The organism is Mycolicibacterium fluoranthenivorans, assembly GCF_011758805.1.
Classification (GTDB): domain Bacteria; phylum Actinomycetota; class Actinomycetes; order Mycobacteriales; family Mycobacteriaceae; genus Mycobacterium; species Mycobacterium fluoranthenivorans.
Genome location: NZ_JAANOW010000003.1, coordinates 448,571 through 505,147, shown reverse-complemented (window position 1 = coordinate 505,147; position 56,577 = coordinate 448,571). Strand labels below are relative to the sequence as shown.

Annotated in this window: 54 protein-coding genes (2 of these 54 only partly in view); 23 read left to right on the top strand and 31 right to left on the bottom strand. The window is 66.6% G+C overall.

Annotated features, from left to right (window positions below):
- The 8 genes from FHU31_RS25850 to FHU31_RS25815 form a co-directional block, all read left to right on the top strand.
- Nucleotides 1-381: the 3' portion of a hypothetical protein gene (locus FHU31_RS25850; protein ID WP_234901647.1), read on the top strand. The gene continues 144 nt to the left of window position 1, outside the view; 381 of the gene's 525 nt are visible here — the last part of the coding sequence; the start codon falls outside the window, past its left edge; it ends in the stop codon at nt 379-381.
- Between the two features lie 31 nt (nt 382-412).
- Nucleotides 413-1,051, top strand: coding sequence for a sensor domain-containing protein (locus tag FHU31_RS25845; protein ID WP_167163504.1), 639 nt, complete (start codon nt 413-415; stop codon nt 1,049-1,051).
- 105 nt (nt 1,052-1,156) lie between these two features.
- Nucleotides 1,157-2,410: an ergothioneine biosynthesis glutamate--cysteine ligase EgtA gene (gene egtA / locus FHU31_RS25840; RefSeq protein WP_409371185.1), complete on the top strand. Its 1,254-nt coding sequence runs from the start codon at nt 1,157-1,159 to the stop codon at nt 2,408-2,410.
- Nucleotides 2,407-3,702 carry an ergothioneine biosynthesis protein EgtB gene (egtB, locus tag FHU31_RS25835; RefSeq protein WP_167163502.1) on the top strand — a complete coding sequence of 432 codons (1,296 nt, stop codon included), beginning with the start codon at nt 2,407-2,409 and terminating at the stop codon, nt 3,700-3,702. The genes egtA and egtB overlap by 4 nt, the downstream gene beginning before the upstream one ends.
- Nucleotides 3,695-4,387, top strand: coding sequence for an ergothioneine biosynthesis protein EgtC (egtC, locus tag FHU31_RS25830; protein ID WP_167163501.1), 693 nt, complete (start codon nt 3,695-3,697; stop codon nt 4,385-4,387). The genes egtB and egtC overlap by 8 nt, the downstream gene beginning before the upstream one ends.
- The gene (gene egtD, locus FHU31_RS25825; protein ID WP_167163500.1) at nt 4,384-5,334 is read left to right on the top strand and encodes an L-histidine N(alpha)-methyltransferase; all 951 of its coding nucleotides are present in this window, start codon (nt 4,384-4,386) and stop codon (nt 5,332-5,334) included. Before egtC ends, egtD begins: the two co-directional genes overlap by 4 nt.
- Nucleotides 5,331-6,410, top strand: a complete 1,080-nt coding sequence (gene egtE, locus FHU31_RS25820) for an ergothioneine biosynthesis PLP-dependent enzyme EgtE (RefSeq protein WP_167163499.1) — start codon at nt 5,331-5,333, stop codon at nt 6,408-6,410. The genes egtD and egtE overlap by 4 nt, the downstream gene beginning before the upstream one ends.
- A gap of 9 nt (nt 6,411-6,419) precedes the next feature.
- Nucleotides 6,420-7,580, top strand: a complete 1,161-nt coding sequence (locus FHU31_RS25815) for an acyl-CoA dehydrogenase family protein (RefSeq protein WP_167163498.1) — start codon at nt 6,420-6,422, stop codon at nt 7,578-7,580.
- A 3-nt stretch (nt 7,581-7,583) separates the two neighbouring features.
- On the opposite strand, the gene FHU31_RS25810 is transcribed toward FHU31_RS25815, so the two are convergent.
- The 7 genes from FHU31_RS25810 to FHU31_RS25780 form a co-directional block, all read right to left on the bottom strand.
- Nucleotides 7,584-8,255: a class I SAM-dependent methyltransferase gene (locus tag FHU31_RS25810; RefSeq protein WP_167163497.1), complete on the bottom strand. Its 672-nt coding sequence runs from the start codon at nt 8,253-8,255 to the stop codon at nt 7,584-7,586.
- Between the two features lie 20 nt (nt 8,256-8,275).
- Complete coding sequence (locus FHU31_RS25805) at nt 8,276-9,769, bottom strand: glutamate-cysteine ligase family protein (protein WP_167163496.1); 1,494 nt, start codon at nt 9,767-9,769, stop codon at nt 8,276-8,278.
- Between the two features lie 17 nt (nt 9,770-9,786).
- The gene (locus FHU31_RS25800) at nt 9,787-10,542 is read right to left on the bottom strand and encodes a class I SAM-dependent methyltransferase (RefSeq protein ID WP_234901684.1); all 756 of its coding nucleotides are present in this window, start codon (nt 10,540-10,542) and stop codon (nt 9,787-9,789) included.
- Nucleotides 10,543-10,609: 67 nt separating this feature from the next.
- On the bottom strand, nt 10,610-11,305 hold the full coding sequence (locus FHU31_RS25795) for a hypothetical protein (protein ID WP_263988014.1): 696 nt from the start codon (nt 11,303-11,305) through the stop codon (nt 10,610-10,612).
- Entirely contained in the window at nt 11,298-12,203 is a 906-nt protein-coding gene (locus FHU31_RS25790) for an oxidoreductase (RefSeq protein WP_167163495.1), read from the bottom strand. Before FHU31_RS25790 ends, FHU31_RS25795 begins: the two co-directional genes overlap by 8 nt.
- Before the next feature lie 31 nt (nt 12,204-12,234).
- Entirely contained in the window at nt 12,235-12,981 is a 747-nt protein-coding gene (locus FHU31_RS25785; protein WP_167163494.1) for a PadR family transcriptional regulator, read from the bottom strand.
- Between the two features lie 91 nt (nt 12,982-13,072).
- On the bottom strand, nt 13,073-13,594 hold the full coding sequence (locus FHU31_RS25780; protein WP_167163493.1) for a PadR family transcriptional regulator: 522 nt from the start codon (nt 13,592-13,594) through the stop codon (nt 13,073-13,075).
- Between the two features lie 58 nt (nt 13,595-13,652).
- Here FHU31_RS25780 and FHU31_RS25775 point away from each other — a divergent pair, with 58 nt between their 5' ends.
- Genes FHU31_RS25775 through FHU31_RS25765 form a run of 3 tightly spaced genes read left to right on the top strand, consistent with a single transcriptional unit; the run spans nt 13,653 to nt 16,597 of the window.
- Nucleotides 13,653-14,975 (top strand): carotenoid oxygenase family protein, encoded by a 1,323-nt coding sequence (locus FHU31_RS25775; RefSeq protein ID WP_167163492.1) that lies wholly within the window; start codon nt 13,653-13,655, stop codon nt 14,973-14,975.
- Nucleotides 14,976-15,017: 42 nt separating this feature from the next.
- Nucleotides 15,018-15,446, top strand: coding sequence for a hypothetical protein (locus FHU31_RS25770; RefSeq protein WP_167163491.1), 429 nt, complete (start codon nt 15,018-15,020; stop codon nt 15,444-15,446).
- Nucleotides 15,443-16,597, top strand: coding sequence for a cation:proton antiporter (locus tag FHU31_RS25765; RefSeq protein ID WP_167163490.1), 1,155 nt, complete (start codon nt 15,443-15,445; stop codon nt 16,595-16,597). The genes FHU31_RS25770 and FHU31_RS25765 overlap by 4 nt, the downstream gene beginning before the upstream one ends.
- Here the strand turns inward: FHU31_RS25765 and FHU31_RS25760 are convergent.
- Nucleotides 16,570-17,526, bottom strand: a complete 957-nt coding sequence (locus FHU31_RS25760; protein ID WP_167163489.1) for an AraC family transcriptional regulator — start codon at nt 17,524-17,526, stop codon at nt 16,570-16,572. The genes FHU31_RS25765 and FHU31_RS25760 overlap by 28 nt on opposite strands.
- A 491-nt stretch (nt 17,527-18,017) precedes the next feature.
- Here FHU31_RS25760 and FHU31_RS31280 point away from each other — a divergent pair, with 491 nt between their 5' ends.
- From FHU31_RS31280 to FHU31_RS25745, 3 genes are all read left to right on the top strand, one after another.
- On the top strand, nt 18,018-19,487 hold the full coding sequence (locus FHU31_RS31280; protein ID WP_208411371.1) for a hypothetical protein: 1,470 nt from the start codon (nt 18,018-18,020) through the stop codon (nt 19,485-19,487).
- Nucleotides 19,488-19,584: 97 nt separating this feature from the next.
- Nucleotides 19,585-20,802 (top strand): HNH endonuclease signature motif containing protein, encoded by a 1,218-nt coding sequence (locus tag FHU31_RS25750; protein WP_167163488.1) that lies wholly within the window; start codon nt 19,585-19,587, stop codon nt 20,800-20,802.
- 82 nt (nt 20,803-20,884) lie between these two features.
- Nucleotides 20,885-21,346, top strand: coding sequence for an anthrone oxygenase family protein (locus FHU31_RS25745; protein WP_167163487.1), 462 nt, complete (start codon nt 20,885-20,887; stop codon nt 21,344-21,346).
- On the opposite strand, the gene lfrA is transcribed toward FHU31_RS25745, so the two are convergent.
- The 3 genes from lfrA to FHU31_RS25730 are packed head-to-tail and all read right to left on the bottom strand — an operon-like array spanning nt 21,294 to nt 24,346.
- The gene (gene lfrA / locus FHU31_RS25740; RefSeq protein ID WP_167163486.1) at nt 21,294-22,850 is read right to left on the bottom strand and encodes an efflux MFS transporter LfrA; all 1,557 of its coding nucleotides are present in this window, start codon (nt 22,848-22,850) and stop codon (nt 21,294-21,296) included. The two genes, FHU31_RS25745 and lfrA, sit on opposite strands and share 53 nt — an antisense overlap.
- A gap of 9 nt (nt 22,851-22,859) precedes the next feature.
- A complete protein-coding gene (locus FHU31_RS25735) occupies nt 22,860-23,441 on the bottom strand; it encodes a TetR/AcrR family transcriptional regulator (protein WP_234901646.1) in 582 nt (193 codons plus the stop codon).
- Nucleotides 23,442-23,494: 53 nt separating this feature from the next.
- On the bottom strand, nt 23,495-24,346 hold the full coding sequence (locus FHU31_RS25730; RefSeq protein ID WP_167163485.1) for an RDD family protein: 852 nt from the start codon (nt 24,344-24,346) through the stop codon (nt 23,495-23,497).
- Nucleotides 24,347-24,374: 28 nt separating this feature from the next.
- On the opposite strand from FHU31_RS25730, the gene FHU31_RS25725 reads away from it, so the two are divergent.
- Nucleotides 24,375-25,367: a stage II sporulation protein M gene (locus FHU31_RS25725; RefSeq protein ID WP_167163484.1), complete on the top strand. Its 993-nt coding sequence runs from the start codon at nt 24,375-24,377 to the stop codon at nt 25,365-25,367.
- Nucleotides 25,368-25,454: 87 nt separating this feature from the next.
- Here FHU31_RS25725 and FHU31_RS25720 read toward each other — a convergent pair whose 3' ends face one another.
- Genes FHU31_RS25720 through FHU31_RS25700 form a run of 5 tightly spaced genes read right to left on the bottom strand, consistent with a single transcriptional unit; the run spans nt 25,455 to nt 30,756 of the window.
- Nucleotides 25,455-26,777 (bottom strand): DUF58 domain-containing protein, encoded by a 1,323-nt coding sequence (locus tag FHU31_RS25720; RefSeq protein WP_167163483.1) that lies wholly within the window; start codon nt 26,775-26,777, stop codon nt 25,455-25,457.
- Nucleotides 26,777-27,739, bottom strand: a complete 963-nt coding sequence (locus tag FHU31_RS25715; protein ID WP_167163482.1) for an AAA family ATPase — start codon at nt 27,737-27,739, stop codon at nt 26,777-26,779. The genes FHU31_RS25720 and FHU31_RS25715 overlap by 1 nt, the downstream gene beginning before the upstream one ends.
- Entirely contained in the window at nt 27,736-28,875 is a 1,140-nt protein-coding gene (locus FHU31_RS32230; protein WP_167163481.1) for a DUF4350 domain-containing protein, read from the bottom strand. Before FHU31_RS32230 ends, FHU31_RS25715 begins: the two co-directional genes overlap by 4 nt.
- Entirely contained in the window at nt 28,872-29,519 is a 648-nt protein-coding gene (locus FHU31_RS25705) for a DUF4129 domain-containing protein (protein WP_167163480.1), read from the bottom strand. Before FHU31_RS25705 ends, FHU31_RS32230 begins: the two co-directional genes overlap by 4 nt.
- 1 nt (nt 29,520) lies before the next feature.
- Complete coding sequence (locus FHU31_RS25700; RefSeq protein ID WP_208411369.1) at nt 29,521-30,756, bottom strand: glycerophosphodiester phosphodiesterase family protein; 1,236 nt, start codon at nt 30,754-30,756, stop codon at nt 29,521-29,523.
- A 51-nt stretch (nt 30,757-30,807) separates the two neighbouring features.
- Here FHU31_RS25700 and FHU31_RS25695 point away from each other — a divergent pair, with 51 nt between their 5' ends.
- Nucleotides 30,808-31,272 carry a GatB/YqeY domain-containing protein gene (locus FHU31_RS25695; RefSeq protein WP_167163479.1) on the top strand — a complete coding sequence of 155 codons (465 nt, stop codon included), beginning with the start codon at nt 30,808-30,810 and terminating at the stop codon, nt 31,270-31,272.
- Here FHU31_RS25695 and FHU31_RS25690 read toward each other — a convergent pair.
- The 6 genes from FHU31_RS25690 to FHU31_RS31915 form a co-directional block, all read right to left on the bottom strand.
- Nucleotides 31,243-31,452 (bottom strand): three-helix bundle dimerization domain-containing protein, encoded by a 210-nt coding sequence (locus tag FHU31_RS25690; protein ID WP_208411368.1) that lies wholly within the window; start codon nt 31,450-31,452, stop codon nt 31,243-31,245. The genes FHU31_RS25695 and FHU31_RS25690 overlap by 30 nt on opposite strands.
- A 74-nt stretch (nt 31,453-31,526) precedes the next feature.
- Complete coding sequence (locus FHU31_RS25685) at nt 31,527-32,312, bottom strand: acyl-CoA thioesterase (protein WP_167163478.1); 786 nt, start codon at nt 32,310-32,312, stop codon at nt 31,527-31,529.
- Nucleotides 32,313-32,382: 70 nt separating this feature from the next.
- Nucleotides 32,383-33,858 (bottom strand): amino acid permease, encoded by a 1,476-nt coding sequence (locus tag FHU31_RS25680; RefSeq protein ID WP_167163477.1) that lies wholly within the window; start codon nt 33,856-33,858, stop codon nt 32,383-32,385.
- A 222-nt stretch (nt 33,859-34,080) separates the two neighbouring features.
- Nucleotides 34,081-34,977, bottom strand: coding sequence for a serine/threonine-protein kinase (locus FHU31_RS25675; RefSeq protein ID WP_167163476.1), 897 nt, complete (start codon nt 34,975-34,977; stop codon nt 34,081-34,083).
- Nucleotides 34,978-35,521: 544 nt separating this feature from the next.
- A complete protein-coding gene (locus FHU31_RS25670) occupies nt 35,522-38,608 on the bottom strand; it encodes an MMPL/RND family transporter (protein WP_167163475.1) in 3,087 nt (1,028 codons plus the stop codon).
- 110 nt (nt 38,609-38,718) lie between these two features.
- Complete coding sequence (locus FHU31_RS31915; protein ID WP_255620133.1) at nt 38,719-38,844, bottom strand: hypothetical protein; 126 nt, start codon at nt 38,842-38,844, stop codon at nt 38,719-38,721.
- A 137-nt stretch (nt 38,845-38,981) separates the two neighbouring features.
- On the opposite strand from FHU31_RS31915, the gene FHU31_RS25665 reads away from it, so the two are divergent.
- The gene (locus FHU31_RS25665) at nt 38,982-39,623 is read left to right on the top strand and encodes a TetR/AcrR family transcriptional regulator (protein WP_085981140.1); all 642 of its coding nucleotides are present in this window, start codon (nt 38,982-38,984) and stop codon (nt 39,621-39,623) included.
- A gap of 91 nt (nt 39,624-39,714) precedes the next feature.
- On the opposite strand, the gene FHU31_RS25660 is transcribed toward FHU31_RS25665, so the two are convergent.
- Complete coding sequence (locus FHU31_RS25660; protein WP_167163474.1) at nt 39,715-40,356, bottom strand: TetR/AcrR family transcriptional regulator; 642 nt, start codon at nt 40,354-40,356, stop codon at nt 39,715-39,717.
- A gap of 102 nt (nt 40,357-40,458) precedes the next feature.
- Here FHU31_RS25660 and FHU31_RS25655 point away from each other — a divergent pair, with 102 nt between their 5' ends.
- Together FHU31_RS25655 and FHU31_RS25650 are read left to right on the top strand one after the other, a co-directional pair.
- Complete coding sequence (locus FHU31_RS25655) at nt 40,459-41,328, top strand: metal-dependent hydrolase (protein WP_167163473.1); 870 nt, start codon at nt 40,459-40,461, stop codon at nt 41,326-41,328.
- Nucleotides 41,329-41,507: 179 nt separating this feature from the next.
- On the top strand, nt 41,508-42,056 hold the full coding sequence (locus FHU31_RS25650; protein ID WP_052537336.1) for a hypothetical protein: 549 nt from the start codon (nt 41,508-41,510) through the stop codon (nt 42,054-42,056).
- A gap of 31 nt (nt 42,057-42,087) precedes the next feature.
- Here FHU31_RS25650 and FHU31_RS25645 read toward each other — a convergent pair whose 3' ends face one another.
- The 3 genes from FHU31_RS25645 to FHU31_RS25635 are packed head-to-tail and all read right to left on the bottom strand — an operon-like array spanning nt 42,088 to nt 45,286.
- On the bottom strand, nt 42,088-42,663 hold the full coding sequence (locus FHU31_RS25645) for a carboxymuconolactone decarboxylase family protein (protein ID WP_041800308.1): 576 nt from the start codon (nt 42,661-42,663) through the stop codon (nt 42,088-42,090).
- Nucleotides 42,664-42,698: 35 nt separating this feature from the next.
- On the bottom strand, nt 42,699-43,796 hold the full coding sequence (locus FHU31_RS25640) for a zinc-dependent alcohol dehydrogenase (RefSeq protein WP_043985022.1): 1,098 nt from the start codon (nt 43,794-43,796) through the stop codon (nt 42,699-42,701).
- Nucleotides 43,793-45,286, bottom strand: coding sequence for an acetyl-CoA acetyltransferase (locus FHU31_RS25635; RefSeq protein WP_041800306.1), 1,494 nt, complete (start codon nt 45,284-45,286; stop codon nt 43,793-43,795). The genes FHU31_RS25640 and FHU31_RS25635 overlap by 4 nt, the downstream gene beginning before the upstream one ends.
- Nucleotides 45,287-45,466: 180 nt before the next feature.
- Between FHU31_RS25635 and FHU31_RS25630 the strand changes: the two genes are divergently transcribed.
- From FHU31_RS25630 to FHU31_RS25620, 3 genes are read left to right on the top strand one after another with little or no spacing between them, the layout of a single operon-like run.
- Nucleotides 45,467-46,060: a TetR/AcrR family transcriptional regulator gene (locus FHU31_RS25630; RefSeq protein WP_011895464.1), complete on the top strand. Its 594-nt coding sequence runs from the start codon at nt 45,467-45,469 to the stop codon at nt 46,058-46,060.
- A gap of 48 nt (nt 46,061-46,108) precedes the next feature.
- A complete protein-coding gene (locus FHU31_RS25625) occupies nt 46,109-46,543 on the top strand; it encodes a PaaI family thioesterase (RefSeq protein WP_011895463.1) in 435 nt (144 codons plus the stop codon).
- A gap of 52 nt (nt 46,544-46,595) precedes the next feature.
- Nucleotides 46,596-47,495 (top strand): alpha/beta fold hydrolase, encoded by a 900-nt coding sequence (locus FHU31_RS25620; RefSeq protein ID WP_011895462.1) that lies wholly within the window; start codon nt 46,596-46,598, stop codon nt 47,493-47,495.
- 431 nt (nt 47,496-47,926) lie between these two features.
- Here FHU31_RS25620 and FHU31_RS25615 read toward each other — a convergent pair whose 3' ends face one another.
- Entirely contained in the window at nt 47,927-48,475 is a 549-nt protein-coding gene (locus FHU31_RS25615) for a TetR/AcrR family transcriptional regulator (protein WP_043985023.1), read from the bottom strand.
- Nucleotides 48,476-48,784: 309 nt separating this feature from the next.
- On the opposite strand from FHU31_RS25615, the gene FHU31_RS25610 reads away from it, so the two are divergent.
- Entirely contained in the window at nt 48,785-50,038 is a 1,254-nt protein-coding gene (locus FHU31_RS25610) for a cytochrome P450 (RefSeq protein ID WP_337789564.1), read from the top strand.
- Between the two features lie 551 nt (nt 50,039-50,589).
- On the opposite strand, the gene FHU31_RS25605 is transcribed toward FHU31_RS25610, so the two are convergent.
- From FHU31_RS25605 to FHU31_RS25590, 4 genes are all read right to left on the bottom strand, one after another.
- On the bottom strand, nt 50,590-52,146 hold the full coding sequence (locus tag FHU31_RS25605; RefSeq protein WP_043985025.1) for an acyl-CoA synthetase: 1,557 nt from the start codon (nt 52,144-52,146) through the stop codon (nt 50,590-50,592).
- A gap of 127 nt (nt 52,147-52,273) precedes the next feature.
- Nucleotides 52,274-53,428, bottom strand: coding sequence for an acyl-CoA dehydrogenase family protein (locus tag FHU31_RS25600; protein WP_043985026.1), 1,155 nt, complete (start codon nt 53,426-53,428; stop codon nt 52,274-52,276).
- A 58-nt stretch (nt 53,429-53,486) separates the two neighbouring features.
- The gene (locus FHU31_RS25595) at nt 53,487-55,502 is read right to left on the bottom strand and encodes an ATP-binding protein (protein ID WP_011895456.1); all 2,016 of its coding nucleotides are present in this window, start codon (nt 55,500-55,502) and stop codon (nt 53,487-53,489) included.
- A gap of 5 nt (nt 55,503-55,507) precedes the next feature.
- A protein-coding gene (locus FHU31_RS25590; protein ID WP_043985027.1) for an acyl-CoA carboxylase subunit beta crosses the window boundary here: on the bottom strand, nt 55,508-56,577 show its 3' portion. It continues 532 nt past the right edge of the window; 1,070 of the gene's 1,602 nt are visible here — the last part of the coding sequence; the start codon falls outside the window, past its right edge; its stop codon occupies nt 55,508-55,510.

Sequence of the window (56,577 nt, the reverse complement as noted above, 5' to 3'; positions counted from 1 at the left end):
TCTGCGACTCCGGAAGCGCCCGCCCGCGCCGCCAAGTCCGCGTGCACGGCCGATCCGAGTTACACCGTCGGTGCCACCGCCGACGCGAACGGCAACTGCCCGAGCAACGAATACCAGCACCTGTCCACCCAATTGGCGGAGCCGGGCACGGCGCGACTCTGTCTGGTGCCCAATCTCGTGGCGCAGCACTGCTACACGATGGAGATGCCGATCGGTGTGGTGCAGAAGGCCGATTGCGCCGAACGGGGCTCGGAGCTGATCGTCCAGATCACCCAGCGGCTCGACGTGCGTGATCAGTCCGCATGCCCCGCCGTCGCCGGTTCCTACGCATGGCCGTATCCCGCCCCGGCCCGGACCTATTGCACCCAGACGCTTTTCTGACCGCGACACCGGTCCTGGCATGATCGATGCCATGCGCCTGACAGCAGTCGTGGCAGGTATGTGTCTGGCGGTCGCGCCGACCGCCACCGCCTGGGCCAAGCCGTCCGATCCCGGGGTGGTGAACTACGCGGTGCTGCCGAAGGGGTCGGTGGCCAATATCGTCGGCGCACCGCTGGCCTGGGGGACGGTGTCCACCGACCCGATCCAGACCTTCTCCGTCGACACCCCGGTCTGCAACAACTGGGCCGATATCGGCTTGCCCGAGGTCTACGACGATCCCGACCTCGCCTCGTTCAACAGCGCCCTGGCGCAGACCTCAGCCACCGACACCACACACCTGATCAAGCAGGCGGTGGGCGTCTTCGCCACCGACGATGCGGCCACCCGGGCCTTCCACCGGATCACCGACCGCACCGTCGGTTGCGCCGGGCAGACGACGGCGATGCACCTGGACGACTTCGTCACGCAGGTGTGGACCTTCACCGGCGGTCCCGCCATGCCCGCCGACGCGGTGTGGATCAAGCAGGAAGCCGGGACCGACCGGCGTTGCTTCACCCAGACCCGACTGCGCGAAAATGTTTTGCTACAAGCCAAGGTCTGTCAATCTGGGAACGGCGGACCGGCGGTCAACGTGCTCGCCGGTGCCATGCAGAACTCCCTGGGACAGTAGCTGTGCGCAAAAGCCCTGGGAATATGTCGGACCCTTCTGGAAGATAAAGGGTAGTCAGAGAGAACGCCCTCAGCGTCCAGACCCCCGGGGGAAGGAATGGCACGCATGACCACCGCCGCGTGGGATGTCGATTGCGCCTCTGGGGCCATGGCTGCGCGTATCGCCGAAGGCTGTCTGCGCGACGGTCCCGTCGGCGCGGTCGGGCTGGAGCTCGAAGCCCACTGTTACGACACCGAGGACCCGTCCCGCAGGCCGGGCTGGGCCGAGCTCGCCGATGTCATCGCCTCGGTGCCCACGCTGCCCGGCGGGAGCGCCATCACCGTCGAGCCGGGAGGGGCAGTCGAACTGTCCGGCCCACCTGCGCACGGGGCGTCCGCCGCAATCGCGACGATCGCTGCCGATCGCGCGGCGCTGAGCGCGGCGTTCGCCGCCCGTGGACTGGGTCTGGTGCTGCTGGGCACCGACCCGCTGCGTCCGGCCGAGCGAATCCATCCCGGCCCTCGGTACCGGGCCATGGAGCGCTTCTTCGCCCGGACGGGTACCGCCGGCGCGGAGATGATGACGTCGACCGCGTCGATGCAGGTGAACATCGAAGCCGGCCCGCGCGCGGGCTGGGCTGATCGGGTGCGGCTGGCGCACGCCCTGGGACCGACGATGATCGCCCTGTCGGCCAACTCCCCGTTGCTCGGTGGCCAGTTCACCGGCTGGCGCAGCACCAGGCAGCGGGTCTGGGGGCAGATCGACGCCGCGCGCTGCGGGCCCGTGCTCGGCCAGAACAGTGCCGACCCCAGGGTGGACTGGGCGCGCTACGCACTGCGGGCGCCGGTGATGCTGGTGCGCGGGACCGACGCCGACGCCCACACCGAGGCGGTGGCCGACTGGGTGACGTTCGCGGACTGGGCCGACGGCCGCGCGGCCCTCGGTGGCCGGCTGCCCACCGACGAGGATCTCGACTACCACCTGACGACGCTCTTCCCGCCGGTGCGTCCGCGGCAGTGGCTGGAGATCCGCTATCTGGACAGCATGCCCGACCATGTGTGGCCGGCTGTGGTGTTCACCCTGGTCACGTTGATGGACGACCCCGCCGCCGCGCAGATCGCGGCCGAGGCGACCGAACCTGTTGCCGCCGAATGGGATCTGGCGGCCAGGGTGGGACTGGGCGATCCGCGGTTGAAGGACGCGGCGGTGCGGTGCGTGACCGCCGCCGCCGAACGCGCGCCCGCCGAGCTGTCCGAGCAGCTGGACCTCTTGCTGCGCAATGCGTCGGCCGGCCGCAGCGCGGCCGACGATTTTTCCGACCGGGTGCTCGTGGACGGGATTCCTTCCGTGCTCGGACAATTGGCGAAGGGTGGGTCGTGACGTCACCAGAGGTGCTGGCCCGCGAACTCACCCAGGCCAGGGAACGTACCTTGGCGCTGGTCGATTTCGACGATGCCGAACTGCACCGCCAGTACGACCCGTTGATGAGCCCACTGGTGTGGGATCTGGCCCATATCGGGCAGCAGGAGGAACTCTGGCTCCTGCGTGACGGCAACCCGGACAGGCCGGGCATGCTGGCGCCGGATGTCGAACGGCTCTATGACGCGTTCGTGCATTCCCGCGCCAGTCGGTTCGGGCTGCCGCTGCTGCCGCCGACGGATGCCCGGGCGTATTGCCGCACCGTGCGTGATCGCGCGCTCGATGCCCTGGGAGCGGCGCGCACGGAGGATGAGCTGTTCCGGTTCGGTTTGGTGATCTCGCATGAGAACCAGCACGACGAGACGATGCTGCAGGCGCTGAACCTGCGCTCCGGCGCACCCATCCTCGGTACCGGCGGCCCCCTGCCCGCCGGCCGGCCCGGTGTCGCGGGTACCGCTGTGCCGGTGCCTGCGGGTCCGTTCACGCTGGGCGTCAACGCATCCGACGAGCCGTACTCGCTGGACAACGAACGACCCGCCCACACGGTGCACGTCGACGCCTTCCGGATCGGCCGGGTTCCGGTCACCAACGCGGAGTGGCGCGGATTCATCGACGACGGCGGCTACCGAGACCCCCGCTGGTGGTCGGCGCGCGGGTGGGAGCACCGGGAACGGGCGGGTCTGGTGGCACCGCAGTTCTGGGACGACGGAGCCTTGGCGGGCACCCGCACCAGATTCGGGCATGTCGAGGAGATCCCGGCCGACGAGCCCGTACAGCACGTCACCTTCTTCGAGGCGCAGGCGTACGCCGCGTGGGCGGGAGCCCGGCTGCCGACCGAGATCGAATGGGAGAAGGCCTGCGCATGGGATCCCGCACTCCGGGAGCGGCGCAGATTCCCTTGGGGCAGTGCACCACCGACACCGGAGGTGGTCAACCTCGGCGGCCAGGCCATGCGCCCGGCCCCGGTGGGTGCCTATCCGGCCGGTGCGTCCGCGTACGGGGCCGAACAGATGCTGGGCGACGTGTGGGAGTGGACCACCTCGGCGCTGCGGCCCTGGCCGGGGTTCCGGCCGATGATCTACGACCGGTACAGCGAACCGTTCTTCGAAGGCTCCGGGGCCGGCGACTACCGGGTGCTGCGCGGCGGCTCGTGGGCGGTGGCCGCCTCCATCGTGCGGCCCAGCTTCCGTAACTGGGACCATCCGATCCGGCGGCAGATCTTCTCGGGCGTCCGGTTGGCGTGGGATGTGTAGACATCTCGGGTGGCTGGGCGCTCCGGTGTCGGTGTCGTCGCTGGTGCTTGAACCTCCAGAAGGTCTTGTGGTGCAGTCATATTCGCCACGGCGGCAGAAGCACGGCCTGGTGAACGCCGACGGCTGGGGCGTGGGATTCTTCTCTGCGCAGGGCGTACACCGCTGGCGCAGCGACAAACCGCTCTGGGGTGATGCCTCCTTCGCCTCGGTGGCGCCGACGCTGCGCAGCGGCTGTGTGGTGGCCGCCGTCCGGTCGGCCACCATCGGGATGCCCATCGAACCGTCGGCGTCAGCCCCGTTCACCGACGGCACCTGGCTGTTGTCGCACAACGGCGTCGTCGACCGGGCGGTGTTGCCACCTTCCCGGGATGCCGAATCCACTGTCGACAGCGCCGTGCTGGCCGCGCACCTCTTCGAGCGCGGGCTCGACGCGCTCGGCGATACCGTCGCCGCGGTGGGTGCCGCCGATCCCGGTGCGCGACTGAACATCCTGGCCGGAAATGGCACCCGGTTGCTGGCCACCACCTGGGGCGACACCCTGTCGATCCTGGAACGCGCCGACGGTGTGGTGCTGGCAAGTGAACCCTATGATGATGACCCGGCCTGGCGCGACATTCCCGACCGCCACCTCGTGGCGGTGGTGTCCGGGGAGATCACCCTCACCCCTCTGGAAGGATCGGCATGACCACCGGCTTGCGCACGGATCTGGCCAAATCGCTGCGACGCGATGTGTTCGACGGCCTGCAGCAGACTCCGAAGACGTTGCCGCCCAAATGGTTCTACGATGCCAAAGGCAGTGATCTCTTCGACCGCATCACCCGGTTGCCGGAGTATTACCCGACCCGCACCGAGGCGTCCATCCTGCGGGACCGCGCCACCGAGATCGCGGCCGCCTCCGGGGCGGACACCCTGGTGGAGCTGGGCAGCGGCACCTCGGAGAAGACCCGGTTACTGCTCGATGCCTGGCGTGACAGCGGTGCGCTGCGCAGGTTCATCCCGTTCGACGTCGACCCCAGTGTGCTCCACGATGCCGCCGTCGCCCTTCGCTCTGAGTACCCCGGCGTCGAGATCGATACCGTGTGTGGTGATTTCGAACGGGATCTCGGTGAGATCCCGTGGGTGGGCCGGCGGCTGGTGATCTTCCTCGGTTCCACCATCGGTAATTTCAACGCCGCGCCGCGCGCGCAGTTCCTTGCCGCGCTGGCGGACACGCTGCGCCCAGGCGATGCCCTGCTGCTCGGCACGGATCTGGTCAAGGACACCGACCGCCTGGTGCGGGCCTACGATGACAGCGCGGGCGTCACCGCGGCGTTCAACCGCAATGTGCTGGCCGTGGTCAACCGGGAGTTGGACGCCGACTTCGACCTCGACGCCTTCGAACATGTCGCCAAGTGGAACGGCGAACTGGAACGTATCGAGATGTGGTTGAGATCCGTTCCCGCCCAACGTGTTCACATCGGAGCCCTGGGTCTGACCGTGCACTTCGCCGCGGGTGAGGAGATGCTGACCGAGGTGTCCTGCAAGTTCCGGTCCGAGGGCGTGGCCGCCGAACTCGAGGCGGCCGGGCTGCGCCGCACCCACTGGTGGACCGACCCGGCCGGTGACTTCGGACTCTCGCTGGCAGTCAAATGACACTCGCCGAGCAGTGGCGGGCCGCCCGGGTCGCCACCGCGGGACTGCACCTGGACAGCGCCGCCTGCTCGCGGCAGAGCAACACCGTGATCGACGCCGCGGCCACTCATGCCCGCCATGAGGCCGAGGTGGGTGGCTATGTCGCCGCCGAGGCCGCCACCCCGGTCCTGGACGCAGGCCGGGAAGCGGTGCGGGTGCTCGCCGGGATCGCGGACGCCGACGTGGTGTTCACGACGGGTGCCCATCATGCCCTCGACCTGCTGCTGAGCAGCTGGGCGGGCCCGCGCACGCTGGCATGCCCGCCGGGGGAGTACGGGCCCAACCTGGCGATCATGGCGGCCAACGACTTTCAGGTGCATCCGCTGCCCGTCGACCCACTGGGCCGCCTGCTGGTGGAGGAGGCCGAAGCGGTGCTGCGCGCCGATCCGCCCGCGTTGGTGCACCTGACCGCGCTGGGCAGCCACCGCGGTGTCGCGCAGCCGCTGGCGGAACTGGCGCCGGTGTGCCGCGACCTCGGGCTGCCGCTGGTGATCGACGCGGCGCAGGCCCTCGGCCACCTCGACTGCGCGGTGGGAGCGGACGTGCTGTACTCCTCGTCGCGTAAGTGGCTGGCCGGCCCGCGCGGTGTCGGTGTGCTGGCCATGGCGCCGGCATTCGCCGGCGGGCTCGCCCCGCGGCTACCACCGCTGGAAGGCGGTGAGGCCAATATCGCCGCCCGGGTCGGCTATTCGCTCGCCGTCGGGGAGCACCTGGCCGCCGGACCGTCGGCGATGCGGACACGGCTTGCCGAAGTGGGGCGCTGGACACGGATCGCGCTGTCCGCCGTACCGGGCTGGCGCGTCATCGAACCCGCCGACGAACCCACGGCATTGACCACGCTGGAACCCACCGGTGACGCCCTCCCGGCGCGGGTCAGGTCCCGACTGATCGCTGAACACCGCATCGTGACCACTGCATGTGAACTGGTGCGCGCCCCTTACGAACTGATGCGACCCGTGCTGCGGGTGTCACCGCACGTCGATGTCACCGAAGCCGAGTTGGAACAGTTCGCCGAAGCGCTGGTGGCCTGTAGCTAGGGTGAGCGCGTGACCGCACCCAATCAGCTCAGTGATGAAGAGGCGTTTCTGGTCCAGACGGTGCGGGCTTTTGTGGATCGTGAGGTCAAGCCGTCGGTGCTGGAGGTGGAGCATGCGAATGCTTATCCCGAGCGGTGGATCGAGCAGATGAAGCAGATCGGGATTTTCGGTTTGGCGGTGCCGGAGGTTTTTGGGGGTAGCCCGGTGTCGATGCCGTGTTATGCCCAGGTCACCCAGGAGTTGGCGCGGGGGTGGATGAGTCTGGCCGGGGCGATGGGCGGGCACACCGTGGTGGCGAAGTTGGTGACGTTGTTCGGTACCGAGGAGCAGAAGCAGCGGTATCTGCCGGCGATGGCGACTGGACAGTGCCGGGCGACGATGGCGTTGACCGAGCCGGGTGGGGGTTCGGATCTGCAGGCCATGAGCACGGTGGCGCGTACTGAGGGTGCGCAGTTGGTGATCAGTGGGGCCAAGACGTGGATTTCGAATGCGCGGCGTTCGGATCTGATCGCGTTGTTGTGTAAGACCGATCCGGCGGCGCAACCGAAGCATCGGGGGATGTCGATCGTGTTGGTCGAGCATGGGCCGGGGTTGACGGTGTCGCGGGATCTGCCCAAGTTGGGGTACAAGGGGGTGGAGTCGTGCGAGCTGGCTTTCGATGGGTATCGGATCGGGGTGTCGGCGATCTTGGGGGCGCAGCCGGGTCGGGGTTTTGCGCAGATGATGAAGGGGTTGGAGACCGGGCGGATCCAGGTGGCGTCGCGGGCGTTGGGGGTGGCCACGGCGGCGTTGGAGGATTCGTTGGCGTATGCCCAGCAGCGGGAGAGTTTCGGGCAGCCGATCTGGAAGCATCAGTCGATCGGTAATTATCTGGCCGATATGGCCACCAAGTTGACCGCGGCGCGGCAGTTGACCTGGTATGCCGCGCGCATGTATGACAGCGGGCAGCGCTGCGATATGGAGGCCGGGATGGCCAAGCTGTTCGCCTCGGAGGTCGCGATGGAGATCGCGTTGAACGCGGTGCGCATTCATGGCGGGTACGGGTATTCCACCGAGTACGACGTGGAACGTTATTTCCGGGATGCCCCGTTGATGATCGTCGGGGAAGGCACCAACGAGATCCAACGCAACGTCATCGCCGCCCAACTGGTCGCCCGCGGCGGACTCTGAGCGCTATTTGTGTGCGGTGAGTAGGAACGCGGGGAACTTCACCCGGCCCTTCTCGTCGGTGGCGTGCGGTGGCATCTCGAACGGTGCGTCGGGCATCGCGTTGGTGTTGGCGTGGATGAACGCCGGGCGGATCTCGTCGACCGTCCAGTACTTCGACACCGCGGCCCGGAGTTCGTCCTCGGTGACCTCATGTGGCTTCTGCTCCAATTCGGCCGGGAACGCACCCTTGGCGAACACCAGCACGAAGTACGACGCACCCGGGGCCGACGCGCGATGCACCGCCTGCAGATAGCCGTCCCGCCCTTCGACCGGTAGCGAATGGAACAGCGTCGAGTCGATGACGGTGTTGAACCGGCCGTCGTACCCGGTGAACGACGTGATGTCGGCCTGAGCGAACGCGGCGGTACTCAGATTGCGTTCCTGGGCTGCACGATTCGCCGCGGCGATGGCGGTGGGCGAAATATCCAGGCCGACGGTCGTGTAACCCTGCGCCGCCAGCGACAGCGACAATTCAGCGTGTCCGCAGCCCGCGTCGAGCACGTCACTGCGGATCTTGCCGGCGGCGATGAGAGCGGCGAGTTCGGGCTGCGGCTCGCCGATATTCCATGGCGGTGGACCCTCGAAGGTGCCGTCCTGCCGGTATGCGCCGTCCCAGTCCAAGACCTCAGATGTCATGACATCCAACGTACGCCGCGTCACGATTGCGGTGTCTCCCACGTGTGCACGGGGGCGTTGCTGTGCATACCCTCGCAGTACAGCCGCAGCATCTCGGCCAGTGCCTGCGGTCGGGCCAGTCCGCGCTCCTGCAAGGCGTGCACGGTGGTGGTCTGCCATGCGGCCCCGTTACGCCCGGTCTTCGCCCGGCCCTCGATGACACCGAGATACCGGTCGCGTACGTCGGCGGCCACACTCCACCGGCGCAAGCCCTCGTCGGCCAGGGGGAGCAACTCGCGCAGGACCAATTCGTCGGGTGTCACCTCACCCAGGCCCGGCCAGTACAGTCTGGCCTCCATGCCGCGCCGCGCTGCGGCGGTGAAATTATGTTGTGCCGCAGCGAAACTCATCTTGGTCCAGAGGGGGCGGTCCTCCTCCGAGAGGGTACGAAGCAGACCGTAGTAGAACGCCGAGTTGGCCAGCATGTCGACCACGGTCGGGCCGGCCGGTAGGACGCGATTCTCCACCCGTAGATGCGGTCGGCTGGCAGCGCCTTCCCCGACGACGTCGTAGACCGGGCGGTTCCACCGGTAGATGGTGCCGTTGTGCAGCCGCAGCTCTGCCAGTTGCGGGGAGCGCCCGGCCGCCAGTTCGGCCGCCGGATCCTCGTCGGACAATTCGGGCAGCAGCGACGGGAAGTAGCGGACGTTCTCCTCGAAGAGATCGAAGATCGAGGTGATCCACCGTTCGCCGAACCACACCCGCGGCCGCACGCCCTGGGTCTTGAGCTCGTCGGCGCGGGTGTCGGTGGCCTGGGCGAACAGCTCGATCCGGGTCTCGGCCCACAGCTCGTGCCCGAAGAAGTACGGCGAGTTGGCGCCGAGTGCCAGCTGCGGACCGGCCAGCACCTGGGCGGCGTTCCAGTTCTTGGCGAAGTCGGCGGGGGACACCTGCAGATGCAATTGCACACTGGTGCAGGCCGATTCGGGTGCGATATCGGCCGACTGCACCGCCAGCCGCTCCGGCCCGGCGATATCGATGTCGATATCCTCACCCCTGGCGGTGAAGATCGAATCGTTGAGGGCCTGATAGCGCGTCGAGGGACTCATCCAGTCCTCGGTCAGGTGTTCGGGCATCAAGGTCGGCAGGATGCCGATCATCACGATGTGCGCACCATGCTCGGCGGCCTTGCTCTCGGCCGCGTTCAGGCTGGCCCGCACCTCGTCTTCCAGCTCCAGGGCGGCGCGACCGGGAAGCGGACGCGGTGGGACGTTGAATTCGATGTTGTAAGCGCCCAATTCGGTCTGATAGGCCGGATCGGCGATGGCTTCGAGCACCTCGGCGTTGCGCAGCGCCGGCTGATACGCGCCGTCGACCAGATTGCACTCGATCTCCATACCCGTCAGCGGCCGGTCGAACTCGAAACTCGACTGCGACAGCATGGTTTCGAAGACATCCAGGCACAGCTGCACCTTGCGCCGGTACTCACGGCGTTCGGCTCTGCTGAAGTCGGTCTGCGTGACGTCGTCACCCATGGGCCGAGCCTACGGGGCTATCGCCGGGTGGCCACCGTTATCTGCGGACTCATCAGGCCGGTACGCACGTCCACGGTCACGCCGGCGTGCGCCGCCAGGGCACGCATGGCCGACGGGCTGTAGCAGCGCAGTGAGCTGATCACGCCGTCGTGTACGAACGGGATGAAGGGCGCCAGCGGCAGCATCGTCGCCAGCCTCAGCAGATGCAGTGCCGACGGCGGCCGCGGCAGGTCGATGATGAGCAGCTTGTCGGCGACCCGGGTGCCCTCGGCGAGCACCTTCGCCGCGAGCGCGGGCGGCAGATGGTGGAACGACAGCGCGAAGACCGCCAGGGCGAACTCGCCGTCGGCGGCGTCGATCGCGGTGGCGTCCATCGTGCGGACCTGGGCGCGCGGGTGATGGCCGAGATCTCCTGCGGTCATCGCGGCCACCGATTCCGGTGCGATATCGGTGACGGTCAGCCGCGCGGTGGGGTGCTGGGCGAGCAGGGTCGCCGAGAGCGCGCCGTGCCCGGCGCCGAGTTCCAGGATCCTGGGATCCGGCACGTCGGCCACCTCGTCCAGCACGATCCGGGCGAATTGGTCGTGGTTGCCGAAAACCCGCCCGGTCCAGTCCAGTGCGGCGATCACGCTGCGCTTGACGGCCGGATCGACGTCCTCGCGATCGAGGTATTCGGGCCGGTCGGTTTCCAGTAGTCGGTCCACACAGGAGGCGTCCGGGCCGCCGCGCGGCATCCGATCGATATCTGAGATCTGCCCCGGCATGTGGTCCATCATGTAACAAGGCCCGCCGGTATCCGCACCGTGGAACCGATCACCATGCCGTATCCGGCCGAAATGCCTAGATGTTCTGGCACTTTCGCAGCAGCACCCGCAGCGTGTCGTAGAACCGTGCGCCGAGCAGCGCGTGCGTGCCGGTATCGCCGATCTGCACCGTGGCGGTGATCTGGTCGGCGAGGTCGGCCAGATCCCTGGACCGGTCGGCGACCTCGCCCTTTTCGGTGACCTGGGCGGCCGCGTCATGCAGGTCGCGGGACCACTTCTGGAAGTCGCCCGACGTCGGACCCTGGTTGGCGAACGAGGGCAGCACGAACGCCGACTGCGCCATCCCGGTGGTGATCAGTCCCTGGGCCTGCCGGCAGGCCTTGCCCGAGACGTAGCTGTAGGTCACCGAAGAGACGATCACGACGACGGCCAGGACCACCGCGGCGAGCGCGATGTGCACATTGCGCTGGGGCGCGTCGAAGACGACCCGGCGCCACAGCAGGTGGGCGCCGATCGCGACGGCCGACGCGACGACGGCCATCACGGTGGCTGCCAGCGGCCGGCCGAAACCGGAGGCCGAGTTGATCGCCGCGGAGGTGGCGATCGCGGTCAGCAGGACCAGCATGTAGAGCCACATGCCGCGCCGGCGTTCGGTGGCGTCGGCATCGCGGAAGCTCACACCGAGTACGGCGCCGAGTCCGGTGAGGATGGCGACGATGACGGGGATCGCGTAGTCGGTGAGATTGTCGATGTTCATTGCTGGTTCAGTCACCCATCCCGTCGCTGCGCTCATCCAGGATGCTATCGAGGCGGTTCTTGACGTCAGCGGGCAACTCGACCTCGGCGACCGCCAGGTTCTGCTCCAGGTGGGCCACCGAGGAGGTGCCCGGGATCAGCAGCACGTGCGGGGACACCGTCAGCGTCCACGCCAGCACGACCTGCGCCGGGGTGCGACCCAGATCGGCGGCAGCGCGGGTGACGGTGTCGTTGTTCAGCACGGGGTTGCCCGGGAGGAATCCCGAACCCAGCGGGAAGAAGGGCACGAATGCGATGCCGTGTCCGGCGCAGAGCTCGAGCACGGGCGCAGCGGACCGATCCAGAAGGTTGAAAGCATTCTGCACACAGGCGATCTCGGTGCGTTCCAACGCGAACGACAGGTGGTCGGCCCCGATGTTGGACAGCCCGATTCCCGATATCAGGCCCTCGTCGCGCGCGGTGATCATCGCGTCGAGCTGCGCGCCGAAAAGCTCGGGATCCACCGGTGCGATCTCATCGGGGGCCTCGCGGGGTGGCATGATCCGCAGGTTCACCGCGGCCAGCCGGTCGATGTCGAGGGCACGCAGGTTGTCCTCGATGCCCTGGCGGAGTTCGTCGGGCCGGTCGAACGGCAACCAGCCGCCTTGTGCGTCGCGGCGGGCGCCGACCTTGCTCACCAGAGCCAGGTCGGCAGGGTAGGGATGCAGTGCTTCCCGGATGAGTTCATTGGCCACGTCGGGGCCGTAGTACTGGGAGGTGTCGATGTGGTTGACGCCCAAGGCGACGGCGCGATCAAGGACGGCGAGCGCCTGATCACGATCCCGGGGCGGCCCGAAGACACCGGGTCCGGGCAATTGCATTGCTCCGAACCCGATGCGGGCGACGTCGAACGGACCGAGCGGATGGGTCTGCATACCCCCAGGCTATGCAGACCCACCGCCGGGGTCACTCTTCGCCGAGGATCTGGTAGACCTCGCGGCGGGCGTTGTTGACGATCTCGAGGATGCGCTGCTGCTGCTCATCGCCGGTGGTGTGCACCGCCTGGGCGACGGCACCGAACAGCTGTCCGAGTGCGGCGCGCAGGTTGACGGCGTTGGGATCGGCATCTTCGGTGATGGCGTCCCACGGCGCGGTCTCGACCTTCTCGGCCGCGGCGCGGCCCTCGTCGGTCAGCTCGAAAGTCTTCTTGCTGCCTTCGCTTTCGGTGGGGACGATCAGGCCCTCGTCGACCAGCAGCTGAAGCGTGGGGTAGACCGAGCCGGGGCTGGGCTTCCACAGATCGTTGCTGCGGGTGGCGATCTCCTGGGTCATCTCGTAGCCGTGCATGGGGCGTTCGGCGAGCAGCGTCAGGATCGCGGCACGCACGTCGCCGCGCTTACCGCGACCGCCGCCGCGTCCGCCACGACCACCGCGGCCGCGACCCCGGGGACCGCCCGGTCCGAAGCCCGGACCGAAACCGCCGCGGCCGAAACCGGGTCCGAACCCGGGGCCGAAACCACCGGGACCGAAGCCGCCGGGGCCGAACGGGCCCTGCGGTCCAGCGCCGTGTTCGCGCAGATTCTCGCGGAACTCCCGCCGGGCTTGACGGCGCTGTTCGTGTAGTGCACGTCGGTCGCCGGGGCCGAAGCCGCCGGGGCCGAATGCGGGGCCGAATCCGAAGGGTTGATGGGGAGGTGTGAATGGGGTGTTCATGTCTGGTGTCTCTCTTTCGACGGGAGGCACGGTATGCGCCTCCGATGCGTCGACGATATATCGGAAACTATCGCGATGCAACCATGAAATATCAAGATCGCTCGTTTATGGCTTTGACCAGCCACTCGGCCCACTCGGCCTGCATGGCGTGGTAGCGCAGTCCGTGCTCGAGGGCGGCGTACCCGTAGAACGATTCGTCGGAGTCGTCCCAGTGCAGCTGCGCGCGCAGCGCCTCCAGTCGGGCGATTTCTGCGCGGGCGTGGTCGGCCAGTGTCTGCACATGCCCGGCGGCGCCGGCCCGGGGTAGTTCGCCGAGCAGGAAGATGCGCAGCTGTCCGGGGCTGCGATAGGGCGGGTCATCCTGTGGGCTGATCAGCCAGCGCAGCAGCTCGTCTCGCCCGGAATCTGTGGCGCGGTATACCTTTCGTCCGCGTGGACCGGTGTCGGCGACCTCGATGAGGCCCGCTGCCGCCAGTTTGTTGAGCTCCCCGTAGAGCTGGCTCTGGGTGGCCGGCCATACGTTGGCCATCGACTTCTCGAATCGCTTCATCAGGTCATATCCACTGCCAGGGTGTTGGGCGAGCAGGCCTAGTGCGGCGATTCGTAAACTCATGAGCGGATCCTACATTCCACTCTTGACATGTCATTAGTGGAATGTCAGGGTGGGCTGCATGACTCAGCCCTCACTCTCCACGGGACTGCCCACCACGGGGGACTTCTTCCGCCGGGGGAACTACGCGCCCGTCGCCGACGAACTCACCGAATACGATCTGCCCGTCGACGGTGCCATCCCGCCCGAACTGGACGGTTGGTATCTGCGTAACGGGCCCAATCCGCGCCAGGCATCGGCGCACTGGTTCCTCGGCGACGGCATGATCCACGGCGTCCGCGTCGAACACGGCGCAGCCAAGTGGTATCGCAACCGCTGGGTGCGCACGGACAGTTTCGTGGCGGACTTTCCGCTGTACAACAGTGACGGCAGCCGGAACCTGCGCGCCGCCACGTCGAACACGCACGTCGTCAACCACGCGGGCAAGACGCTGGCCCTGGTCGAATCCTCGCTCCCCTACGAGATCACCAACGAGCTGGAAACCGTCGGCGCCTACGATTTCGGCGGAAAGCTCGCCGACGCGATGACCGCGCACCCCAAGATCTGCCCGACCACCGGAGAACTGCATTTCTTCGGATATGGCAGCATCTTCGCCCCGCACGTCACCTATCACCGCGCCGACGCCAACGGCGAGCTCATCGTCAACCGACCCGTCGAGGTGAAGGCGCTGACGATGATGCACGACTTCGCGATGACCGCCGAGCACATCGTCTTCCTGGACCTGCCCATCGTCTTCGACATGAATATCGCGATCGGTGCCGAACGCGATATGCCCTACCGCTGGAGCGACTCCTACGGGGCCCGGTTGGGGGTGTTGCGCCGCAGCGACCCGTTCGGTGACATCCGTTGGTTCGAGATCGACCCGTGCTACGTCTTCCATGTCGCCAACGCCCACGACGAGGGTGATTCGATTGTGCTGCAAGCGGTCCGGTACCCGGAACTGTGGCGGCGCGCCAGCGATTTCGACGTCGAAGGTGTGTTGTGGGAATGGCGGATCGATCTGGCGGCTGGTGCGGTGCGCGAACGTCAGCTCGACGACAGCGGTGTGGAGTTCCCGCGCATCGACGACCGGCTCGCCGGGCTGCCCGCCCGGTACACGGTGGCGGTCGGCGAGAACAGCTGGCTGCGTTACGACCTGAGCGGCGGGACGGCGGTGCGTCACGACCTCGGGACCGGCGGCGCAGGGGAGGCGGTGTTCGTGCCGGGCCACGGCCACGCCGACGAAAGCAACGGCTGGTACCTCGGTTACGTCTACGACCCGGAGCGCGACGGCAGTGACCTGGTGATCGTGGACGCCGCCGATTTCGGGGGTGACCCGGTCGCGACGATCCACCTCCCGCGCCGAGTTCCCTATGGCTTTCATGGGAACTGGATCAGCGCCTGATTTCCCAGCAGGTTGCCGGTCCGGCGGGGCTAGGGTGTCCGGATGGGTGTGAAGTGGCTGGATGAGCCGGAAGAGCACGACTACGACGCTGCGGCGGACTACCTGAGCATGCTTGCGGAGGCGGCGGTGGTGACGTCGACGGTGGATGCGCTGAAGAACGCGAAACCCGTGCAGCGCAAGGCGAAGGACATTCTGCGCGCGGCGCGGCTCGTTCTGCTCCCGGAGAGCAATTCCCACGTCCGCAACGATTTGGCGAAGATCAGCGACGGTAAGCGGCTCTCACCGATCCTGTTGGTCCGTGGCCAGTACGCGCTGAGCGTGCGGATGGAGGTGGCCGACGGGTACCACCGGGTGTGCGCGAGCTATCTGACCGACGAGAACACCCCGATCCCGTGCCGGTTGGTGTCGTGGCAGGATGCCGGAGCGACGGGGAGTGTTCCCGGGGCGGAATCGCGTGACCTCCTGAGATGACGGGTTTCGGACTCGACACCCTGGCTCTGCTGGCGGTCATCGGACTGGCCGGTCCGGCACTGGCCGCTATCCCGAGGCTGCGCCTGCCGGTGGTGGTCGGTGAGCTGGTGGCCGGGATCGTCGTCGGCAGAACCGGGTTCGGCATCGTCGATGCCACCAACCCGACCTTTCAACTGCTGGCCAGCATCGGGTTCGCATTGGTGATGTTCGTTGTCGGCACCCACGTGCCGGTTCGCGATACCACGCTGCGTGGCGCGCTGGGCAAAGCGGCATTGCGGGCGATCGCGGTCGGAGCGGCCGCCGCGGTACTGGGGGTGATGATCGCGTCAGCCTTCGGCACCGGACACGCACTCCTTTACGCTGTTCTGCTGGCGTCGTCCTCGGCGGCGCTCGCCCTGCCGGTGATCGACTCGCTGGGACTGACCGGGCCGCCGGTGTTGGCGGTCACCGCGCAGATAGCGATCGCCGATGCCGCGTCGATTGTGCTGCTGCCCTTGGTGATCGACCCCGGTCGGGCGCCGCGTGCGGCACTCGGCGCACTGGTGATCGCCGGGGCAGCCGCAGTGCTGTTCATCGTGTTGCGACATATCGAACGCAGCGGTACCCGCAAACGGCTACACCATTACTCCGAGGTTCACCGGCTGGCACTGGAGCTGCGGGGCAGCCTGGTCCTGTTGTTCTGCCTTGCTGCGCTGGCGATCGCCACGCATGTGTCGATCATGCTGGCCGGTTTCGCACTGGGGCTGGTGATCTCGGCGATCGGGGAGCCGCGCCGGTTGGCCCGCCAGCTCTTCGGCATCACCGAAGGCTTCTTCTCGCCGCTGTTCTTCGTGTGGCTCGGTGCGTCGCTGCAGGTACGTGAACTCGCCGACCACCCCGAATTCATCGGTCTCGGTGTGGCATTGGGGGTGGGCGCCATCCTTGCTCACACGGTGGGGCGGCTGTTCGGGCAGCCACTGACACTGTGCGTGCTGGCCGCGGCCCAGCTCGGGGTACCGGTGGCGGCGGCCACGCTGGGCACCGAGCAGGGGCTGCTGGCGCCGGGTGAACCGTCGGCGCTCATCCTCGGCGCACTCATCGCGATCGCCGCGACGTCGGCGGCCGGTGCGGTCGCCAAACGGCGTCAGGCCGGTGCTGCGCCGGCCACCTGACCGGCGGCCTGTCCGGTGCGGTAGGCGGCGGGACTCATCCCGTAGGCCCGTTTGAACGCGGTGCTGAGGGCGAACGGTGTGCCGTACCCGACCTGATCGGCGACCGCGGCGATGGTGCGGTCGCTGGACCGGAGTAGATCGGCAGCCAGTGCCAGGCGCCAGCCGGTGAGGAAGGCGATGGGCGGCTCGCCGACCAGATCTGTGAACCGGCGGGCGAGCACGGCACGTGAGGTGCCCACCGCGTTCGCGAGATTCGCGACCGTCCAGGGATGTCGCGGATTGTGGTGGATCAACCGCAGGGCTGCACCGATGATGGCGTCTTCGCCGGCGCGCCACCACGGTGGGGCAACGCCGTCGCCGTCGAACCAGGTGCGCAGGGTGTCGATGAGCATCAAGTCGAGCAAGCGGTCGAGGTACACCTCCTGCCCGGTGCGCTCGCATCCGGCCTCGGTGATGAGCAACTCGGTGAGCGGCGCCGACTCCCCGGCCTGCACCACCAGCACCGGCGGCAGGGACCGGAGCAGCCGGGCGCTGACTTCACTGCGACCCTCGTAGGCGCCGATGACGGCCCGGTCCGTGCCGGTCGCGCTGTTGCCCCAGGTGCGGACCCCCACGGTCAGTGCGAAGCGCATGTCCTCGCCTGCGAGGGTGGTGCACCGCTGGCCCGGATGGATCACCAGCTGCGGTGCGACCCCGGCGGCGCAGGTGAACAGGTAGTGGCAGGCGCCGCTGGCCAATGCGATATCCCCGGCGGTCAAAGGGAATTCGTCGCCGCTGTCGGTGATGACCACCGAGCTCCCCGCGGTCTGGCAGATCAGCGTCAGCGCGTCGTCCTGGATACGCATGGACCACGGCGGGTCCAGTGAAAGTCGAAGCACGAAGGCCCCGCGTGCGCGGACTCCGTCGAGCAGTCCTGCGAGCGCATCCATACCGGCGGACCCTACTGCCGCGATACGCCGCATCTCAACATGTGGACAACCTAGGTATGTGGCGTGCCCGCAACCGTGCCGGTCGCGGCTACGTATCCCGTGCAGCCGACATCTCATTGCTGATTGTCGAGATCCTGGACATATCCGGGGCGGATGATCGTGCCGACATTGATGTGTGACGCATCACTGTTTTGTATCAATGTGCGCTGGCCCACCCGGTTTGGTTGCTTTCCGTATGGAGCTGGGGCGGGCCGGCGCGGTGTCATGCGCGAGGCTAATGACTTTACTGGCCGCTTCCTTTGCCAGTTTTATTGCGCTCAAAAGTATGGCCGCCTACCAGCAAACACGGTGATTCGCAGAGTGGCAGTCTGTGAAAATTGACAGCGTCTGCAACTTTGCTCAAATACCTGGCCAATAACTTACTGGCCAGTAGGTTCTGTTCGGATGGGGGGAACGAAAGATCCGATGAAGGGATGACAGAAGGAATGTCTATGCAATCGGCGATGCGCCCCTATGTGACCGCGGGCGTCGCGCTCGTCGGCGCCAGCGTCATCGCGGTGACACCGATCGCCGCGCACCCCAACCTGCCCCAGACGCACATGCCGCAAGTGCAGCTGACCGCGTCGTCGATCGACAACCCGATCAACGTGTTCAAGCCGGTACTCGAAGATGCCGGTTCCTGGCTGAATCAGACCGTTCACACGGTGCTGGCCGACCCGCTGCCGATTCTGCGGCAGATCGTGAACAACCAGCTCTACACGGCGCGGCAGGTCCTCGAAGCGGCGAAGGCCGCGGGGTCGGCGCTCGGTCAGCTCGGCGCCGGGCTGCCCGCGACGCTGAAGGCGGCCGGGAAGATCCTGGCCACCGGTGACGTGAACGGCGCCATCGACGCCGTCATCAGTGCCGGCCTGATGCCCATCCTGGCTCTGCTCGGCAACCCGTGGGCGGCGCTGCAGCCGGCCCTGGAACGGCCGTTCAAGGTCGGACAGGCAATGGTGTCGGCGCTCTTTAACGCCGGGCTGAGCATGCTGGTGGGGGTCGTCGCCTCGACAATCGGCCTGGGCTTCAACGCCGGCGGCACGCCGCCGCTGCTTCAGCAGATCGTCACCAGCACACAGAAGGTGCTGGACGCCGTCAAGACTCTCAACCCGGTGAACGTCATCAACGCCGTGCAGCACGGCATCGCCGACGTACTGAAGAACGCGGTGGAGCAGGCGAAGCAGTTCACCACCGGCACCTTGCCGTACATCGGGAGCACGATCCTTCAGGCGCTGCGGGCCGGCCTGCCCACGACCACGGCGCCCGCGGCAACGGCCGCGGCGCTACCCACCGCGTCCGCCGCCACCACGGTGACGCTGGCAGTGGATGCCACGGGTGCGGCGCCCGCCGCGACAGCTGAAAAGGCCGCGGCAGCAACGGAAACCGCCTCCGCAACGACGGGTGGCGAAACGGCTGCGGCCGCCGGCACCGAAAGTACGGAAGCCTCGGCGACCGATACCAAGGCAACTCCCGCGGAAGCCGATACCACGGTGACCAAGGATGCCGAACCGGCCACTGCGGTCAAGGCCCCTGACGCCAGCGCCGCGGGTAGTGCTGCCGCCGAATCCGGCTCGACCGCAACGAAAGACGCTGATACCAACTCGTCGACCACCACCAAGGACGCGACGACCAAGGACGCGACGGCCAAGGACGCGACGGCCAAGGACGCGACGGCCAAGGACGCGACGGCCAAGGACGCGACCACCAAGGGTGCGAAGGGCGTCAAGGGTGCGAAGGGTGCCAAGGGGTCGGTGACGCGCGATAGCGTCAAGGCGGAGCCGGGTACCGGGACCACGTCGGGCGGCACTCACGCGTCGTCCGGCGCGGCCGGCGCATCGGAGTCGGGTTCGACAGAGTCGGCCAAGGCCGGCGCCGGCGCGAAGTCCTCGGGTGACTCGGGGTCGAGCAGCGCGGGCGAGTAGAAGTGATGCGTGCGGCCCCGCGGGATGGTCCGCGGGGCCGCACTGCGTCGACTTCCGGTGATCCGAACTTGTCGGTGCCCTCTGCGATGATGAGTTTATGTCTGGTACCGCAACATCTTTGGCCGCCGGGGAGCGGCTGGAGGTGTTGTTCGACGAGATCGCGGAGTTGTGCGGGCAGCGCAATGCGATCGACGGGCGGCTGGTGCAGATCGTGGCCGAGTTGGAGCGCGAGGAGCTCGCCGGCCTGACCGGCGCACGGTCGGTGTCGGCGTTGGTGGCGTGGAAGACCGGGGTCGCCCCGCGTAACGCTGAGACCGTTGTCGCGGTGGCACGGCGGCTGGCCGAGTTTCCGCGCTGCGCCGAAGCCCTGCGTGAGGGGCGGTTGTCGTTGGATCAGGTCGGGGTGATCGCCGAACGTGCCGCCGAGGGCTCCGATGCGCATTACGCCGAACTGGCGTCGGTGGCCACGGTCAGCCAGCTGCGTACCGCAATCACGATGGCACCGCGACCCGATCCTGAGACACCGCCCGAATCGGGGCCGGAGGTCACGAAAACCTCCACCGGGGAGCGGTACACCACTTACCGGATCCGGCTACCCCGGCTGGAGGCCGCGACATTCGATGCGGCCGTGCAGTCCCACCATGATGCGCTGATCGCCGAACACCCCGCCGACACCGGGGACGGCACCCCGTTCCCGACGCGGGTGGATGCGTTCATGAGCCTGGTCGAAGCCGGCTGGGATTCTGATGTGGCGCGGCGCCCGCACGGGCAACACACCACCGTGGTGGTGCACCTCGATATCGACAAGCCGGTCGCATCACTGCACCTGGGCCCGGTCCTGTCCGAGGATGAACGCCGCTACCTGCTCTGCGATACCACCTGCGAGGTGTGGTTCGCACGCCACGGCCAACCGATCGGCTCCGGCCGGGCCACCCGCACCATCAGCCGCCGCCTGCGCCGCGCACTCGAGCACCGCGACCGCTGCTGTGTGGTGCCCGGCTGCGCCGCCACCCGCGGACTGCACGCCCACCACCTCCAGCATTGGGAAGACGGCGGCCCCACCGAACTGTCCAACCTGGTCCTGCTCTGCCCGTACCACCACCGCCTGCACCACCGCGGCGGCCTCACCCTCACCGGGCCCGCAGACCGGCTGGTCGTCACCGACAACGACGGCCGAAAACTCAACGGCGGAGCCTTGGCCCGCCCACCCACCACACCGGCACCCGTGGTCCCGCCCTACCCCGGACCGACCGGCGAACGCGCCCAATGGTGGTGGTACCAACCGTTCGAACCACCACCACCGGCGGTCAACTAGGTCGATTCGTCGAGACGATCACGTATGAAGATGAGATCTTCAGCCATAGATCGTCTGGGCTTCGCGTCGTTGACTTGGGCGCATGTCACACACCCCAGTCGCCCTGCTCGTCGCCGCCACCACGATCGGCAGCGCTGCTGTCGGCGGTATCTTCTACGCGTTCTCCAGCTTCGTGATGCCCGGCTTGGACCGGACCGGAGCTGCCGATGCCGCCACCGCCATGCGCGGTGTCAACGCTGAAGCCCAGACCAGCGCGTCCTTCCTGGCGTTGTTCTTCGGCACCACGCTGCTGGCGATGGTGCTCGGAGCCATCGCGATCATGCAGTGGGGGCGACCGGGCAGCGGATACCTGGTCGCAGGTGCCGCCCTGGCGGTCCTGCCTGCCCTCATCACCATCGCGTTCAACGTTCCGCTGAACGACAAGCTCGACGGTGGGCTGGATTGGCGGGCCTACCTGGGTCCGTGGACGGCGTGGAACCACGCCCGCACCGTCACCGCTCTGCTGGGAGCGGCGCTGCTGTGGACCGGCGGAACGACACGCTGACAATGGCCGCCGCGGTCAGCGTCAGCACGATGGCGATGGCCGCGGTCGGTGCGATGCCCGAGTCGAAAGCCGTACGGGCGGAATCGAGTAGCCGCTCGGCCAGGCCGGCGGGCAGTTCGGCGGCCACCGATGTCGCGCCACCGATACTCTCACCGGCTGCACCGGCCTGCTCGGGAGTCAATCCGCTCGGCACCACCACATTGGAGCGGTAGAACGCGGTGAAGATGGTGCCCAGCGTCGCGGCGCCGACCACCGCGCCCAGTTCGTACGCGGTCTCCGACACCGCTGATGCGGCACCGGCTTTGGCAGCCGGGACCGACGCCACGATGGTGTCGTTGGACACCGTCTGGGAGACGCCCACGCCGAACTCCAGCACCACGAAGGACGCGATGACCGCCGCGACCGTCAGGTCATGCCGGAACAACAGGATCAGGGTGAAGCCCAGTGCCACGAAGATCAGGCCGACGATCATCAGCGTCTGCGGCGTGAACCGCTTCGCGGCCCGCACCACACCCATGCCCGCCATCATCGAGACGACGGCACCCGGCAGCGTCACCAGGCCCGCGGCCAGTGGACTCAGCCCCAGCACCAGTTGCAGGTGCTGCGAGGTGAAGAACATGAACCCGATCAGGCCGACGATGGACAGGAAGTTGGCCAACACCGACGAGGTGAACGGGCCGTACCGGAACAGTTCCATGTCCAGCATCGGTGTGGCACTGCGGTTCTGCCGTCGCACGAACAGCACACCGGCGGTGATGCCGAGGGCGAACGCACCCACCGCGGCGGCCGACAGGCCGTCATGCGCAGCGGTCTTGATGGCCCACACCAACGGCAGCATGGCGACGAACGACAGCGCCACGCTGGTCAGATCCAGCGGGCCCGGATTCGGGTCACGCGATTCCGGGACGAGCTTGGGCGCCAGCACCACCAGTGGGAGCAGGACGGGCACGGCCACCAGAAAGACCGCACCCCAATGGAAGTGCTGCAGCAGGGCGCCACCCACGATGGGGCCCAGCGTGGTTCCCGCGGTGAAACAGGAGGCCCAGATGGCGATCGCCAGTCGGCGCGCGGAGGCTTCGGTGAAGATGTTGCGGATCAACGACAGCGTCGACGGCATCAGCATGGCGCCGAACACGCCGAGCACAGCGCGGGCCAGCACCAGCATTTCGGCGCTGGGCGCGAAGGCTGCAGCGGCGGAGACCACCATGAAGCCACTCGCGCCGATCAGCAGCAGTTTGCGCCGGCCCAGCCGGTCGCCGAGACTGCCCATCGCGACCAGAAGTGCGGCCAGCACAAGGGAATACACGTCGACGATCCACAACTGGGTGGATGCCGCCGGTCGGAAATCCTCGGCGATCATGGGTAGCGCGAACGCCAGCACCGTGTTGTCGATCGCGATCAGCAATACCGGCAGGGCGAGAACTGCCAGCGCGATCCAGGCGCGTTTGGGGGTGGTCGGGGTCGTGTTGCTTGCCGATGCATCCGCATCGAGCCGGGTGGACATGGAACTTCCTTAACGAGAGGTGATGGTGCCTTGAGTGAGGCTGGACATGATCGCGTCGACGACCTGGTGCCGGGGGATACCGTCCTGTCTGATGGCGTCATAGCCGGTCAGTAGCAGTGCCCAGAACACCCGGCGGGACCAGCCGGGGGGATACACGGGTCCGTCGGCGGCCGCGCGGGCCAGTACCTCCGCGATGGCCTCGTCCCCGGTGTCGAGATGGGCGGCCAGTTCGGGATCGGCCAGCAGGGCCGGGTCGGTGTAGATGTAGAGCACGATCGGGCCCAGGTCGAGCTGGCTTTCCACCACGCGGCGCAAGGCCGCATCGACCGGCCCGCAGGCGGGGTCGGCGGCGGCGATGGCCGCGGTACTCACCTCGTGCACGTGCAGGGCGACCGCGCGCATCAGGTCGCTGCGCTCGGAGAAGTGCCGGTGCAAGGTGCTGCGCCCGACGCCTGCGGCCTCCGCGATATCGCTGAGCGTGGCGGCCGGGTTGGCCGCGATCGCCGCGATCGCGGCATCGATGATGGCCCGCCGGGTCCGCCCCCGCGGGCCGCTGGCGGCCGCGTTATCGGTCCAGTTGGGCATGCTCATGAATCAAAATATAGCAGTTTTGATCCAAAATGGGACATTGCTGTCCCGTTTTGTTACTGGGGCGCCGCGAACCCGCTGGCGGAGGGCGGTGTCGCAGGAGGCGGTGGGGGCGTCACGGGAGGTGTCCAGGGCGGCGGACCGGAGGTGGGATGCGAGACGTGCAGCCGGTCGAGCTCGCGGCGGTGTCGCTCCGCCAGTACCGCGGCCAGCACGAGTTCGGGTGGCGTCCCCGGCGGTGGCGGGGGCGCGATACGGGCCGTCACCTCTCCGGCGATGCGGTGCGCCATCTGCGCGCGCATCCGCGGGTCCAGCTGTGCCGCGCGGGACAGGAACTGTCGTGCCATATCCGCCTGCGCAGGAGCCAGCCCGGACAACTGTAGCGAGCCCGCCCACCAGGCCAGTGTGGGTGGCATCGGCGGGGGTGGACTCAGCTTCGGTGCGCGCTCGCTGATCACCATCGTGCCGGCGAACACATCCCCGATCCGCTTGGCCTTGGACGACATCATGCTGCAGAGGACCGCCGGCGCGCCGGTGAACATGAAGATCTCGATGACGCCGGCCAGCGCCCGGAAAATGGCCTGGCGCAATCGTTCCGGACCGCCGTCATCGGACACCACGCGCAGGCCCAGGGCCATCTTGCCCAGCGAGCGCCCTCGGGTCGCGGTCTCGAACACCACCGGGTAACCGAGCAGCATCAGCACCGTGAAGAGGATCAGGACGGCCGCGGAGAGAGCCGAGTCGAACTCACCCAGCGTCAGAGCCCACAGTGTGACGCCCAGGATGTAGCCGATCATCATCACGGTGAGGTCGATGAGCGCCGCCGCAGCGCGCACCGGCAGTTGGGCGATCGACACATCGAGCACCACCGCGTCGCCTGTCACCAACGGTTCCGGCTGCGAGACCATGCCGATTAACGCTACTAGGGTTGCGGGGGTGGATGTCGACGCGTTTGTGCTGGCCCACCGCGCGTCATGGGACCGGTTGGAGCTTCTGCTCACCCGACGCCGCGCGCTGACCGGCGCCGAGGTCGACGAGTTGGTCGACCTGTATCAGCGGGTGTCCACCCATCTGTCGATGGTGCGCAGCTCGTCTGCCGATCCGGTCCTGATCGGCAGGCTGTCGGGTCTGGTGGCGCGGGCCCGCTCGGTGGTCACCGGCGCGCATGCGCCGCTGTGGAGCGAGCTGGTTCGCTTCTGGACGGTGTCCTTCCCGGTGGTGGCCTACCGCTCGTGGCGGTGGTGGCTGGGCACCGCGGTGGCGTTCTTCGTCGTTGCGGTGGTCATCGGCGCATGGGTGGCGGGCAGTCCGGAGGTCCGGGCCTCGATCGGGACGCCCGCCGAGCTCGAGCAGCTGATCAATCACGACTTCGCGGCGTACTACAGCGAGAACCCGGCCGGGTCCTTCGGCCTGCAGGTGTGGGTGAACAACTCGTGGGTGGCCGCGCAGTGCATCGGCTTCGCCATCCTGCTGGGGATTCCGATCCCCTATGTGCTGTTCCAGAACGCGCTCAACGTGGGGGTGTCGGGTGGCTTGATGTTCGGTGCCGGCAAGGCAGACGTGTTGTTGGGGCTGCTGATTCCGCATGGCCTGCTCGAGCTGACAGCGGTGTTCCTGGCTGCAGCGGTGGGGATGCGGCTGGGCTGGACGGTGATCGCGCCGGGGGATCGGCCGCGCGGACAGGTGCTGGCCGAGCAGGGCCGCGCCGTGGTGGCGGTGGCCGTGGGATTGGTGGTGGTGCTGCTGATCTCCGGGCTGATCGAGGCGCTGGTGACGCCGTCGCCGCTGCCGACCTTCCTGCGCATCGGGATCGGTGTCGCCGCCGAGATCGCCTTCCTCACCTACATCGTCTATTTCGGGCGCAAGGCGGTCCGCGCGGGCGAGTCAGGTGATGCCGACGAGGCACCCGATGTGCTGCCCACCGGTTAGAACGCTGTGGGACCCGGTCGGCCCCACCTACAGCGTCGACAACTACGACGAGGTCAGTACCACCAACGGATTCATCGACCAAGTGTTCTAGAGGCGACCGGTGGCCTTCATGGCCAGGTATCGGTCGGCCAGGGCCGGCGCCAACTCCTCGGGCAGGGTGTCGATGACGTCGACACCGTGCCGACGCAACCGAGTGGCGATCTCGTGGCGATCGTTGCGGGATCGTTCGGCCGCCGCGGCGTCGTAGACCTGTGCGGCGTCGGCTCGCCCGGCGGCCAACTGGTCGACCCGGGGGTCGGACACTGCCGCGATGAGCACATGGTGCCGGTTGGCCAGTTGGGGCAACACCGTCATCAGGCCCTCGTCGAGGGCGGAGGCATTGAGGTCGGTGAGCAGCACCACCAGGGCCCGGCGCCGGACGCGGCGTTGCACCGCGGAAACGGTTGCGGTGGCATCGGATTCCACCAGGGCCGGCTCCAGCGGTGCCATGGCCTCGACCAGCTTCGCGAGAAGGTCGGTGCGTGCGGCGTTGAACACCGCCGCCCGCACAATGCGATCGTGGGCAAGGAAATCCACGTGGTCACCGGCGCGGGAGGCGAGTGCCGACAACAGGAGCGCGGCATCCATCGACCAGTCCAGCCGGGGCCAGCCGTGGGGATCGGCGGAGGTGGGGTCGACGCCGATGCGCCCGGCCGAGGTCCGGCCGGTGTCGAGCACGATGACCACCCGTCGGTCTCGCTCCGGACGCCACGTCCGGACCACCACATCGGCGCGCCGCGCGGTGGCCCGCCAGTCGATCGAGCGCACGTCGTCGCCGACGACGTATTCACGCAGCGAGTCGAATTCGGTGCCCTGACCCCGGATCAGTACCGGCACCATACCGTCCAGTTCACGCAGCTTCGCCAGCCGCGACGGAAGGTGTTTGCGGGACAGGAACGGCGGCAGGATGCGCACGGTCCCACTCGAGCGGTGGGTGCGCTGCCGACCGGCCAGTCCGAGCGGACCCATCGACCGTACCGTGACGTGGGCGCTGCGCTGGTCGCCGCGACGCACCGGTGCCAAGGTGGTGACCACGCGAAGACGTTGTCCGACAGGAATATCCACCGCATGTTCGCGGGGGCGGGAGCATGCGCTCGGCGGCCAGGCATCGCGGATCAGACCCCGCAGCCGTCGGCCGCCACGGTTGTAGACCTCCAGTTCGGTCTGTACCGGCTGACCGAGGCGCGCCGCGGTATCGCCCGACCGGTTCAGTTCCACCGCCCGGGTGCTTGCGGCCAGCACCACGTCGATCGCCACCGCGCCAGCCAGGATGACCGCGACGACGGCGAAAGTCGCAGCGGGCCAAGGCGATAGCAGGACCGGCAGGGCGCCGATCGCGGCGATCAGTCCGGTGCGGCCGGTCAGTACCACTAGCGCGGTACCGCCACACTGGCCAGGATGCCGTCCAGCACACCGTCCGGGCTGGCCCCCTCCAACTCGGCCTCGGGTCGCAAGGCGATCCGGTGCCTCAGCGTGGGCCGGGCCATGGCCTTCACATCATCGGGGGTGACATAGTTGCGGCCGGACAACCAGGCCCACGACCGCGCCGTCGCCAGCAGCGCCGTCGCGCCGCGCGGGGAGACACCCAACTGAAGTGACGGCGACTGCCGGGTGGCACCGACGATATCGACGATATAACCGAGTATCTCGCCGGCCACCAGCACCTGGCGAACCCCTTCGCGGCCGGCAGCCAGTTCGGCCGGCCCGGCGACCGGGCGCACCGCCGACAGATCGCGAGGGTCGAAGCCGCGTGCATGACGCTCCAGGATCGCGATCTCCTGATCGCGTGGTGGCAGTGGCACATTGAGTTTGAGCAGGAAACGGTCCAACTGCGCCTCGGGCAGCTGGTAGGTGCCCTCGTATTCGATCGGGTTCTGGGTGGCGGCGACGATGAACGGGTCGGGTAGCGGCCGCGGTTCACCGTCGACGCTGACCTGACGCTCCTCCATCGCCTCCAGCAACGCGGCCTGGGTCTTGGGGGGAGTGCGGTTGATCTCGTCGGCCAGCAGCAGATTGGTGAACACCGGACCGGCGCGGAACTCGAACTCGGCGGTGCGTGCGTCGTAGACCAGTGACCCCGTGACATCACCGGGCATCAGATCGGGGGTGAACTGCACCCGCTTGAACTCCAGTTGCAGGGCCGCCGCCAGGGTGCGCACCAGGAGCGTCTTGGCCACGCCGGGCACACCTTCCAGCAGCACATGTCCCCGGCAGAGCAGGGCGATCACCAGGCCACTGACCACGGCCTCCTGGCCGACGACGGCCTTGGAGATCTCGTGCCGCAATGCCAGTAGGGCGTCGCGGGCGGCGTCCTGGGGGGAGGGCTGACTCACGACTGTGTGACCTGCCTTTCGATAACGTCGAGCTGGTGGGCGAGCTGGTGCAATTCGGCATCGGATGTCGGAGACGGCCCGAAAAGGCTGTACGCCAGGGTGTTCGGATCCAGGGATACGCGCTGAGCGACCGCCTCGGTGACAGCGGAGTCGGTCGCCGACGTGCCCAGGCCCAGCCGGGGCAGCAGGCGTGCCAGCGTCGCCGTACGCAGCGCCGCCGCCGCCCGGTCCCTGGCTCGCCGGGACCGGTACAGCCGGGCACGGCCCTCGACGGTCTCGGAGGCGCGCACCACCACGGGTAGTTTCTCGGCCACCAGAGGCCCGAGTCGCCGACCGCGCCACCAGGCGATCAACGCCACGGCAAGGCACAACTGCAGGACAGCCCAGTACACCTGGTCCGGGATCAAGTCGGCGATGGTGCGCGCGCCCTCGATGGTGCCCTCGGTGCGCTGGGGGGCGTACCAGATGACCCGGTCGCGGGCGCCCGCCAGATTCATGGCCAGCGCGGCATTGCCCTTGCCGAGCAGACCCGCATTGGTCATGAAATCGTTGCTGCCGACGACGGTGACGGTGCGTCCTGCTTCGGTGTAGCGGATCAGGGCGCCGTCGTAGCAGGTGGTCACGGGGACGTCGTCGGCGGCGGCCTTGAAGGTATCGCTCACGCCGAGATCGGCTGCACCGGAGCGCATCGCCTCCGGTAGGTCGCATCCGGGCCGCCCACCGAAGGGAGTCGTACCGTCGCGGCGGACCCCGGGTGCCAGCCGTTCTCGGGTGCCGGCGGTGGGGGCCACCACCAGGCGGTCGCCGGGCAGGCTCGCCAGTGTGGTCAACGTGTCCTCGCCATAGAGGAAGTAGGTCTGGGCCACGACGAGGAGGGTGTCGGGCCGGGCGGCGCGGACCACCGCGTCCAGGTCGTCGGCCACGACCACCTCCACTCCGTGGTCGCCGAGCAACGTCACCAGAGCGTGGGCACCGTCGGGGGAGGTGGAGTCGGCCTCCATCAGGCCGCCCGGCCGGGGCGCGGTGAGGAAGGTGGTCAACGCCGCGACCGCGACGACGGCGGCCACGGCCAGCGCGATCCAGCGCGCGGTACGCCACTGGGTTACCGAGACGCGTGGCGAGCTGTGAGTGGTCATCGGAGCGGCGCCCAGTCCTCGGGCGTGGTGCTCGGGGTGTCGCCATGTGTGACGACGGCGCGGTGCAGGTGGTCGTCGAGGTCGGCGATCACCCGGTAACCCGCCTCGGTGGCGGGTCGGGCACCGTAGGTGACGTCGTTGAAAATCTCGGCAGCGCGCCGCAATTCGTCCTTGAGGTCGGGCAGTGGCGGGGCGGCATCGCGCGCGAGTTCGGTCGCGGTGCGTCCCGGCGCCGGAGTCAGCACGGCTGTCTCTTCCAGCCTGCGCGCGACCGCACGCAGTCGGTGTCGGATGGCCAATACCCAATCACCTTGCGCGGCAGAGTGTTCGGCCAGTGCGCGGTGCTCGGCCGAATCGAGTTCGTGGCCGTCGAACAGTGCGGTCTCACCGCCGCGGCGGGTCCGCATGGTGCGCATGGCAATCCGCACCGCCACGACGGCCGCGATGACGAGTACCAGGGCGAACAGGCCGATGGTGATCCAGCCGCCGGGGACCGACGACCCCGCGTTGAATATCCGGTAGATCAGATCATCGAGCCAGGCCCACAGCTGATCGGTCAGTGACGGCTTGGGATAGATCGGCTTGCTCAGCTCGCGTTGCGCCGCGTCATGGGCGGCGTCACTGTCGATTTCGAGTCCGGACACGTCAGGGTTGGCGGGTCAGCCACAGGTAGTCGGTGCTGTCCGGGGGTGCGACGGGACCGGCGACGGCGCCGGTCCGCAGGACCAGATCGAAGGCTTCGGCGCGCATGCGGCGGTCGGTGTACTGCAAGACGACGACGCCCGCGGTGAAGGGGGCGGTGAGGATCTGCCCGATGGCCCCGCCGACGGCGACGAGTACCAGCCCCAGTGCCGCGGCGGCGGAGGTGTCGGAGGCGAAGATGAGGACCTGGCCGCCGATGCTGAACGGCACGGCGACGGCGACTGCGATCATGCCGGCGACCATGGTGGCCAGCAGCCGGATGCCGAACACCCGCCAGAAGTCGTTGCGGATCAAGGCGAACGAGCGCCGGATCGCGGCGATGATCGGCAGGCGCTCCAGCACGATGAGTGTCGGGACGAAACCCAGCATGGTGCCCAGATACACCATGAGGACGACCAGCCCGAGGGTAAGCGGGATACCGACGAGGAAGCCCGCGGCGCCGTCGCCGATGAGGACCGCGGTGAGAGTGATCCCGACGACGACCGCGATGAGCAGCACCGCGCCCAGTCCTTCCAGGACGGTGAATCCGAGCAACGCCCAGATGCGCCCGCGCAGGCGCTGCCAGGCCGCGCCGATGGTGATCCCGGAGCCGAACACGGCGCGGCCCACGATGACGGTGAGCAATCCGCTCAGCACGATGCCCGACACCCAGGTGGCGATGACGCCGGCCATGCTGCCCAGCGTGGGACCGATGAGGGCCGTCGCGGGTGCGTCTTCACCGGTATACGTCGAGTCCAGCCCGCCGCCGGCGATGAGTGGGGAGATCTGCAGTACCAGCGCGAAGAGTTGGGCGATGACCACGACGATGGTGGTCAGTCCGAGGGTGGCCTTCGGGTTTGCCCTGACATAGGCGAAGGCGCCGTTGAAGATATCGGACAGGTTGAGCGGGCGCAGCGCGATGATGCCCGGTTTGAGGTCTGGCGGCGGGCCGTAGACCGGCGGCCCGTAACCCGGCGGTGGGTAGCCGGGGTGGCCGTACCCGGGTGGCGGCGGATAGGCCGGACGGTAGAACACCCCGTCGCTTCGCTCGCCCCAGTGCCCGACCCCGTCGCTTCGCTCGCCCCAGTGCCCGACCCCGTCGCTTCGCTCGCCCCAGTGCCCGACCCCGTCGCTTCGCTCGCCCCAGTGCCCGCCGGCGTCGCTGTGCATGGCCACCATCCTGTCGGCGAGTCGTGTCATTGACAACGTATCCCGTACGCCGGGGGAGTCGGCAGGCGTAGCGTCTGGGCCATGGCGGAACTCAAGGACCGGCTGCGCGCAGACCTGACCGCGGCGATGAAATCTCAGGACAAGTTGCGGACGGCCACCCTGCGCATGGTGATCGCCGCCATCGGTGCCGAGGAGGTGTCCGGCAAGCAGACTCGGGAGCTGTCCGACGACGAGGTGCTCAAGGTGCTTGCGCGGGAGGCCAGGAAGCGCGCCGAGGCGGCGGAGATCTACACCCAGAACGGCCGCGGTGAACTCGCGGCCAACGAACACGCCGAAGCCCGGGTGATCGACGAGTACCTGCCGACCCCGTTGACCGAGGCCGAACTCGCCGACGTCGTCGACACCGCGATCGCACAGATCGCCGAGGAACTCGGGGAGCGGCCCGGCGTACGCCAGATGGGACAGGTCATGAAGGCGGCCACGGTGATCGCGGCGGGTAAAGCGGACGGGTCGCGGCTATCCGCGGCCGTGAAAGCGCGGCTGTAGGTTCGCCGCGGCGCGGCGCTCGACCAGCAGGGCGATGTAGTCGCGCACGGTGCTGGTGACGAAGTGCTTGTGGGCGTCGGCGACCGCGGCGGTCACGTGTTCGGACGGCAGGCTGGGAAACTTCTCGCGTAGCCGCGTTTCCACGTCGTTCACCTGATCTTGTTCCGAGCGTCTAGCCACGCTCACCAGTCTGAAAGATGATCTTGAGTCGGTCAATCGGATGACACCGCCGGGGACGTGATTCTGGACACCGGTCAACGGCGCCACAGGGCTTGTTGGCTGGTACTCGCGATGAGCCTGCTCTCGGTGTCGTAGATGCCACCGGCGACCAGTCCGCGTGAGTGGCTGTTGCCCAGGGGGTCGACCTCGTAGCGGTGCCACCGGTCCGGGGTGAACGGCCGGTGAAACCACACCGCGTGATCGAGGCTGGCGGCGAATCCCCCGTCGGAGGCGACGTCGGCGCCGGGCGGCCGGGCCGCCGGTACCGGGCCGAGGTCGGACATATAGGTCAGCGTGCAGGCCCGGACCAGCGGATCGTCCTCGATGGGATCGTGGGTGCGAATCCAGAAGGGCGGCACCGCGAAGGGGGAATCATCACCGGGATTGCAGCGCAACTCGAACCGGTCCACCGATTCCAGATCCGGCTGCTTGGGGATGGCGTCGGCCAGTTCGACACTGGGGGAGCGGGGCGGATGCCAGTCGGGGCCGGGTTCGGGAAGGTGGAACGACGCGATCATCTCGAGGATGACTTTTCCGGCCTGGCGAGCGGTCACTCGGCGGGTGTCGAAAGATCTGCCGTCACGGGTGCGCTCCACCTCCAGCTCGACGTCGACGCCGTACCGGCCGCCGCGCACGAAGTAGGCGTGCAGTGATTGTGGTTGTTTGGCGGGGTCCACCGTCGCGCCGGCGGCACCCAGCGACTGCGCGGCGATGAGCCCGCCGAACAGCCGGTTGCCCGGGCCGGCCCACTGCGGTGCGATGAACCGGTCGCCGTCGCGGTCGAACTCGAGCAGCGTGGCGATCCAGCTCTTTCCGGTCATCGGCGTGACCCTATCAACTACTTGGTAGGGCGGCCCAGCCGGGTCGTCAGGGACCTTGGCGACTCCGTCCTCAGTCGTCGCCGGGACCCTCCGGGATCGGCGGCTGCGGGATCACGGGGTACTCGCCGGTGTAGCCGATGCGCTGCGCAGCCATCGCATTCACCTTGCCGCGCACCGCGTACCAGCCACCGATCAGCATCGGGATGAGCACCACGATCGCGATGAGATTCCAGATGTTCTCGTAGCACATCAGCACCGTCACCGCGGCAAGGAATACCAGCGTCGCGTAGCCGGTGTAGGGGGTGCCGGGCAACCGGAACTTTGGTCGTTCGAGGATGCCCTTCTGCTCCCAGCGGTACAGCTGCAGTTGGCAGGCCACGATCATCGCCCATGTCGAGATGATGCCCAGGGCGGACAGATCCAGCGCGATGTTGAAGGCGTCCTCGGGGACGAACAGGTTGAGGATGACGCCCAGCAGGGTCAGGGCGCCGGTCAGAGCGATGCCGCCGAACGGGACGCCGTTGCGGTTCATCTTCCCGGTGAAGGCGGGCCCGCTGCCGTTCATGGCCATCGATCGCAGGATGCGCCCGGTCGAGTACAGCCCCGCGTTCAGGCTGGACATCGCGGCGGTGAGCACGACCAGGTTCATGATGCCACCGGCCGCGGGCACTCCGATCTTGGAGAAGAACGTCACGAACGGGCTTTCGCCTTTGTGGAACTCGGTGTAGGGCAACAGCAATGCCAGCAGGACCAGGGACCCGACATAGAACAGGGCGATTCGCACGATCACCGAGTTGATGGCGCGCGGCATCACCTTGGGCGGGTCTTCGGTCTCGCCGGCCGCGATGCCTACCAGTTCGACTGCGGCATAAGCGAAGATGACGCCTGAGGTGACCACCACCAGCGGGAAGATCCCCACGGGCAGCAGGCCGCCGTTGTCGCTGATCACCCCGAATCCGGTGGACTGGCCCTGGATCTCGAACCGGCCGGCCAGGAAGATGATGCCCACCACCAGGAACGTGATGAGCGCGGCGACCTTGATGATCGATGCCCAGAACTCCATCTCACCGAACAGCTTCACCGAGATGATGTTCATGGTCAGGACGATGCCGAGGGCGACGAGTGCGATCAGCCACTGCGGGAGCGCCTCGAACATCCCCCAGTAGTGCACGTAGAGCGCGACCGCGGTGACATCGACGATCGCGGTGGCCGCCCAGTTGAAGAAGTAGAGCCATCCGGTGACGAAAGCTGTTTTCTCGCCGAAGAATTCGCGAGCGTAGGACACGAATGAGCCGGACGACGGCCGGTGTAGCACCAGCTCGCCGAGGGCGCGAAGGATGAAGAAGACGAAGATACCGCAGAATGCGTACACCAGGAACAATCCCGGACCGGCATCGTGGAGGCGGCTACCCGCACCCATGAACAGACCGGTACCGATGGCCCCGCCGATCGCGATCATCTGGATCTGGCGGGGCTTGAGTGCCTTGTGATAGCCCTCGTCCTCGTGCGCCAAAGCCGAGTTGTCGTACGTCGATTCTGTGGTCATACCGCTCCCCGCCCGGTAGGTGAGGGCCTCTTCCCCGGGGCCCCGAAATACTTCGCACGCGTCGCGCCGTGGGCGCAAACCGGTTGCGTCCACAGTGCGTACTGGCTCGACAGTAGGCTCGGTGGCCGGGGAGCGAAAGCTGGGCGATGTAAACATTGCGCAACACGAACTTGCGCGAGTGTCAGCACCGAACAAAGTGATCACCTTGTTCGGCAAGGTCATTCAGGGGCGCAGCCGGCGGCGCCTGGCCGCACGCACCTCGGGTACCTCGACGCCGCGCAGCGTCCGGCTGACGATATCTGTGAATTCGACGCAGGACCGATAGCGTCCGGCAGGGTCTTTCGCGAGTGCCTTCGCGAAAACGGCGTTGAGCGACGTGGGTAACCACGAGACACGTGCTGTCAGTGCCGGCACCGGATCGCGAAGGTGTGCATACGTGATGGCGAATGCGGTGCTGCGGGGGAACGGAGGCATTCCGGTGAGCCACTCGAACATGGTGCACGCCAACGCATAAAGGTCGGTCGCCGGTGTCAACTGCTGGGCCTGTAGCAGCTCGGGGGAGGCATAGGCGATGGAACCGCTGACCCGGCCGTTACTCGCCAGCGCCTTGACATCGTCGATCAACTGCGCGATGCCGAAATCGGTGAGATAGGCGCAGCTGCGGTCGGTCGTGAGCAAGATGTTGGCGGGCTTGACATCTCGGTGCAGGACATCCATCGAATGGGCATAGTCGAGCGCGTCGGCGATCTGCTCGGCCACCAGAAGTACCACGGCGGGGTCGCATGGCGCGTCCGGCCCGGGAACGAGGGCGGAAGAATCCGGTCCGTCCACGTACTGCGTCGTCATCCACAAGGTGGGAGGCGCCGGGGGCGCGGCCGGGATCTCGCCCTTCTCGAACACGGCGACGATGTGCGGATGCCGCAACAGCGACGCGATGTCGAACTCGCGGGCGAACCGTGCGCGCGCCTTCTCATAGGTGGTCGCGTCGGTGTGCAGCACCTTCATCGCGAGCGGGGCTGACTGCCCGGCGCGATGCACACGGTAAACGTCTGCGCTCGCGCCGCCGCCGAGGTGCGCATCGACGATGTAACCCGAGACGAGACTGCCGGCCCCGAACACGATGTTCAGGTTAGGCGCATCGGGGTATCCGCGCGCGTCAGCGGCTCACGTCTCCTCGGGTATCGGCGGGTGGATCCTGCTCTGCTCCATGTACGCAGGGTCGCCGGAAACGGCACAGGCAAACCTGTGCCGCGCAGCAAGAAGGCCCCGACCCGGTCATCCCAGGTCAGGGCCTTCTTCACGCTGTCGGGGTGGCGGGATTCGAACCCACGACCTCTTCGTCCCGAACCACGCCACCTGGGGTTTTGATGACGTTGGGTACGTTGGCCCGCGTAAGTTTTCCCAGCTCAGCTGCATTGGGTGGGTTGGCGCGCGCAGGAGTCGCGAAAATCTACTGCGGACTGCCTGCGGACTGAGGCACCTGGTGGTCAAGGCCGCCTTTGATTTACCGAGAGCGGGAACCTTGAAATCAGGATGTCAGTTTGGACGCTTACTCGACGGGCTTGCAACACCAGATCACGACGGATCCGCAACCAAAGATCACGTCTGCGAATGGACCTCGCGTTCCTCGCATTCCTCGCTTCCACTAGTAGTGCGTTGCTCCTTATTTCTGCGTGGCGGTGTCAGCTACTGGGGTCCGCGTTGCTTTGGAAGGCCACCAGCTGGCTTCGCGTAGAAGTGTGGCGATGGCGGGCACGGTGAGGGTGCGCACGAGGAAGGTATCGAGCAGCAATCCGAAGCCGATGATGAGGCCGGCTTGGATCATGATGGCGACTGAGCCGACCATGAGGCCGAACATGCTGGCGGCGAATATCAGACCAGCTGAGGTGATGACGGCTCCGGTGTTTGCCACGGTGCGCAGGACGCCGACGCGGATGTTGGTCCCGGATTCTTCGCGGAGCCGTGAGACGAGCAGCATGTTGTAGTCGGCGCCGACGGCGACGAGGATGATGAATGCCAGTAATGGTACGGGCCAAGCGATTTCGTAGCCCAGTCCCCATTGGAATACCACAACGCCGATGCCGAGCGAGGCGAGGTAGTTGAGCACGACGGTGCCTAAGAGGTAGAGCGGCGCCAGGAGTGCGCGCAGCAGTAGGACCAGGATGACGCCGACGATGATTATGGTGGCGACGGCCAGTTGTGCGAAGTCGGCCCATAGGAATCGTTGGATATCGGAGTTGACGGCGGGGAAGCCGGCGACGGATACGGTGGCGTCGGCGAGCGACGTGTTGGGTCGTGCGGTGTTGGCGGTGTCGGTGATGCGGCTGGCGAGCTCCATGGCTTCGACGCTGTAAGGGTCGTGGCTGCTTTCGATCATGAACCGCGCGGTCTTGCCGTCCGGTGAGAGGAATTGCTTGGCAACATCGGTGAATTGCCGGTTCTCGAATGCATTAGCGGGCAAGTAGAAACCGCTCGAGGAGTCGGAGTCCGCCGCTGCGCGTGAGGAATTCTGTAGTTGGGTGGCGATCTGGCTCATACCGGACAGCATTTCGATGTTGCTGTCGGCGAGGGTGCGGACACCGGTCGCGAGTGCTTGAGCGCCGGAGGCCAGCTGTCCGATTCCCTCCTGTAGTCGGCGGAGGTTGGTGGCCAGGTCGTCGGGATCACCCAGGGCTCCGAATGCCTTGTCCAGCGAGGCGACTGCGTTCTGGACGTTGGCGAGGGTGCCACCAACGGTGGCATTGGTCGCGGGATCGTAGCGGTCCCCGAGGTCGGCGATCTGGTCGAAGAATCCGCTGTCGCGCAGGCTGACCAAAATCTTCACCTGGTCACGAATTTGGGCGCACTGCGGGGTGGCGGCACACCACGGTGAGGTGTTGAGCGCGCCCACGAGTGGATCGAGCTGGGTGATCGCGTTCTGCGCCTGGTTGGCCAGCGGTCGCAGTCCTGGGCCGGATTGGATGGCTTGGTCGACGGCGGGGGCGGTGGCGGAAAGTTGTTGCAGCAGCGGGCGGAACTGGTTGACCTGAGTTCCCGCGGATTGAGCTTGGGTGAAGATTCCGGCCAGTGGCGCGAGGGCGGTGCGCACCGTGCCATCGAGTTGGGCGAGGCCGTCGGCGAGCTGGTCGGCGCCGCCTGTGAGTTTGGCGAGGTCGTCTTTGCGTGAGTTGCCCTCGGCGACCGCGCCGGCCATTTTGTCGCCGATCTGGCCGTTCTGCCAGGCCAGTTCTGCTTGGTCGAGGCGCTCCCCGGTGGGGCGGGTGACTCCGGACACTCTGGTGACGCCGGGGATCTGGGAGACGCGAGAGGCCATCTCGTCGAGATCGGCCAGCCCCCTCCCGGTCCGCATGTCGGTCGGGTTCTCTACGACGAGGAACTCGCTGATGACGACGTCCTTGCGGAAGTGGCGGTCCAGAAGTTGGTAGCCCTGGTTGCTGGCCGTGGTGTCTGGTTGTCCCTTGCGGTCGTCGTAGCTGATTTTGATGGTCGCAGCGGCTGCCGATAGGGCGAGCAGGATGGCCAGGCTGACGATCAGCAGTGGCACCGGACGGCGGACCACGGCGACGGCGACGCTGTTCCAGTAGCGGCGGGTGCGATCGGATTTGGGTTCACCGATGCCGCGTTTGGCGGCTAGCGACAGCACGGGTGGCAGCAGGGTGACGGTCGCCAGAAATCCGAACAGCACGGCGATGGCGCACGCGGGGCCCAGGGCGGCGAAGACGCTGAGCCGCGCGAAGACCATGGCCAAGAACGCGAGTGCCACGGTGGCGGCGGACGCCAGGATGACGCGCCCGATGCTGGCGGTGGCGTGGATGATCGCCTGATCGGCGGGTACTTGGGCGCGGCGCTGCTCGTGGTACCGGCTGATCAGAAAAACTGTGTAATCAGTTCCGGCGCCGAGCAGGATCGCCGTCATGAATGCGACGGTGAACTGGGAGACCGGCATGCCCATCTCGCCGAGGGCGGATAGCACGCCGCGCCCAACCGCCAGGCTCAACCCGATTACCAGCAGTGGCAACAGCGCGGTGAACACTGACCGGTAGACGATCAGCAAGATCAGGGCGATCACGCCGGCGGTAGCGATCGAGATCAACAGCAGGTCGTGCTCGGCGGAGGCGATCATGTCGCTGAAGGTCGCCGGTGGTCCCGTCACTTGGACGGTCGTGGTCGATCCGGTGAACACCTCCGCGGCGATGTCGCGCACCGCGTTCAAGGATTCGGCTGCCGTGGGGTCTCCGAGGGTGCCGGTGACACCGACGGGCAGATACCAGGCTTTGCGGTCGGCGCTGACTGCCTGAGCTTCGGTAATCGGATCGGCCAGCAGGTCCTGCACCAGCAGGACGTGGTCGCCCTCGGCCTGCAACCGGCGCACGAGTTCGCCGTAGCGCTGCCGTGCAGTTGGAGTCAAGCCAGTGGGGTCTTCCATGGCGACGAACACCATGGTTTTCGAGCCTTCTTCGCCGAACGCGGCGCTCATGCGGTCAACCGTCTGCAAGGACGGGGCGTCGCGAGGAATGAGGTCCACCGACTGTTGGCGCACCACGGTTTCCAGCTGTGGGAACAGCAGCGCGAGAACCACCGCGGCGCCTAGCCATACCCCGATGACGAGCGCTTTGTGTCGGAGGGTGAACCGGGCCAGGGTCGCCAACCGTTCGCTGTACTCGCGAGTGTCGGCCGGATCGGTGGATCCGTTGGCGCGCCGACCAGGCCGCTTGGCCTGGCTTGGGGCATCTGCACTGCCGTCGGTCACTTGGCCTCCACTGGTAGCGATACTGCCGGTATCGGTACGCTACCGCACGTAGTGCAAGTGGTGACGGCGACCGGTGGGGGCCTCGCTCAAGAGCGTGATGAGTCGACTCCCTACGGGATTGCGGCGGGCCAGTCGGCCGCGAATACCTGCACGGCGTGCAGGGCGCCTCCTACCGCCACCGTCGCCAGTGCCGCACGATCACTGCTGGGGGCGGGAATGACGACAGCCGCTGCCACGTCTCTGAGAACTCGAAGTTTGAGCGTTCTGATCGTCAATCGCTGCCCTCCGCGGAGTCCTATGGTGGCACGCGCCCCCATTGGGGGCGGATGCTACCAAAGTGTTGCGACCTACTGTGGTTTGCCAAGATGGACATGTGCGGACGCGGTCGAAGAGATGGGGCGGGCGTACCGGTGCTGAACGCCGGGCGGAGCGCCGTCAGCGCCTCATTGATGCCGCGACGGAAATCTGGAGTGAAAGCGGTTGGGCAGCAGTCACGATGAGAGGAGTGTGCGCCAAAACCGGCCTGAACGACCGTTACTTCTACGAAGACTTCAAGACCCGCGACGAGTTACTTGTCGCTGCATGGGACGGCGTGCGCAACGAGATGCTCGGTGAGGTTTCTGCGACGCTCGCAGAACGCATCGGGCAGCCGCCGATGGAGACCATCCGCGTGACCATCGCCGCGGTGGTCGACCGGATTGCAGAGGATCCGGGCAGGGCGAAGATTCTACTGGCTCAACACGTGGGCAGTTCCCCGCTTCAGGATCGGCGCGCTGTCGCACTGCAGGAGGCGACACACCTGGTGATCGCAGCCAGTGAGCCACACCTGAGGCCGGAAGCCGATGAAACCGCCCTTCGGATGGACACACTGGTGGCCGTTGGTGGCTTCGTCGAATTGATCACCGCATGGCATGCAGGTTTGCTTGACGTCATCCAGGGGGAGATCGTGGAGCACACGAGTCGGCTTGCCGAGACGCTCGCCGAACGTTATTTGGTCGACGACGCTGGCCTCTAATGTTGTACAGCGGCGTTCATGTGTTCAGTCCGGAATGAAGCAAGCGGAGGCACCTCGACATTCGCGAAGCGCGGCCGGGAGGCGCCAGAAGCTAACTCTGAGGTTTGGCTTTGGTCGTGGCCGACTCGACTGCGTTCTGCAGCAGCACATAGCTGCCGAGGCTGCCCAGGAAACCTGCGCAGTGCTGAACGAGTTCATCGGTGGTGAACTCGAGTTCTCCGTCGAGCCAGCGGCGCAAGACTTCGAATAACCCACCCACACCCAATGTCGAGGCCAAATGGGCAACGCCCACTGCGGAGTCGGCGATGTCAAGGTGAAGTCTGGCCTCACGCAATACGAGGTCGGTGAAACCGGTCATCATGTCGCTGCGTAACTCCCGAAGCAGCGGCTCCGTTGCAGATTCCACGAACAAGATCCGACCCAGTCGAGGATCATTGTTGATCATGCTGACCAGCCCGCGGATCGGCGCGTACGCGAGCACCTCGGGTGGGGCGCCGGCATCGGGGATCGCGTCAACTATCACCTCCTGGAAGGTTGCGTAGAGCTGCTGGTAGGCAGCTCGCAAGAGGGCGTCTCTGTCAGGGAAATGCTGATAGAAGTAGCGTGACGTCACGCCGGACTCAGCGCATACGGCAGTCACCGTGGCGGCGGCAACGCCGTGCGTGCCGATCAACTCCATCGCGGCCTCGATGAGACGCGTGCGCCTGTTCCGGTGACGCTCCTCGGCGGACATCCCGCTGTACACCCGCACCGATCGCACAACGCATAGCTTGCCATCTAATTCTGACTAGGCGTAAAGTCAGATCATCAGTGCCCATGACAACAGGAGAACAACATGAGCGACGATTCGTCCACACGGCCCACCACGCGGGTCGTCCCGAAGCCCCGCCGTGTCCGATTCGACATGCCTGCTGAGACCAATCGGCAGCACTTCGTCGATGGCGACTTGGTGATGAGCCACTTTGTGTCCACCTTGTCGGCCACGTTCCCCGAAGGCGAAGACTTCTTCATCCGGTCAGTCCGCGAGTACCGGGACCACATCAGCGACGCTGACCTGAAGGAGGCGGTCAAGGGATTCATCGCTCAAGAGGCCACCCACCGGCACCAGCATCGGCTGCTCAACGATCGCCTTCAAGCGATGGGCTATCCCACCGAGGGGATCGATCGGCATATCAAGAAGTTGGTTGGCCGACTCGAGAAGCGTTTTTCTCCCAAGATGCGCCTGGCTGTGACGGCAGCCCTCGAGCACTACACGGCGACATTCGCCGAGATCATTCTCACCAGCGACGAAGCTCAAGAACTGATCGGCTACACCGAGGTGCGGCCGATTCTGCTTTGGCACGCACTGGAGGAATGCGAGCACAAGGCCGTCGCTTTCGATGTCTACGAGACGGTCGGTGGAAGCGAACGCACCAGGGTCTGGGGAATGCGGATCGCCAGTCTCCTATTGTTCACCGAGTTGGTCATCCAGACCACCCGCTCTCTGGCCGGCGATCGTGCCGCCTACAACCCGGTGCGGTTGCTGCGCAGCCTTCGAGCCTTCCGTCATAACCCGCTGTTCAGCCGAGCAGCGATTGAGCGCTTCCGTTCCTACACCCACGCCGGGTTCCATCCCGACGACTGGGATAGCGCAGAAATCCTCGAACGTTGGACCAAGGAACTCTTCGACGCCGATGGCGGCCAACAGCTACGGAGTAACGTGTAGGTCGACAAGTACTTTTGTGGTGAAAGCCGCCATATGGAACGACCTCTTCACGAAGAAGTGCGTTGCGCCGTGGCCGCATCGCGCGTTCAGGCATTCCGCTGATGCGGGCGGAAGGGCCATTACCGCCGTCCCGTCAGCGTCCGAAGACGTCCCGGCAAATCTGCACACAAGTTGGCGCCGTGTCAGCGAGCGCGCATGTCTTCTACGAATTGCTGTCCGGAGTTGCGATGCCGTTCGCGTCGGTGATTGGTCCGGTGCCGGCAGCGACGGGTTGGGGCATGAGCACCGCAGTAGTACTTCGCATGGCGGAACGTGCCGATAAGCGTCACGAGGCTGTCCTCGGTGTTGTGAACGGCCTGTTCCTGACGACCGTGTTGGCTCACTTCATACACTGGCCGAAGCGCTGGAGATTTGGTGTGCCAAGCCTGTCCGAGTGCGAAGGACTATGCGGCCCAATCCTGGTGCCTTACAACGGTATTCTTTACATTTCGGGGCTCAGTGCTGTAGCCGGATTGCTGGAGAATGGTCGCCGAGGTGCGGTCCGTGGTGCGATCGTCCCGCTGCTGGGTGTTCCAGTTCTCCTTCGACTGCAGCGGATGGAATTCCGTCGGCTCAGTCTTCAGGCCCGGCGCAATCCTCGGTGGTGGAATCGCCGTCTGCAGATGCAACCGCCCGACCGTTCGACATCGTCAGATCCCGACCAACAGGTGCTAGGGGCAGAGTCATAGCACGGAGTCGACATGGCGAGCCGATCACCCTTCAGTCAACGGAGGGTCGAACTCCGTCAGGGGGCCATCCTTCGAGGCCGTCTTCTAGCGGCACGTGCAAGGACCGCAGCAGCGCTGAGAACAATCTCCAATTCCCGATCGCGGCGACGAGTTCGACGAGGACGGCCGGGTCCCCGTGCAACGCGCGCTGACACTCAGCCCAGGTTTCATCCGAGATGGTGCCGTCACGCAACGTCTCGTCTGTCGCCGCCAGTACCGCCCGCTCGGCTTCGCCGAAGTGGCCGGCGTTCTGCCAGTCGCGCACCCCGAGCAGGTCGCGTTCGGGCACATCGAGCAAGCGGGCAACCCTCCAGTGTTGCGTCCACTCATAGACCGAATCAGTGACCCAGCCGATTCGCATGATGATCAGCTCCCGTAGCCGCGCATCCAGCGCGCCTTTCCACAGCAACGCCTCCAGCATTCCATGCAATGCGACGGCTACAGGGGGCTGATGAAGCGCGATCCTGAAAACAGACAGTTCAGCCATGGCGTCCGGAATCCCGCATTGAGCGGCGCGCTCGCGGGCATCTGTCAGGGCAAGCATGTCAACCCGGCTTTGGCTGCTCACGGTGGATCCTTCCGGTTGGGCGCTAGTTGGCGCTGTCAGGCGATCGGCACAAAGACGTTGTGCAGAGCGGGGACCCGGTCCGGCTCGTTGCCGGCCAGAAGGTCGAGCAGCCCGGGCAGGCCGGCGAAACCGGTGATCTCGCGGTGCAATTCTTCGAAGGGCCAACGCCTAGAGACCAGCAGCTCGATGGCGCTCTGGTAGGCGGGGTAGTCGACCCCCAACGAACCGAAGATGCGTAGTTCCTTGAATACGAGCAGGTCTGGCTCGAAGCCCGGCGCTCCGCCGCCGCCGCGTGTGCCCGCGACCACCACGCGTCCGCCGGGCTGCGCGAGTGCGACGGCGTCCGCGAATGCGGCTGGCGCCTTCGCGGTGACGTCGACGACGACATCTGCGAGCCGGCCGGTCGCCATTTGCAGGGCCTGCGCCGGGTCGTCTTCGGTGACGTCGATGGTCAGGTCCACGCCGAACTGGTGGGCTGCGGCTAGCCGAGTTCGGTCGCGAGGGCCGACCCCGGTCATCGCGACGAATGCCGCTCCGGCCTCCTTGGCGGCTACGGCAGCACAAATCCCGCGGATCCCTGGTCCGAGGACCGCGACGACGTCGCCCGGGCTTGTCTCGGGCAACATGGCAGCCCATTTGATCCCTGCCCCAAGCGGATTGAACAACGTCGCGACGATCGGGTCGAGTCCGTCCGGGACCGGCAACGGCATGGAATCGAACGGCAGATGCAGGTGGGTTGCATAGCCTCCCCACAGGCCGGGCGGGATGTTCACGTCGACGAAGCCGAACATGGTGGCGAGGCCGTTGCTCGAGCACCTGCGATACTCGCCGCGGCCGCACGAGTCGCACTCCCGACACGATCGGAACACCTCGACGGCGACTCGCTGACCCACCGAGACGCCCCAACGCTCGCGCGCGGCGTCACCGATTCCCTCGATGACGCCGATGATCTCGTGTCCGGGGATGAAGGCGAACCCCGTCGGCAGGTGTCCGCTGAACTGCTCGTGGTCGGTTCCGCAGAGCCCGCACGCCTCGATCCGCAGGAGACCGGACTCGTCGTCGATGCGCGGCACCGGAAGATGCCGCCGTTCAAGGGTGCGCGGCTTGGTCAGCACGAGCGCGTCGGCGTTCACGACAGTTCGAATTCGACGTGTCCGTCCGCCTGCCGCACGGCGACTTGGTGTCCGACGCACATGTCTCGTGACATTGCCACCGCCACCTCGGCATCGTCACTGCGCGCCGCGACGCGGCGGCCGTCGGTCATGCGCGCGAAAATCGGCACCCAGGAGGGGCCTTGGTCACGGTCGTGCACGACGGTGTATCCATCTATGGTCGCCTCTCCGGATGCGTCGGCGGGAGAAGCGACCGGGAGGGAGGTGCCGTCGATCGCAGACTGCGCATCGGCCATGTCCGGAGTCTGCCATCCCGTTGGCGGTGGAGTCGCCGACCACAGACCCAGCGAGTGCTTTGTGATGTACCAGCCCAGTCCGGACACGAGCCCGACGGCGTCCGGGTCGCTCCTGCAGCGTCGCACCATCTCGACGATCGAATGGCTGACATAGTTGTTACCCGGCCCTCCGTGGTAGGGCAGTCCGCCGGTCACCGTGAACCCGCGGTCATCCGCCGGGTCGAGATCCAAGGCGTCGATCGCCGCCTCGACCGCGGAAGGAAAGCAAGAGTAGAAATCAAACCATCTAATGTCGTCGATGTGAAGTCCACTGGCCGCCAATACCGCCTTGCCGGCGGCCCTTATTCCGGCGGAACGACCCAGATCAGGCCGCTGAACCGGGAAATACACGTCGTTGCATGTGGCCGACGACCACGGGAAGACCCAACGATCACTGGGCACTCCGAGTTCCTCGGCGACTTCGGCGGCCATGATCACGAAAGCGGCAGCCATATCCACGGCGATGATGCTGTTGAGCAGCTTCGGGTACGGCTCGCACACCATCCGGTTAGCCGGGGAGACCGTGCTGAGCTCGTCTGCGCTACGGGCACGCGGAAACCAGGCCTGCTCGAGATGTCGGGACGCCTCAACCGTGAACGGAGCCATCAAGTCACCCAGCCAGCGGCGCTGTTCGTCGAATGTGCGGCCTGATCGGGCCGCGATCGCGGATTCGAAGATCGGGTACACCTCGTGCGGCCAATGTAACCCGGCGCCCACCTCGGCTTCGCTCAGTCCCGGGCGGGTGTCACCGAGTGACTCGTCCTGTGCTGCGATGGGTTTGGGCTCCAAAAGTGCGCTACCGGATGCGACTTTGCGTGCTGACGCGCCGCTTTCCGCTCCGACGATCAGAGCCGCGTCGCTGACGCCGCGCCAAATGCGGCGGCCGAGGACCTCGACCAGATACTGGGGGGTGTTGCCGCCGACCGGACAACTGATGCGATGATCCGGCGTCAGCCCAGTCGCTTCGGCAATCCTCGACGCGGGGTTGTCGCGTGGGATCATCAAGATTCCGGGCGTCGCCACGGTATCGATGCGATGCCCGATCGCGGCCGAAGCATCATGCAGCGCTCGACGCGCGGCCTCGGCGGCCAAATCGATGGGATCGACGGTGCCTTCACCGCGATGTGTGAGTTCACCGACGCCGACGACAACCGGAGTGCGTGGTGGGATGGCCAACGGTCAGATCACGCTCATCGTCGAGGTCTTCTATGCGACACGACTGCGATATTGTCACATCCGTTTCCATGCGACAACCGCGGGTGTTCGACAGAGCGAGTCCCTTGACAGGGCATACTCGTACCCGTGACGAAGAGATCGTTGCGGCGGGGCGACGCGACTCCTGGGCGAAACCGCGATATGGCGCGCGATCGCCTACTCGACGCCGCCGAAACGTGCCTGCAAGGCAAGGGGCTGTCGGGCACCACGATGGAGGATATCGCCAGGCATGCGGGCGTATCGCGCGCCACGGTCTATCGCTACTTCGCTAGTCGCGAATCCGTCGTATCCGGTGTCATCGTCCGCGCAGCGGAACGCTACCTGCACCGCACCAGCGGACGGATCTTGGCGCACACCGACTTGGGCTCTGCCATATTGGACTTCGTTGCAGTCACGGTGCGCGCGGCACGCCGCGAACCGATAATCGGCATGCTCTTCGCCAGCGACGATGAACTCGCCGGCGTGGGACTGGCCGAGGGAACGTCGGTGGCGCTGTTCGAACTCGTCGCCGAGTTTCTGCGACCCGTGTTCGCCGCACACTGGCATCAACTCGAAGCCGGCGTTTCGGTCGATGACGCCGCCGAATGGATTTTGCGCATCATCCTCAGCTTGCTCGCGGTTCGCGGCCCCCGGCACCGCAGCCCCGAAGGAATCGATGCTTTCTTGCGCCGATTCCTGCTTCCCGCGCTACTGGCCGACACTCACAGTTGCATTGCTGCGACAACTGCGGAGTAGTGTCTCAGCGATGGCATCGGTATCGCTGAACGAAACGAGGCGCTGACCATGGACTTCCCCCAGTTCAACAAGCAAATAGCCGAGGAGCTCCAGCACGCGGGGGGAACCTCGGGAGGGCTCGCCAAGTACTTGGACTTCCGCCACATCGAGTTCTCCGCCGGGAGACTGGTAGTGGAAATGGACGCCCGAGCCGATTTGTTGACTCCTTTCGGCACTCTGCATGGCGGATGCCTGTCAGCGATGGTCGACCACTGCTTGGGCGTGGTGTTCTATCCGGTGATCCCACCTGGGTCATGGGTGGCCACAACCGAATTCAAACTGAACCTCCTACGTCCGGTGTCCAGTGGAGTCTGCGTTGCGGTCGCCGACATCATCGCGCTGGGGAAGCGTAGCGGCGTCGCCAGGATCGACATCACCAATACGGGACGCCCGGTATGCGCCGCACAGGGAACAGTGACCGTCGTCGCCCAGAGCGCCTCGTGATCCGGTCGCGGAACGAGAACGCTGCCCAAGGCGACCATCGAGGACACAGCAAATGACCTCAACGTTCGAGCGCGTCCGCAACGAAGACGGAACCGCCCTTGCAGCCGATGTCTACCGACACGAATCCGCCCGCGCGGTCGTCATACTGCTGCACGGCGGTGGACAGAACCGCCATGCCTGGGCGACTACGGCGCGCCGCTTACACGCGCGCGGGTATACCGTCGTCGCTTACGACGCCCGCGGTCACGGCGACAGCGAGTGGGACCCCGATGGTCGATACGATCTCGACCGACTTGCATCCGACCTGCTGTCGATTCGCCGATATGCCAGCGATGGCCGCCCGCCAGCTGTCGTTGGCGCATCCTTGGGCGGCATGACGGTGTTGGGAACGCATTTGGTGGCGCCTGCCGATCTGTGGGGAGCCGTCGTACTGGTCGACATAACTCCGCGAATGGAGTTTCACGGAGCACGCCGCGTCGTGTCTTTCATGGGCGCCCATCCCGACGGATTCGATACGCTCGACGCGGCCGCGGACGTCATTGCCCAGTACAACCGGCATCGCGCTCGGCCCAAGAACTTGGACGGTCTCCGAAAGGTCTTGCAGCAGCGCGACGACGGTCGGTGGATCTGGCGATGGGATCCGGCGTTCATAGCTTCCAACTTCGAGTTCCTGCAGGGCGACCCAGCAACTGGTGCCAAAGAATTCGGCGCCATAAGCGACCTTCTCATCGAAGGGGCCCGCCGCGTGCGAGCACCAACGCTTCTCATTCGCGGCGTTCACTCCGACGTGACGTCGCAGCAGTCGGTCGAGGAGTTCCTCGAAGTCGTACCGCACGCCGAGGCTGTCGACGTTTCGGGCACGGGCCACATGGTTGCGGGCGACGACAACGACGCCTTCACTTCGGCAGTCGCAGATTTTCTCGACCGCACGCTGAACGACTCGTCGGACTGAGCGTCTTTCAGGGCCTTGCGATGGCCGCGGCCCGGCGACGTCAGGTTGTCAAGGCCTCACGAACCGCTTCCGTGAACGCATTCCTCGGGGGGGGGGGGGGGTGCACATCCGCGGGTACGAAGGCCTCGATGCCAAACGAAAATACCGACAACGCCAGACCGAGCAACGGCCAGACCGACGAAGATGAGCTTCCACGTCCACACCTCCAGCGGGGCCCGGAGCACAAGACGCCGACCACGGAACTCGACGCTGCACACCCGGATCCCAACACCCCGCGGCTGTCATATCCGGCCGAAAGGCGAGGAGGTAGTTCCGGGATGAGTTCTATCAACGTCGCAACTGGCCGGGTTTTCAACCGTCGTCAACATCGACAATGAGATCGGCTTGGGGAGACGAAGGCGAAGGCCTTGCTGGGCTCAGTGGCACGCTCTTTACGCGCTCAAAGCTGGCCCGAGGAACCGCTCAATGATCTCACGTTCTGTGCCAGGAACGCTTGCCGGCCAGTGCCACAGCGCAAGCACTGCGCGTACGAACCACTGGGCGGCGGCCTCGTCGTGACGGTCTGAGCCGATCATGCTTGTCGCGATGCCGGTGACGATGGGCGAGGTCTCGATCCATCGCCGGTTCTTCGGATTGGATGACCGAAGCAGTTGTTGGACAATGTGTTCCGTGCGGAGGTGGTGTAGGGCCACGCTGACGGCGACGACGATCCGCTCATGCCCTGTCAAATCGCAGATTGCGTCGTCCACGGCGTTTACGATGCGCGACGACAGCCTCACCACGACCGCTTCGCAAATCGCGGCTTTCCCACCCGCGTGACGGTAGATCGTTGCCGGCGAACAGTGGACCGACGCGGCGAGTTCGTGGATGGAGAAATCATCGAAGCCTCGGCGTCCGATCAAACTCGCGGCCGCCTGGAGAATCCTTTCAGTCGCAGCGGCCGCTCTGGGCTGCTCGAGTAGCCAGTCGTTGCCTGTCACTTCCAAGGCCTTCCGATGTTCGACACCCCTGGTCGGCTTGGGAGAATTCTCGGAATGAGAATTAATAGACTCTCCCAATCGCAGTATTAGCATTTCACAGCTCTATAGTGATAATCCAGACCCGCCGAGGGCAGACGATTTCCTATCAACTGTTGCCGCACCATTGACGCGGTGGATCGCCGTTGGCCAGCCTTGATGCCATGACATACTGCGCAGCGCGCTCAGGCACCAACCGTCCGGCGACCTTAGCGGGGACTACCGATGAGTAGATGGCGCTCGGATAGCGCGGTGCGGCAAATCGGGGCACCGGTGGTGGCGGCTGTCGGAATGAACATTGCTGCGGCCGTACGGGTCCGGCGCCGTGGCTATGCAGGATGGACCGGTGCGGTAAACACCGATTACGATCCACTCGATCCAGCGACCGCGGCGCAGCCATTCGATGCCTATCGCGCGCTGCACGCCGGAGGGCGGGTGCACTACAACCCCAAACGTGCGACCTTCATTCTGAGCCGACACGAAGACATCCGAGCAGCCCTACGCGACACCGACGCCGTCACAAGTAGCCAGGGCGTCACCCGAATGAAGATCTCGGCACCGATCTTGGTGCTCACCGACGGCGATGACCACACCCGGCTTCGCAAACAGGTTCAACCCGGGTTCACCAGGGGAGCTATGAGCGACTGGCAGGGGATGGCAGACCAACTCGCCAAAGAACTCGTCGCCGACGTCGTCGCCAACCCCGGTTGCGACGTTATGGAGCGCCTCGCCGTGCCTTTGCCCATCCGAATGATCGCGCACATAATCGGGATTCCGCCCGAAGATGTCCAGAACTTCCGATCATGGTCCGAAGACGGTGTCGGCGTCATCAATGCCGGCGTGAGCCCCGCCGGGCTGCGGCAGGGGCTCAAGGGGGTTCGGGCGATTGCGGCACTGCGCCGGTACTTCAAGGATCAGTTGGCCTCGGGCAAGCTCAAGGGGTCAGATACCGTACTGGGTCGGCTCGTCGATAACAACGAGGACGGCAAGCTCTCCGACGACGAGCTCTTCTTCATCGCGATGCTCCTGTTATTCGCTGGGAATGAAACCACCACCAACCTCATCGGCGGGATGTTCGACACCCTTGCCCACGCCCCCGATCAGTTCGCCATGATCCGAGACGATCCCGACCTGATCCCCAGCGCTGTCGAGGAACAGCTGCGGTACTCGGCGCCCATCCAAAACCTGTACCGCTACACTCGCACCGACTACAGGGTCGGCGAGGTGACTATCCCGAGCGGGTCGCGGCTCTTGTTGGCATTCGGCGCGGCCAATCGCGACCCTGAGGTCTTCGAGGATCCCGATACCTACCGCGCTGACCGAAATCCGCGCAATCACATCGCATTCGGCTACGGCGTTCACATGTGCATCGGAGCAACCCTCAGTCGCATGGAGGGCCAGGCGGTGCTCCGCGAACTCACTTCCCAAGCCTCGGCCATCGCAGCGGCCGGTTCGGCCACCTGGTCAACCAACAGCTCACTTCGGGGCACCACTTATCTGCCGATTCGGCTGACACCCGCGCGGTGATGAACGAGGACTGTCCGAGAAACCGATGCGTGAATCAACGCGTAATCGGTGACGGTGGATCTCAGCTGGGTGCGCCACGCCAGAGCGTGGGCTTGGCCGCAGTCGACCGCGGTACTCCTCGCAGCGTAGTAACACCGGTAGTCTCGGACGGATGGGTGTGGTGACCGACGGCGATCCGGATGTCTCGGGCCTCGTGGTCCGAGTCCGATTCATGTTTCGACGCTGCCACCGGGCTCTACTGCGGGAAGGCTGATCGGGTGGAGTCGTCGGTCGCCGCCGTACGACACTGAAGCACCCCCCTTTCGCCGAAGCTCATGGGCGTCAGGGACGCTCAAGCACCTATCGCAAGGTGACAGGCGAGCGCATGGCAAGACCCACCCGCAACACATGCCGGATGTCGTGTTCCTCCCGGTTGTCTCGGCCGACAAGTCCCAACCCTGCGCCTCTAAACGTTAGCGACAAATAACATCTTCAGCTATTTGCAGCGGTGACCTTGGCTACTCGTCGCGACAACACTTCCCAAACCCGAGCTCCGCCTCCGGTGTCGTGCCTCAGCGCTGGACGACGCCGCCCTCGACACCGGTGAATCGCCTGCGCAGCTCGGTCTTGAGGAGCTTGCCGGTGGCGTTGCGGGGCAGCTCGGCAAGGAAGTGCACCTCGCGCGGGCACTTGAAATGCGCCAGCCGTTCGCGGCACCAGGCGATCAGTTCGTCGGCGCCGGGTACCTGTTCGGCGGCTGGGTCGGCCACCACCACGGCGACGACGCGCTCACCCCACTTGTCGTCCGGACCGCCGACGACCGCGGCGTCGAGCACACCGGGGTGACGGAACAGCACCTGCTCGACCTCGATGGGGTAGACATTTTCCCCGCCCGAGATGATCATGTCCTTCTTGCGGTCGACGAGCGTGATGTAGCCGTCGACGTCGATCCGGCCGAGATCGCCGGTGTGGAACCAGCCGCCCCGGAAGGCCTCGGCGGTGGTCGCCGGCTTCATCCAGTACCCGACGAACACGTTGGGTCCGCGCACCAGGAGCTCGCCGACGGTGTCGGCCGGGACGTCCCGGTCGTCGGCGTCGACGATTCGGGCATCGACGTGCATGGCGACCCGGCCGATCGACCCGGCCCGCGTGGTGATGTTGGCGGCGTCCAAGACCGAGACCATGGGGGCGGTCTCGGTCATCCCGAATCCCTCGGTGAAGGGGACTCCGCGTTGGTGCATGAAGTCGATGACAGTCAGCGGCATCGGTGCGCCGCCGCCCATGGCCAGACGCAGCGCGGAGAGGTCGTAGGAGTCGAAGTCGGGCACCTGGGTCAGCGCCGACCACATCGCCGGCACCATGAACTGGACGGTGGCCCGGCTCTCGGCCATCGCCTTGAGCGTGCCCACCGGGTCGAACGACGGCAGGATCACGCTGGTCCCGCCGACGTAGAGCAACGGCAACGTATGTACCCCGAGCCCGCCGATGTGGAACATCGGGGCGACTGCGACAGTCACGTCGCTGCCGGTCAGGCCTTGTTCGGCGCCCAGCACGTTGATGGCGTTCCACAGTAGGTTGTCGTGGGTGAGGATGGCGCCCTTCGGGCGGCCGGTGGTGCCCGAGGTGTACATGATGAACGCGGGGTCGCGGCCCTCGACGTCGCTGTCGAGTGGCGCGGGCGCACCGTCGGAGAGCAGGTCGGTGTAGGGGATCTCGCCGTCGGCCGGGGCGCCCCCGGCCCGGAGGGTGTGGCGGACCCGGACCCCAGGCTCGGTCAGCGCGCTGACCGCCGCCGCTGCTAGCGGCGCGTGGAACACGAACACGTCGGCGCCGGAGTCGGCGAGGATGTAGCCGATCTCCGGGCCGGCGAGCCGGACGTTGATCGGGATGGTGATGGCGCCGATCTTCGCGCAGCCGAGGAGGACCTCCAGGAACTCGACCGAGTTCACCAGCAGTATGGCCACCCGGTCCCCCTTACGGACACCGAGACGCAACAGGCTCGAGGCCACCTGGTTGGTGCGCCGATCGAAGTCGGAGTACGTGAAGCTGGTGTCACCTTGGACGAGCGCTGTGCGCTGCCCGTTGAGGAAGGCCCGTTTGGTGACCCACTGACCGATACCGCGATCCATGTTGATTTGCCTCCTCGGCAGTTTTGGTTGACAAATGCTCGTTAAGGCAGGACCCGGCCCCGGCGGGCGACCGATCACCACTGTCCGTCTTGGTAGACGGAAGCGGACAGGAACGGATGAAGGATGCTCAGTACGATCGTGGCAGGTTGAGGCTGTGCTGTGCCACGTAGTTGAGGATCATCTCTCGGCTGATCGGCGCGGTCCGCATCAGCCGTGCCGGGCCCCAGAGAGTGGCCAGCCCGTACTCGGTGGCCAACCCGTTGCCGCCGTGGGTCTGGATCGCCTGGTCGAGGGCGAGGATGCCCGCCTCGGCCGCAGCGTATTTGGCCATGTTCGACGCCTCCGCGGAACCGGGATCGCCGGCGTCGTGCAATGAGGCCGCCCGCTGGGTCATCAGCCGGGCCAGCTCCAGCTGGATTTTAGCGTGCGCAAGCGGGTGGGACAGGCCCTGGTGGGCTCCGATCGGCACGTCCCAGACCTTGCGCTCGCGCGCGTAGGCAGAGGCCTTGTCCAGCGCGTAGCGGCCGATGCCGTTTCCCAGGGCGGCGCCCATGATGCGTTCGGGGTTGAGGCCCATGAATACCTGACGCAAACCGTCGTTTTCCGCGCCGATCAGGTTCTCGGCCGGCACCCGCACGTCGTCGAAGAACAGCGTGAACTGCTTTTCAGGTGTCACCGCCTGCACCGGGATGAGGGTCTTGGTCAGCCCGGGCGCGTCGGTCGGGACCACGAGCAGGCTCAGCCGTCCGCGTCCGCGGTCGTCGGTCGCGGTGCGGGTGACGACCAGGATGGCCTCCGCCTCGTCGACGCCGGAAATGTAGTACTTGGTGCCGTTGAGTATCCAATCCCCGCCGACGCGCTTGGCGTAGGTGGAGATGTTGTGCGAGTTCGAGCCCGCATCCGGCTCGGTGATCGCGAACGCCATGATGACCTCGCCGCTGGCGATGCCCGGCAGCCAGCGTGCCTTGAGTTCGTCGCTGCCGAAAGCCTGGATGATCGTGCCGCAGATGGTGGGGGAGACCACCGTCATCAGCAGCGGGCAGCCGGCCGCGGCCAGTTCCTCACCGACGATCTGCATGTCGTAGATGCCGCCGCCACCGCCGCCGTACTCCTCGGCGATGTTGATCCCGAGGAACCCCTGTTCCCCGACGGCGTGCCAGAGTTCCGAACTCTTTTCCCCGCCGAGCGACTTGGCCACGTAGTAGTCGTGCCCGAAGTCCTTGGCGATCTCGGACACGGCCTTGCGCAGCGCTCGCCGCTCCTCGGTCTCGTGCAGTTCCATACCGCTCTCCTACTTCGATGTCACCGGCCACCGGGGCCGGTGACGGGTCCGATGGTGCTCAATCCTGATCTGCACCGGCGGCCGCTCCGACCACCGCGAGGGCATCGCCGGTGGACACTTGCTGACCCACCTCGACCGAAAGCTCGGCGACGATCCCGTCGATTGGGCTGACGATGGTGTGTTCCATCTTCATCGCCTCCACCACCACCAGCGCCTGCCCGGCCGTCACGACGTCGCCCGCGGCGACGGGCAGCCGGATCACCGAACCCGGCATAGGCGCCGTCAGCGAGCCCGCCGGCTTTAGCGCGCTCGGGTCCAGGAACCGTGGTACCTGCGTAAACGCAGTGGACCCGGCAGGGCTGTCGACATAGGCAATGTCGGCGTCGAGGACGACGTCGTAGCCGCGCCGCACCCCGCCGGTCTCCAGGACCACCCGGTCCGGCCGCTGCACGAGCACGCTGACGTCTTCGACGGGCTTGCCGTCGACTTCGACCTCGACGCCGTCGCGGAGCAGCGCATAGCCCACCCGACGCTCGCGGCCGTCGGCGGTCAGCCATCCGGTGGACTGCAGTTGGGACGGGTTGTTGCGCCACCCGGCAGGCAGCGTCGGCTGGACGGGGGCCGCCGCGCGGCGTCCCGCGACCTGGGCGAGTGTGGCCGCGATGGCGTGCAAGCCCTCCCCGTCGCGGTCGATGAGGGCTGCGCCGAGGTCGGCCACGTCGTGGCGGTCGAGGAACCCGGTGTCGGTGCCGCGTCCGGCGAACTCGTCGTGGCGCAGAACGCGAACCAGCAGATCCCGGTTGGTGGTGAGTCCGTGGATCCGGGCGCCGGCGAGCGCGGCGGACAGCGCGCCGAGCGCCTCGGCGCGGGTGGGCGCCCAGGCGATCACCTTGGCCAGCATGGCGTCATAGTGGTGGCTGACCACCGAGCCGTCGCGCACGCCGGAGTCCACCCGGACCCCGACGTGGTCGGGGATCTGCATCGTGCGCAGCGTTCCGGTCTGCGGCAGGTAGCCCTTCGTGGGGTCCTCGGCGTAGAGCCGGGCCTCGACCGCGTGGCCGGTGATCCGCGGCTTGCTCACCTCGGCAGGCAGTGGCCGACCCATCGCCACCAGCAACTGCAGGCGCACGAGGTCGAGCCCGGTGACGAGTTCGGTGACCGGGTGCTCGACCTGCAGCCGGGTGTTCATCTCCAGGAAGGCGAACGTCCCGTCGTCATCGCCGCCGTTCGCGTCGAGGACGAACTCGACCGTTCCGGCCCCGACGTAACCCACGGCCTGTGCCGCCGCGACCGCCGCCGCGCCCATCCGGGCGCGCAGGTCGTCGTCGACGACGGGCGAGGGCGCCTCCTCGATGACCTTTTGGTGGCGGCGCTGCACCGAGCACTCCCGCTCGAACAGCGAGACAACCGTGCCGTGCATGTCGGCCAACAGCTGGATCTCAACGTGGCGGGGACGCTGCACGTACCGCTCGAGGAACACCGTGCCGTCCGAGAACGCCGACATCGCCTCGCGCGAGGCCGAGGCCACGGCTCCGTCGAGGTCGTCGGCCGACTCGACAACCCGCATGCCGCGCCCGCCGCCACCCGCGCTCGCCTTGACCAGCAGCGGGTAGCCGATCTCGGCGCCGAGCTTGCGCAGCTTGTCGGGGTCCAGGCCGGTCGCGTCGCCGCCCGGGAGAACCGGCACGCCCGCATCGGCCATCATCGCCTTGGCCGTCAGCTTGGAACCCATCGCGTCGATGGCATCCGGCGGCGGGCCGACGAACACGAGCCCGGCGTCGGCGCAGGCCCGCGCGAAGCCGGCGTTCTCCGACATGAAGCCGTAGCCGGGATGCACGGCGTCGGCGCCGGTGAGGAGGGCGGCGGCGATCACCCGGTCACCGTCGAGGTAGGTCTCCGCCGGCGAGGAACCCGGTAGCCGGACGGCCTCGTCGGCATCGTCCACGTGCCAGGCGTCGGCGTCGGCGTCGGAGTACACGGCGACGGTCGCGATGCCGAGTTCGCGACAGGTGCGAAACACGCGTCGGGCGATCTCTCCCCGGTTGGCCACCAGCAGCTTCTTGATCACGGGCATCGCCATCACATCCGGAACACGCCGTAGCCACGCTGGCCACGGATCTCGCTGTTGTGGACCACGGAAAGGCAGAACCCGAGAACGGTACGGGTGTCGCGCGGGTCGATGATCCCGTCGTCGTAGAGCCTGCCGCTGTTGGCCAGCGCCAACGACTCACGCTCGATCTGGCCCTCGACGGCAGCGCGCATCTGGGCGTCGGCCTCCTCGTCGAACGGGAGCCCCCGGTCGGCGGCCGACTCGCGGGCCACGATCGACAGCACGCCCGCGAGCTGGGCCGGGCCCATGACGGCCGAACGCGAGTTGGGCCAGGTGAACAGGAAGCGGGGAGAGTAGGACCGCCCGCACATCCCGTAATTGCCCGCACCGTAGGACGCGCCCATCACGATCGTCAGGTGTGGGACAGCGCTGTTGGAGACGGCGTTGATCATCTTCGCGCCGTCCTTGATGATGCCACCCTGCTCGTACTCCGCGCCGACCATGTAGCCGGTGGTGTTCTGCAGAAACACCAGTGGCGTGTCGATCTGGTTCGCCAGCTGAATAAACTGGGCGGCCTTCTCCGCCTCCTCGCTGAACAGGATTCCGCGCGCGTTGGCAAGGATCCCTACCGGGTATCCGTGGATCGAGGCCCAACCGGTGACCAGCGAGGTGCCGTATAGCGGCTTGAACTCGTCGAAGGCGGACCCGTCCACGATTCGGGCGATGACATCACGTGGGTCGAAGGGAACCTTCGGGTCCACCGAAGCGATCCCGAGGAGTTGGTCGGGGTCTCGCAGCGGGGGGGTCGGTGGCTGTGTCGGGCCGGGCCCGAGCTTGCGCCAGTTCAGTCTGGCCATGATGCGCCGCCCGATCCGGATGGCGTCCTGCTCGTCCTCGGCCATGTAGTCGGCCAGCCCGGAGGTGCGGGCGTGCATGTCGGCGCCGCCGAGCGACTCGTCGTCGGACACTTCGCCGGTCGCCATCTTCACCAGCGGCGGACCACCGAGGAAGACCTTGGACCGGTTGCGGACCATCACCACGTAATCACACATGCCGGGGATGTACGCGCCGCCTGCCGTCGAGTTACCGAATACCAGCG

Bases quoted from the DNA above. Each gene is read 5' to 3' on its own strand.
- FHU31_RS25845 (WP_167163504.1), top strand. From the start codon at position 413: ATGCGCCTGACAGCAGTCGTGGCAGGTATGTGTCTGGCGGTCGCGCCG.
- egtA (WP_409371185.1), top strand. From the start codon at position 1,157: ATGACCACCGCCGCGTGGGATGTCGATTGCGCCTCTGGGGCCATGGCT.
- egtC (WP_167163501.1), top strand. From the start codon at position 3,695: ATGTGTAGACATCTCGGGTGGCTGGGCGCTCCGGTGTCGGTGTCGTCG.
- egtD (WP_167163500.1), top strand. From the start codon at position 4,384: ATGACCACCGGCTTGCGCACGGATCTGGCCAAATCGCTGCGACGCGAT.
- egtE (WP_167163499.1), top strand. From the start codon at position 5,331: ATGACACTCGCCGAGCAGTGGCGGGCCGCCCGGGTCGCCACCGCGGGA.
- FHU31_RS25810 (WP_167163497.1), bottom strand. From the start codon at position 8,255: ATGACATCTGAGGTCTTGGACTGGGACGGCGCATACCGGCAGGACGGC.
- FHU31_RS25805 (WP_167163496.1), bottom strand. From the start codon at position 9,769: ATGGGTGACGACGTCACGCAGACCGACTTCAGCAGAGCCGAACGCCGT.
- FHU31_RS25800 (WP_234901684.1), bottom strand. From the start codon at position 10,542: ATGGACCACATGCCGGGGCAGATCTCAGATATCGATCGGATGCCGCGC.
- FHU31_RS25790 (WP_167163495.1), bottom strand. From the start codon at position 12,203: ATGCAGACCCATCCGCTCGGTCCGTTCGACGTCGCCCGCATCGGGTTC.
- FHU31_RS25785 (WP_167163494.1), bottom strand. From the start codon at position 12,981: ATGAACACCCCATTCACACCTCCCCATCAACCCTTCGGATTCGGCCCC.
- FHU31_RS25780 (WP_167163493.1), bottom strand. From the start codon at position 13,594: ATGAGTTTACGAATCGCCGCACTAGGCCTGCTCGCCCAACACCCTGGC.
- FHU31_RS25775 (WP_167163492.1), top strand. From the start codon at position 13,653: ATGACTCAGCCCTCACTCTCCACGGGACTGCCCACCACGGGGGACTTC.
- FHU31_RS25770 (WP_167163491.1), top strand. From the start codon at position 15,018: ATGGGTGTGAAGTGGCTGGATGAGCCGGAAGAGCACGACTACGACGCT.
- FHU31_RS25765 (WP_167163490.1), top strand. From the start codon at position 15,443: ATGACGGGTTTCGGACTCGACACCCTGGCTCTGCTGGCGGTCATCGGA.
- FHU31_RS25760 (WP_167163489.1), bottom strand. From the start codon at position 17,526: ATGGATGCGCTCGCAGGACTGCTCGACGGAGTCCGCGCACGCGGGGCC.
- FHU31_RS31280 (WP_208411371.1), top strand. From the start codon at position 18,018: ATGCAATCGGCGATGCGCCCCTATGTGACCGCGGGCGTCGCGCTCGTC.
- FHU31_RS25750 (WP_167163488.1), top strand. From the start codon at position 19,585: ATGTCTGGTACCGCAACATCTTTGGCCGCCGGGGAGCGGCTGGAGGTG.
- FHU31_RS25745 (WP_167163487.1), top strand. From the start codon at position 20,885: ATGTCACACACCCCAGTCGCCCTGCTCGTCGCCGCCACCACGATCGGC.
- lfrA (WP_167163486.1), bottom strand. From the start codon at position 22,850: ATGTCCACCCGGCTCGATGCGGATGCATCGGCAAGCAACACGACCCCG.
- FHU31_RS25735 (WP_234901646.1), bottom strand. From the start codon at position 23,441: ATGAGCATGCCCAACTGGACCGATAACGCGGCCGCCAGCGGCCCGCGG.
- FHU31_RS25730 (WP_167163485.1), bottom strand. From the start codon at position 24,346: ATGGTCTCGCAGCCGGAACCGTTGGTGACAGGCGACGCGGTGGTGCTC.
- FHU31_RS32230 (WP_167163481.1), bottom strand. From the start codon at position 28,875: ATGACCACTCACAGCTCGCCACGCGTCTCGGTAACCCAGTGGCGTACC.
- FHU31_RS25700 (WP_208411369.1), bottom strand. From the start codon at position 30,756: ATGACACGACTCGCCGACAGGATGGTGGCCATGCACAGCGACGCCGGC.
- FHU31_RS25695 (WP_167163479.1), top strand. From the start codon at position 30,808: ATGGCGGAACTCAAGGACCGGCTGCGCGCAGACCTGACCGCGGCGATG.
- FHU31_RS25685 (WP_167163478.1), bottom strand. From the start codon at position 32,312: ATGACCGGAAAGAGCTGGATCGCCACGCTGCTCGAGTTCGACCGCGAC.
- FHU31_RS25680 (WP_167163477.1), bottom strand. From the start codon at position 33,858: ATGACCACAGAATCGACGTACGACAACTCGGCTTTGGCGCACGAGGAC.
- FHU31_RS25660 (WP_167163474.1), bottom strand. From the start codon at position 40,356: ATGTCCGCCGAGGAGCGTCACCGGAACAGGCGCACGCGTCTCATCGAG.
- FHU31_RS25655 (WP_167163473.1), top strand. From the start codon at position 40,459: ATGAGCGACGATTCGTCCACACGGCCCACCACGCGGGTCGTCCCGAAG.
- FHU31_RS25630 (WP_011895464.1), top strand. From the start codon at position 45,467: ATGGCGCGCGATCGCCTACTCGACGCCGCCGAAACGTGCCTGCAAGGC.
- FHU31_RS25625 (WP_011895463.1), top strand. From the start codon at position 46,109: ATGGACTTCCCCCAGTTCAACAAGCAAATAGCCGAGGAGCTCCAGCAC.
- FHU31_RS25620 (WP_011895462.1), top strand. From the start codon at position 46,596: ATGACCTCAACGTTCGAGCGCGTCCGCAACGAAGACGGAACCGCCCTT.
- FHU31_RS25605 (WP_043985025.1), bottom strand. From the start codon at position 52,146: ATGGATCGCGGTATCGGTCAGTGGGTCACCAAACGGGCCTTCCTCAAC.
- FHU31_RS25600 (WP_043985026.1), bottom strand. From the start codon at position 53,428: ATGGAACTGCACGAGACCGAGGAGCGGCGAGCGCTGCGCAAGGCCGTG.
- FHU31_RS25595 (WP_011895456.1), bottom strand. From the start codon at position 55,502: ATGCCCGTGATCAAGAAGCTGCTGGTGGCCAACCGGGGAGAGATCGCC.